Origin of the sequence: Pseudorhodobacter turbinis (assembly GCF_005234135.1) — a bacterium.
Taxonomy (GTDB): domain Bacteria; phylum Pseudomonadota; class Alphaproteobacteria; order Rhodobacterales; family Rhodobacteraceae; genus Pseudorhodobacter; species Pseudorhodobacter turbinis.
In genome coordinates this window covers 972313-1029226 of record NZ_CP039965.1, presented here as the reverse complement: position 1 = coordinate 1029226, position 56914 = coordinate 972313, and the positions used below count along the sequence as shown (strand labels likewise).

59 protein-coding genes, 1 tRNA gene and 1 pseudogene (2 of these 61 running past the window's edge) are annotated in these 56914 nt (G+C 51.0%); 36 read left to right on the top strand and 25 right to left on the bottom strand.

Going from position 1 to position 56914, the window contains the following annotated elements; translation table 11 throughout:
* From EOK75_RS17420 to EOK75_RS17395, 6 genes are all read right to left on the bottom strand, one after another.
* On the bottom strand, positions 1 to 1098 hold the 5' portion of the coding sequence (locus EOK75_RS17420; RefSeq protein WP_137195286.1) for an NAD(P)/FAD-dependent oxidoreductase. It extends 126 nt beyond the left edge of the window; 1098 of the gene's 1224 nt are visible here — the first part of the coding sequence; the start codon lies at positions 1096 to 1098; its stop codon lies off the left edge, out of view.
* A gap of 15 nt (positions 1099 to 1113) precedes the next feature.
* Positions 1114 to 1836 (bottom strand): amino acid ABC transporter ATP-binding protein, encoded by a 723-nt coding sequence (locus tag EOK75_RS17415; protein ID WP_137195285.1) that lies wholly within the window; start codon positions 1834 to 1836, stop codon positions 1114 to 1116.
* Positions 1829 to 2482, bottom strand: a complete 654-nt coding sequence (locus tag EOK75_RS17410; protein WP_137195284.1) for an amino acid ABC transporter permease — start codon at positions 2480 to 2482, stop codon at positions 1829 to 1831. Before EOK75_RS17410 ends, EOK75_RS17415 begins: the two co-directional genes overlap by 8 nt.
* 12 nt (positions 2483 to 2494) lie before the next feature.
* Positions 2495 to 3160, bottom strand: coding sequence for an amino acid ABC transporter permease (locus EOK75_RS17405; RefSeq protein WP_137195283.1), 666 nt, complete (start codon positions 3158 to 3160; stop codon positions 2495 to 2497).
* A gap of 72 nt (positions 3161 to 3232) precedes the next feature.
* Positions 3233 to 4039, bottom strand: coding sequence for an ABC transporter substrate-binding protein (locus EOK75_RS17400; RefSeq protein ID WP_137195282.1), 807 nt, complete (start codon positions 4037 to 4039; stop codon positions 3233 to 3235).
* Between the two features lie 186 nt (positions 4040 to 4225).
* Positions 4226 to 5734, bottom strand: a complete 1509-nt coding sequence (locus EOK75_RS17395; protein ID WP_137195281.1) for an aldehyde dehydrogenase (NADP(+)) — start codon at positions 5732 to 5734, stop codon at positions 4226 to 4228.
* A gap of 202 nt (positions 5735 to 5936) precedes the next feature.
* On the opposite strand from EOK75_RS17395, the gene EOK75_RS17390 reads away from it, so the two are divergent.
* Positions 5937 to 6971 carry an Ldh family oxidoreductase gene (locus tag EOK75_RS17390; protein WP_137195280.1) on the top strand — a complete coding sequence of 345 codons (1035 nt, stop codon included), beginning with the start codon at positions 5937 to 5939 and terminating at the stop codon, positions 6969 to 6971.
* 44 nt (positions 6972 to 7015) lie between these two features.
* On the opposite strand, the gene EOK75_RS17385 is transcribed toward EOK75_RS17390, so the two are convergent.
* The gene (locus EOK75_RS17385) at positions 7016 to 7966 is read right to left on the bottom strand and encodes a dihydrodipicolinate synthase family protein (protein ID WP_137195279.1); all 951 of its coding nucleotides are present in this window, start codon (positions 7964 to 7966) and stop codon (positions 7016 to 7018) included.
* A gap of 180 nt (positions 7967 to 8146) precedes the next feature.
* Between EOK75_RS17385 and EOK75_RS17380 the strand changes: the two genes are divergently transcribed.
* Positions 8147 to 8851, top strand: a complete 705-nt coding sequence (locus tag EOK75_RS17380; protein ID WP_137195278.1) for a GntR family transcriptional regulator — start codon at positions 8147 to 8149, stop codon at positions 8849 to 8851.
* 10 nt (positions 8852 to 8861) lie between these two features.
* Here the strand turns inward: EOK75_RS17380 and EOK75_RS17375 are convergent, their stop codons facing one another.
* The 11 genes from EOK75_RS17375 to rpoN all read right to left on the bottom strand — a co-directional run bounded on the left by EOK75_RS17375 (position 8862) and on the right by rpoN (position 22342).
* A complete protein-coding gene (locus EOK75_RS17375; protein ID WP_137195277.1) occupies positions 8862 to 9083 on the bottom strand; it encodes a formate dehydrogenase subunit delta in 222 nt (73 codons plus the stop codon).
* Positions 9073 to 9894, bottom strand: a complete 822-nt coding sequence (gene fdhD, locus EOK75_RS17370; protein WP_137195276.1) for a formate dehydrogenase accessory sulfurtransferase FdhD — start codon at positions 9892 to 9894, stop codon at positions 9073 to 9075. The genes EOK75_RS17375 and fdhD overlap by 11 nt, the downstream gene beginning before the upstream one ends.
* Positions 9894 to 12791 carry a formate dehydrogenase subunit alpha gene (fdhF, locus tag EOK75_RS17365; RefSeq protein ID WP_137195275.1) on the bottom strand — a complete coding sequence of 966 codons (2898 nt, stop codon included), beginning with the start codon at positions 12789 to 12791 and terminating at the stop codon, positions 9894 to 9896. The genes fdhD and fdhF overlap by 1 nt, the downstream gene beginning before the upstream one ends.
* Positions 12788 to 14314, bottom strand: a complete 1527-nt coding sequence (locus EOK75_RS17360; RefSeq protein WP_137195274.1) for a formate dehydrogenase beta subunit — start codon at positions 14312 to 14314, stop codon at positions 12788 to 12790. The genes fdhF and EOK75_RS17360 overlap by 4 nt, the downstream gene beginning before the upstream one ends.
* A complete protein-coding gene (locus EOK75_RS17355; RefSeq protein ID WP_137195273.1) occupies positions 14311 to 14787 on the bottom strand; it encodes a formate dehydrogenase subunit gamma in 477 nt (158 codons plus the stop codon). Before EOK75_RS17355 ends, EOK75_RS17360 begins: the two co-directional genes overlap by 4 nt.
* Positions 14788 to 14853: 66 nt before the next feature.
* Positions 14854 to 15762, bottom strand: coding sequence for a LysR family transcriptional regulator (locus tag EOK75_RS17350; protein ID WP_137195272.1), 909 nt, complete (start codon positions 15760 to 15762; stop codon positions 14854 to 14856).
* A 76-nt stretch (positions 15763 to 15838) separates the two neighbouring features.
* Entirely contained in the window at positions 15839 to 17503 is a 1665-nt protein-coding gene (locus EOK75_RS17345) for a Na/Pi cotransporter family protein (RefSeq protein WP_137195271.1), read from the bottom strand.
* 137 nt (positions 17504 to 17640) lie between these two features.
* Positions 17641 to 18630, bottom strand: coding sequence for a hypothetical protein (locus tag EOK75_RS17340; protein WP_137195845.1), 990 nt, complete (start codon positions 18628 to 18630; stop codon positions 17641 to 17643).
* A gap of 194 nt (positions 18631 to 18824) precedes the next feature.
* Positions 18825 to 18901, bottom strand: a tRNA-Met gene (locus EOK75_RS17335).
* Positions 18902 to 18976: 75 nt separating this feature from the next.
* On the bottom strand, positions 18977 to 20980 hold the full coding sequence (locus tag EOK75_RS17330; protein ID WP_137195270.1) for a hydantoinase/oxoprolinase N-terminal domain-containing protein: 2004 nt from the start codon (positions 20978 to 20980) through the stop codon (positions 18977 to 18979).
* Between the two features lie 81 nt (positions 20981 to 21061).
* A complete protein-coding gene (gene rpoN, locus EOK75_RS17325) occupies positions 21062 to 22342 on the bottom strand; it encodes an RNA polymerase factor sigma-54 (RefSeq protein ID WP_137195269.1) in 1281 nt (426 codons plus the stop codon).
* A 143-nt stretch (positions 22343 to 22485) separates the two neighbouring features.
* On the opposite strand from rpoN, the gene selD reads away from it, so the two are divergent.
* Both selD and EOK75_RS17315 read left to right on the top strand, forming a co-directional pair.
* The gene (gene selD / locus EOK75_RS17320) at positions 22486 to 24678 is read left to right on the top strand and encodes a selenide, water dikinase SelD (protein ID WP_137195268.1); all 2193 of its coding nucleotides are present in this window, start codon (positions 22486 to 22488) and stop codon (positions 24676 to 24678) included.
* A gap of 134 nt (positions 24679 to 24812) precedes the next feature.
* On the top strand, positions 24813 to 27323 hold the full coding sequence (locus tag EOK75_RS17315) for a GcvT family protein (RefSeq protein ID WP_137195267.1): 2511 nt from the start codon (positions 24813 to 24815) through the stop codon (positions 27321 to 27323).
* Here the strand turns inward: EOK75_RS17315 and EOK75_RS17310 are convergent.
* Positions 27320 to 27775 (bottom strand): annotated as a pseudogene (locus EOK75_RS17310) (GH25 family lysozyme); the annotation flags it as partial. The gene EOK75_RS17315 and the pseudogene EOK75_RS17310 overlap by 4 nt on opposite strands.
* Positions 27776 to 27802: 27 nt before the next feature.
* On the opposite strand from EOK75_RS17310, the gene EOK75_RS17305 reads away from it, so the two are divergent.
* A complete protein-coding gene (locus tag EOK75_RS17305; protein WP_137195265.1) occupies positions 27803 to 29521 on the top strand; it encodes a recombinase family protein in 1719 nt (572 codons plus the stop codon).
* Between the two features lie 421 nt (positions 29522 to 29942).
* Here the strand turns inward: EOK75_RS17305 and EOK75_RS17300 are convergent, their stop codons facing one another.
* Positions 29943 to 30797 (bottom strand): GIY-YIG nuclease family protein, encoded by an 855-nt coding sequence (locus EOK75_RS17300; RefSeq protein WP_137195264.1) that lies wholly within the window; start codon positions 30795 to 30797, stop codon positions 29943 to 29945.
* Positions 30798 to 30969: 172 nt separating this feature from the next.
* Here EOK75_RS17300 and EOK75_RS17295 point away from each other — a divergent pair, with 172 nt between their 5' ends.
* Together EOK75_RS17295 and EOK75_RS17290 are read left to right on the top strand one after the other, a co-directional pair.
* Positions 30970 to 31407 carry a hypothetical protein gene (locus EOK75_RS17295; protein WP_137195263.1) on the top strand — a complete coding sequence of 146 codons (438 nt, stop codon included), beginning with the start codon at positions 30970 to 30972 and terminating at the stop codon, positions 31405 to 31407.
* Positions 31376 to 31666: a hypothetical protein gene (locus tag EOK75_RS17290; protein ID WP_137195262.1), complete on the top strand. Its 291-nt coding sequence runs from the start codon at positions 31376 to 31378 to the stop codon at positions 31664 to 31666. Before EOK75_RS17295 ends, EOK75_RS17290 begins: the two co-directional genes overlap by 32 nt.
* Positions 31667 to 31787: 121 nt before the next feature.
* On the opposite strand, the gene EOK75_RS17285 is transcribed toward EOK75_RS17290, so the two are convergent.
* The 4 genes from EOK75_RS17285 to EOK75_RS17275 all read right to left on the bottom strand — a co-directional run bounded on the left by EOK75_RS17285 (position 31788) and on the right by EOK75_RS17275 (position 33471).
* Positions 31788 to 32066: a hypothetical protein gene (locus EOK75_RS17285; RefSeq protein ID WP_137195261.1), complete on the bottom strand. Its 279-nt coding sequence runs from the start codon at positions 32064 to 32066 to the stop codon at positions 31788 to 31790.
* A gap of 78 nt (positions 32067 to 32144) precedes the next feature.
* The gene (locus EOK75_RS20935) at positions 32145 to 32294 is read right to left on the bottom strand and encodes a hypothetical protein (protein ID WP_168199286.1); all 150 of its coding nucleotides are present in this window, start codon (positions 32292 to 32294) and stop codon (positions 32145 to 32147) included.
* Positions 32288 to 32617, bottom strand: coding sequence for a hypothetical protein (locus EOK75_RS17280; protein ID WP_137195260.1), 330 nt, complete (start codon positions 32615 to 32617; stop codon positions 32288 to 32290). The genes EOK75_RS20935 and EOK75_RS17280 overlap by 7 nt, the downstream gene beginning before the upstream one ends.
* A complete protein-coding gene (locus EOK75_RS17275) occupies positions 32614 to 33471 on the bottom strand; it encodes a hypothetical protein (RefSeq protein ID WP_137195259.1) in 858 nt (285 codons plus the stop codon). Before EOK75_RS17275 ends, EOK75_RS17280 begins: the two co-directional genes overlap by 4 nt.
* Positions 33472 to 34998: 1527 nt before the next feature.
* On the opposite strand from EOK75_RS17275, the gene EOK75_RS17270 reads away from it, so the two are divergent.
* Both EOK75_RS17270 and EOK75_RS17265 read left to right on the top strand, forming a co-directional pair.
* The gene (locus EOK75_RS17270; RefSeq protein WP_137195258.1) at positions 34999 to 35220 is read left to right on the top strand and encodes a hypothetical protein; all 222 of its coding nucleotides are present in this window, start codon (positions 34999 to 35001) and stop codon (positions 35218 to 35220) included.
* Between the two features lie 23 nt (positions 35221 to 35243).
* Positions 35244 to 35555, top strand: a complete 312-nt coding sequence (locus EOK75_RS17265; RefSeq protein ID WP_168199285.1) for an H-NS histone family protein — start codon at positions 35244 to 35246, stop codon at positions 35553 to 35555.
* Positions 35556 to 35679: 124 nt separating this feature from the next.
* Here the strand turns inward: EOK75_RS17265 and EOK75_RS17260 are convergent, their stop codons facing one another.
* A complete protein-coding gene (locus tag EOK75_RS17260) occupies positions 35680 to 36093 on the bottom strand; it encodes an HNH endonuclease (RefSeq protein ID WP_137195256.1) in 414 nt (137 codons plus the stop codon).
* Between the two features lie 95 nt (positions 36094 to 36188).
* Here EOK75_RS17260 and EOK75_RS17255 point away from each other — a divergent pair, with 95 nt between their 5' ends.
* The 27 genes from EOK75_RS17255 to EOK75_RS17130 all read left to right on the top strand — a co-directional run.
* A complete protein-coding gene (locus EOK75_RS17255; RefSeq protein WP_137195255.1) occupies positions 36189 to 36683 on the top strand; it encodes a P27 family phage terminase small subunit in 495 nt (164 codons plus the stop codon).
* Positions 36683 to 38368, top strand: coding sequence for a terminase large subunit (locus EOK75_RS17250; protein WP_137195254.1), 1686 nt, complete (start codon positions 36683 to 36685; stop codon positions 38366 to 38368). The genes EOK75_RS17255 and EOK75_RS17250 overlap by 1 nt, the downstream gene beginning before the upstream one ends.
* A 44-nt stretch (positions 38369 to 38412) precedes the next feature.
* Positions 38413 to 39573: a phage portal protein gene (locus tag EOK75_RS17245; RefSeq protein ID WP_137195253.1), complete on the top strand. Its 1161-nt coding sequence runs from the start codon at positions 38413 to 38415 to the stop codon at positions 39571 to 39573.
* Positions 39554 to 39715 carry a hypothetical protein gene (locus EOK75_RS20930; protein WP_168199284.1) on the top strand — a complete coding sequence of 54 codons (162 nt, stop codon included), beginning with the start codon at positions 39554 to 39556 and terminating at the stop codon, positions 39713 to 39715. Before EOK75_RS17245 ends, EOK75_RS20930 begins: the two co-directional genes overlap by 20 nt.
* 40 nt (positions 39716 to 39755) lie before the next feature.
* Positions 39756 to 40391 carry an HK97 family phage prohead protease gene (locus tag EOK75_RS17240; protein WP_137195252.1) on the top strand — a complete coding sequence of 212 codons (636 nt, stop codon included), beginning with the start codon at positions 39756 to 39758 and terminating at the stop codon, positions 40389 to 40391.
* A 9-nt stretch (positions 40392 to 40400) separates the two neighbouring features.
* Complete coding sequence (locus EOK75_RS17235; RefSeq protein ID WP_137195251.1) at positions 40401 to 41498, top strand: phage major capsid protein; 1098 nt, start codon at positions 40401 to 40403, stop codon at positions 41496 to 41498.
* Positions 41499 to 41561: 63 nt separating this feature from the next.
* Entirely contained in the window at positions 41562 to 42116 is a 555-nt protein-coding gene (locus EOK75_RS17230) for a head-tail connector protein (protein WP_168199283.1), read from the top strand.
* Complete coding sequence (locus tag EOK75_RS17225) at positions 42113 to 42445, top strand: hypothetical protein (protein ID WP_137195249.1); 333 nt, start codon at positions 42113 to 42115, stop codon at positions 42443 to 42445. Before EOK75_RS17230 ends, EOK75_RS17225 begins: the two co-directional genes overlap by 4 nt.
* Positions 42442 to 42816: a hypothetical protein gene (locus tag EOK75_RS17220; protein ID WP_137195248.1), complete on the top strand. Its 375-nt coding sequence runs from the start codon at positions 42442 to 42444 to the stop codon at positions 42814 to 42816. The genes EOK75_RS17225 and EOK75_RS17220 overlap by 4 nt, the downstream gene beginning before the upstream one ends.
* A gap of 59 nt (positions 42817 to 42875) precedes the next feature.
* On the top strand, positions 42876 to 43343 hold the full coding sequence (locus EOK75_RS17215; RefSeq protein WP_137195247.1) for a phage tail tube protein: 468 nt from the start codon (positions 42876 to 42878) through the stop codon (positions 43341 to 43343).
* A 104-nt stretch (positions 43344 to 43447) separates the two neighbouring features.
* Entirely contained in the window at positions 43448 to 43738 is a 291-nt protein-coding gene (locus tag EOK75_RS17210) for a hypothetical protein (RefSeq protein WP_137195246.1), read from the top strand.
* The gene (locus EOK75_RS17205; RefSeq protein WP_137195245.1) at positions 43735 to 45396 is read left to right on the top strand and encodes a hypothetical protein; all 1662 of its coding nucleotides are present in this window, start codon (positions 43735 to 43737) and stop codon (positions 45394 to 45396) included. The genes EOK75_RS17210 and EOK75_RS17205 overlap by 4 nt, the downstream gene beginning before the upstream one ends.
* On the top strand, positions 45393 to 46511 hold the full coding sequence (locus EOK75_RS17200; protein ID WP_137195244.1) for a hypothetical protein: 1119 nt from the start codon (positions 45393 to 45395) through the stop codon (positions 46509 to 46511). Before EOK75_RS17205 ends, EOK75_RS17200 begins: the two co-directional genes overlap by 4 nt.
* 11 nt (positions 46512 to 46522) lie before the next feature.
* On the top strand, positions 46523 to 46765 hold the full coding sequence (locus EOK75_RS17195; RefSeq protein WP_137195243.1) for a hypothetical protein: 243 nt from the start codon (positions 46523 to 46525) through the stop codon (positions 46763 to 46765).
* A complete protein-coding gene (locus EOK75_RS17190) occupies positions 46755 to 47267 on the top strand; it encodes a hypothetical protein (RefSeq protein WP_137195242.1) in 513 nt (170 codons plus the stop codon). The genes EOK75_RS17195 and EOK75_RS17190 overlap by 11 nt, the downstream gene beginning before the upstream one ends.
* A gap of 11 nt (positions 47268 to 47278) precedes the next feature.
* Positions 47279 to 47683 (top strand): hypothetical protein, encoded by a 405-nt coding sequence (locus EOK75_RS17185; protein ID WP_137195241.1) that lies wholly within the window; start codon positions 47279 to 47281, stop codon positions 47681 to 47683.
* Positions 47680 to 48996 carry a BspA family leucine-rich repeat surface protein gene (locus EOK75_RS21455; protein WP_240794079.1) on the top strand — a complete coding sequence of 439 codons (1317 nt, stop codon included), beginning with the start codon at positions 47680 to 47682 and terminating at the stop codon, positions 48994 to 48996. Before EOK75_RS17185 ends, EOK75_RS21455 begins: the two co-directional genes overlap by 4 nt.
* Before the next feature lie 68 nt (positions 48997 to 49064).
* Positions 49065 to 49373, top strand: coding sequence for a hypothetical protein (locus tag EOK75_RS17175; RefSeq protein WP_137195240.1), 309 nt, complete (start codon positions 49065 to 49067; stop codon positions 49371 to 49373).
* Positions 49370 to 49765: a hypothetical protein gene (locus EOK75_RS17170; RefSeq protein ID WP_137195239.1), complete on the top strand. Its 396-nt coding sequence runs from the start codon at positions 49370 to 49372 to the stop codon at positions 49763 to 49765. Before EOK75_RS17175 ends, EOK75_RS17170 begins: the two co-directional genes overlap by 4 nt.
* 30 nt (positions 49766 to 49795) lie before the next feature.
* Complete coding sequence (locus tag EOK75_RS17165) at positions 49796 to 50029, top strand: hypothetical protein (RefSeq protein WP_137195238.1); 234 nt, start codon at positions 49796 to 49798, stop codon at positions 50027 to 50029.
* Between the two features lie 35 nt (positions 50030 to 50064).
* Entirely contained in the window at positions 50065 to 50397 is a 333-nt protein-coding gene (locus tag EOK75_RS17160; RefSeq protein ID WP_137195237.1) for a hypothetical protein, read from the top strand.
* Between the two features lie 35 nt (positions 50398 to 50432).
* A complete protein-coding gene (locus EOK75_RS17155; protein ID WP_168199282.1) occupies positions 50433 to 50789 on the top strand; it encodes a hypothetical protein in 357 nt (118 codons plus the stop codon).
* Positions 50790 to 50825: 36 nt separating this feature from the next.
* Positions 50826 to 51296, top strand: a complete 471-nt coding sequence (locus EOK75_RS17150) for an HK97-gp10 family putative phage morphogenesis protein (RefSeq protein WP_137195235.1) — start codon at positions 50826 to 50828, stop codon at positions 51294 to 51296.
* A 2-nt stretch (positions 51297 to 51298) separates the two neighbouring features.
* A complete protein-coding gene (locus tag EOK75_RS17145; protein ID WP_137195234.1) occupies positions 51299 to 53581 on the top strand; it encodes a hypothetical protein in 2283 nt (760 codons plus the stop codon).
* A gap of 1 nt (position 53582) precedes the next feature.
* Positions 53583 to 54191, top strand: coding sequence for a hypothetical protein (locus EOK75_RS17140; RefSeq protein WP_137195233.1), 609 nt, complete (start codon positions 53583 to 53585; stop codon positions 54189 to 54191).
* Entirely contained in the window at positions 54191 to 54751 is a 561-nt protein-coding gene (locus EOK75_RS17135) for a hypothetical protein (protein ID WP_137195232.1), read from the top strand. Before EOK75_RS17140 ends, EOK75_RS17135 begins: the two co-directional genes overlap by 1 nt.
* 47 nt (positions 54752 to 54798) lie before the next feature.
* A protein-coding gene (locus EOK75_RS17130) for a phage tail protein (RefSeq protein WP_168199281.1) crosses the window boundary here: on the top strand, positions 54799 to 56914 show its 5' portion. 1181 nt of this gene lie beyond the right edge of the window; only the first 2116 of its 3297 coding nucleotides appear in the window; the start codon lies at positions 54799 to 54801; its stop codon lies off the right edge, out of view.

Below are 56914 nucleotides of genomic sequence, written 5' to 3'. Positions count from 1 at the left end.
GATCGTGTTGGGCTGACCGGGCAGGGGGCCAAGCGCGGGCAGGCTGTCGGGTAGCGAGGGGCGAAACCCCATCCATTGCACACCACCCGAGGTATCGAGGGAGGGCATGAAACGTTTGGCCTTGGTCAGCATCGCATCGGCGCGGGCATAATTGGGTGGTAGTTTCAGCCCGCCCAGCTCTACCGCGCCACCGACGCGGATACCCGATGACAGCTTGGAGATCACAAACCCATGCCCGCCAAATGTCACCTGACAGCGCAGATCGGCAGCACCCAAAGGCAGGGTGGTATTATAGCCGCGCTCGGTTTCCAGCGGGATCTTGACGCCAGCGGTGCGCGCCAGATGGTGTGAAAACGCCCCCGCCGCCAAAACCACGCGGCCCCTCATCGCGCCAAGGGCGGTGTCTACGCCGTCGGCCAAAAGATGCGTGGCTTCGGTGATCACCACCTCGCCGCCATTGGCGCAAAACTGCGCGGCAAGTGCCTCGGTGTAATCTTTTGGATCGGCGATGGAATACCATTCCGGCGTGAAAGTGGCATGGGTAAAACGCGCATCCAGCCCCGGTTGACGGTCGGCAATCGCGTCACCTGTCAGATGCTCGAACGGGATGCCTGCCTTGGCGCGCAGCGTCCAACTTGGCAGGCTCGCGTCAAATTCCGCCTGCCCCTCATAGACCTGCAACTGCCCGTCATGCCGCAGCATCGACGACAGGCCATGTGCTGCCAAAAACGGCTGTAAAGCCGCCTTGGACAAGGCCATCAACCCCGTTTGCGCAATGGTTGAGGCCCGCACCTGCGCAGGCCAGCTTGCCCGCCAGAACCGCAGCATCCACGGCGCGATATTCAAGGCATAGCGCGGCGGCACCGAAAGCGGGCCCAGCGGGTCAAGCAACCATTTCGGCGCTTGCCGGATGACGCGGGGCGAGGCGAGCGGCAAGATATCGGTAAAGGCAAAAGCCCCCGCATTACCAGCGGAGGCCCCGGCACAGATCCCCTTGCGATCAATCACGCGCACCGACAACCCGCGTGCCTGTGCGGCAAGCGCAACCGACAAGCCAACCACGCCTGCGCCGACAACGACGACCTCTACCGATTTCATGGTGTTTCGCCTTTACTACCGTATGTTTGACAGAAATTTCTGCGTCTCGGGATGTTGGGGCGCGTTGAAAAACTCGTTTGATGGCGCAATCTCGGCCATGATCCCCTTGTGGAAAAACGCCACCCTGTCCGAGACGTCGCGCGCAAAGGTCATCTCATGGGTCACGCAGATCATGGTCATGCCGTCATCGGCAAGCAGCTTCAACGTATCCAGAACCTCACCCACCAATTGCGGATCAAGCGCGGAGGTTACCTCGTCAAACAGCACGTATTCGGGGGACATCGCCAGCGCGCGGGCAATCGCCATCCGCTGCTGTTGCCCGCCCGAAAGCCTGCCGGGATAGACCGAAAGCTTGTCGGCCAAACCGACATGGGCCAACTGCTTTTCCGCGACGGCCTCGGCCTCGGCCTTGGACATGCCAAGCACTTTGCGCGGGGCGAGGGTGACGTTCTCCAGCACGGTCAAATGCGGGAAGGCGTTGAACTGCTGGAACACAATGCCGATCTTGCGGCGCAGCCTGTTGAGGTCGGTGGTCTTGGCGTGAACCTCTACCCCGTCGACAAGGATGGAACCGGAGTTGATCGGCTCCAACCCGTTGATGCAGGTCAGCAGCGTCGATTTACCCGAGCCGGACCCGCCGATGACCGAAACCACTTCGCCCTTTTTTACGGTCAGGTTGATGCCTTTCAGCACTTCCAGCGTGCCAAAGGATTTGTAGACGTCTTTAATCTCAATCATTCTCGCGCCACCTTTTTTCGAGTTGGCTGCCAAAGCGGGCAATGGGGAAGCTTAGCAGGAAGTAAATCAGACCTACGACAAGCAGGATGAACATCGGCTCTTGCAGGCGGGTCACAAGGATCTGGCCCGAGCGGAGCAGTTCGATCAGCCCCAGCCACAGCACCAGCGCGCTGTCTTTCAGCACGCCCAATGTCAGGCCGATCCAGCTTGGCAAGGCCACACGAAGGGCCATCGGGAACACGACATAAGTCATATCCTGCCCCCAGCTTAGGCCCAATGATCGTGCCGCGCGGCGTGTCACCATCGGCACCGCATCAATCGCGCCGCGCACAATCTCGGTGCAATAGGCCGAGGTATAAAGCGCCAGAATAATGCAGGACGTGGCGAAAGGCGGCAGGTTCAGCCCCGCAATCGCCTGAAATGCATTGGCCAGCACAAGTTGGATCAGCAGCGGGACCGAGCGGAAGATATCCAGCACAAACGTCAGCGGCAGCGCCGCCCAAGGGCTGATTTGTGCACGGATAACGCCGAACAGCAGGCCCATCAATGTACCGCCCGTCACCGCGAAAAAGGTGACGGCAATCGTCATCCCCGCGCCTTTGGCCAGGAACATAAGGTCGCTTAGCGTCAATGAGGTTTCAAACATGGCGCTCTCCCTTCAATACCGGAACATGCGCCGCGCAAGCAGCCTTGCACCCAGCGTAACCGCCTTGGCGATCAGGTAATAGATCACCGCCGCGAGGGCAAAAATTTCAAATGTGCGGAAGCTGCGGACGTTGATATCTTGCGTCACACCAGCAAGGTCGGTGTTCATCCCCACGGTCACGCCCAGCGAGGTCATCAGAATGGCCCAGACCATCTGGTTCGTCGTGGGCAGGAAGGCGATGCGAAACATCTGCGGCATGATCACCAGCCGAAAGGCCTGCACCTGCGGCATCCCTAGGGATCGTGCCGCGCGCAACTGCGTTCCAGGAATGGCGCGCAAAGCCCCGCGGAAGGTCTCCGCCAGATAGCCCGCGTTGTTGAATGTAATCCCGGCCAACAAGGCGATATAGGGGCTTAGGTGAATACCAAAAGACCCAAGCCCGAAATGCGCCATATAGATCTGGAACAGGGCGGGCGTGTTGCGCGCCACCTCGACCCAGACTGTCGCAGGCGCATAGATCCACCGGGATTTGGAGTTGCGGGCAACCGCAAGGATCACGGCAAAGACCACACCCATTGCCATAGACAAGAGTGCGATTTCCAAAGTGACCAGTGCGCCGTCCAGCAAAAGCGGTATCTTTTGCCAAGCTTGACGCCATTGGAAGGTGTAAGTGAACATCTCGGCCCTTTATGTGTTTGGGTCCGTAGGGGACAGGGGGGGCGCACCCCCCTGTCTGTTATCGTTTGTCGTTTAACGGTAAACTTTGCTGACCGTCAGATCCGGTGCATCACCGCCAACCCATTTGTCGAACAGCTCTTGATAGCGGCCGGTGCGAACCTGCTGGTTGATGAACAGATCGAGATAGTTCAGCAGGCCGTATTCCTGACGCAGCGCGATCAAGGCAACATAATCCGGCAGATAAGGCGCGTCGCCCTTGATGACCAAGCCATCATATTTGCCCGATTGTACAATCGAAGAGGCCACGGTGGAGGTCACAACAGTGCCGTCGATCTGACCCTGCGACAACGCAAGGAACACATCGGCCTGCGACTGGTATGGACGGTAATCGCCGTCGCCCCATTCCTTGATGTTATCTTCCAACTGAATACCTTCGTAGGTGCCGCCAACGGAACCAACAGTCTTGCCCTTCAGGTCATCAAAGCCTTCAACGCCAGCATCTTCACGTGTCAGCACCACGTTGGTAAATGCGAAATAGGGTACAGAGAACCCGGCAGTCTTTGCCCGCTCCAGCGTGTCCGAGGTGGAGGCTACGCCCACATCAACCCGGCCCGATACCAGCGCCGGAATACGGTCGGGGAAGGGCGTTTCGACGATTTTGGCCTCTACCCCAAGGGCTTTGGCAAGGTCGTTACAGTAATCAACGTCAAAGCCGATAGCGTTGTTATCAGCATCGCGCGATCCCATCGGCGGGAAGTCCAGCACAACTGCGCAGCGCAGCGTGCCCGAGGCCATGATGTCATCCAGTTTGTCGGCGCTTGCGGTTCCGGCAAGGCAGGTTGCCGCGAGCAGTCCGCCCAAGAGTGCAGTTTTTTTCATTGTTATCTCCCTTTGGTATGGTCGTTTTTTGATTCGTCCTTGCACTGACTATGTTGACGGTCCGACCTTCGTGCAAGGAGAAATAATCGGAATATACAAAAAGTATTTTTGTCGATGTATTGCGAATATAAACGCCCGCCGAAGCGGGCGCATCGTAAGGACAGGTTACTGCCTTAGGGCCAGATGTCAAACCTCGGGCAGCAATTCCTTTGGCAGGTTCTGGTAGGCGACAGGGCGCAGGAAGCGGCGGATCGACAAAGTGCCAACGCTGGTTGCCCCGAAATTGGTGCTGGCAGGATATGGCCCGCCATGAACTTGCGAATCGACCACCTCAACACCAGTGGGGAAGCCGTTGACCAATACGCGACCTGCTTTGCGCTCCAAAACGGGGCGCAGGCTGCGGGCAGCATCCATATCGCCCGGCTCCATATGCAGGGTGGCGGTCAGCTGCCCGGCAAAGCCTTTGGCAAGCGAAACCATCTCATCGACAGAGCCGACACGGATCACCAGACCAAGCGGGCCAAAGACCTCTTCGGCAAGCTCGTGATTGGCAGTAAAGGCCGCGCCAGTGGTTTCAAACAGGTTTGGCCGTGCTTCGCGCCCTTCGGACTTAGAGGCGATCACGGTGGTGACGCCCTTTGCCTCGGCAAAGCGAGCTTCGCCCTGATGATAGGCCGATGCGATGCCGGGGGTCAGCATGACCTGCGGTGCAGAGGCCTCAAGCGCTGCTTTGGCGCTGGCGACAAAGCGGTCTGCGTCCGGCCCGTCAATCACAACTGCGATGCCGGGGTTGGTGCAAAACTGCCCTGCGCCCATGGTCAACGATCCGGCCCAGCCGGTGCCAAGCGCCTCGGCCCGCGCAGTCATTGCCTCGGGCAGCAGGAACATCGGGTTGACGGAACCCAGCTCGCCAAAGAAGGGAATCGGCTCTGGCCGAGCGGCGCACAGATCGAACAGGGCGCGCCCGCCACCCAAGCTGCCGGTAAAGCCGACGGCCTTGATCAACGGATGCTGAACAAGGCTGGTGCCGACGTCACGCTTGCCACCTTGGATCAATGAGAAGACGCCTTTGGGCATGCCGGTTTTCTCAATCGCGGCCTTGATCGCCTCGGCCACGATTTCGGCGGTGCCGGGGTGGGCGGAATGGCCTTTGACAACCACAGGGCAACCGGCAGCCAAAGCGGCAGCGGTATCACCGCCCGCAGTGGAAAACGCCAGCGGGAAGTTTGACGCGCCAAACACGGCAATCGGCCCGATGGGTTGCTGCATCATCACCATCTCGGGGCGGGGGGCAGGCGTGCGGTCGGGCTGGGCGGCATCATGACGGCGGTCAAGGTAATCGCCCTTGAGGATGTGATCCGCAAACAGGCGCAGCTGGCCCACGGTGCGGCCACGCTCACCCTGAAGGCGCGCTGCGGGAAGGCCTGTTTCGGCGCTGCCCACTTCGGTGATCGCCTCGCCGCGGGCGTCGATCTCATCCGCGATGGCGTTAAGAAAGGCGGCGCGGTCCTTGCGGCTGGAATAGCCATAGGTCCAGAACGCATCCTCGGCGGCCTCGGCGGCGCGGTTCACCAGTGCGACCGTGCCAACAGAATAGCTGTGCGCGGGCCCGGTGGCGGGCTCTGATTGGAATGTCTGATCTCCGGCGACCCATTCGCCTGCGATCAAATGTTTGCCATGCGGGGTAAATGTCATGTTGTGGCCCTTCTTGGTTTCTGCGGCCCTATTGCGGGCTAAAGTGAAACTGTGTTGGTTGGGGTGGCAGACGCCTTGCCCCGCTCGGTGCTTCATGCATACAATATGTATGCAGATACGCAACTGATATCCACCCATGGTCTAACGGATGTGCTGATGCCGTACAACCAATGACCCGAACGACATAAAAAAGGAGCGCCGGATGACCGCCGATATAACGCTGACCCCTGACGAGCTTACGAGCAAAGTCGTCGCCATTTTCCGTGCGGCCGGATTTTCCGCCCAACAGGCCGGACCCATTGCAGGGGTTATTGTGGCGGGTGAACGTGACGCCTGCAAATCCCACGGGATTTACCGGATTGAGGGCTGCTTGCGGACGTTGAAGCATGGCAAGGTTGTCCCCGATGCCGTGCCTACCCTGACGCAAGACGAAAGCGCGATTGTGCGGGTTGATGCCAAGGGCGGGTTTGCCAATGCCGCGTTCGAGATGGGCGCGCCGGTGCTGGCCGAACGTGCCAAGGCCCTTGGCCTCGCGGCGCTGGTCATCAATGACTGCACGCATTTTTCCGCCCTTTGGCCAGAGGTAGAGGCCCTGACCGAACGCGGTTTGGCAGCGATTGCGATGTGCCCAAGCTATGCCACGGTGGCGCCGACGGGCGGCACAACCGCGCTGATGGGGACAAACCCGCTGGCATTTGGCTGGCCGCGTGCGGGCCATGCGCCCTATGTGTTCGATTTCGCCACCAGCGTTGCCGCCCGAGGAGAGGTGGAGCTGCACCGCATTGCCGGAAAACCCCTGCCCGAAGGCTGGGCCGTTGATGCCGAGGGCGCGCCGACCACCGATCCGACGGCGGCGCTTGCGGGGGCGATGCTGCCCTTTGGCGGGCATAAAGGTTCGGCGATTTCAATGATGATCGAATTGCTGGCCGGTGTGATGATCGGCGATATGACCAGCCCCGAGGCGCTGGATTTCCTTGGCACCACCACCATCGCCCCGCGCCATGGCGAGCTGATCATCGCCTTTTGCCCCGACCGTTTCGCGGCCGCCAAAGGGGGGGTGAACCTTGATCAGGCCGAGGCGCTGTTTGATGCGGTGCTTGGGCAGGGGGCAAGGCTGCCATCTACCCGCCGCTTTACCGCGCGGGCGGAGTCAATGGCCAATGGCATTACGCTGAACGCGGATGAACAGGCGATGCTGGAACGGTTGCTTGCAGGCGGGCTGGACGCCGTCAGCTAATGCAAAAGGCCCGCTCAATGAGCGGGCCTTTTCAAATTCGTGCCTTAGGCAACAGCGCCGGGCAATTTGGACCAGTCGGCATACCATGCACGGAATAGCTCCAACTGTGCCTTGGCAAAGCCTTTTTGGCTTTCCGACAGCTCGTCGGTTTCAATGAAGTGCAAATTGTATTCGGCATCGCCGTTCAGTACCATGAGGTACTTGAAGTACAAAACCAGATCCACCCCGACGTCGAATTTCGACAAAACGGCGAGGGAGGATTCCAGTTCCTGTGCGCGCTGACGGGCAAGGGCACTGCCCTTGGCGGCCTCTTTGGACAAGCGCACAAGGTTCAACACTTCGGCAGGCAAAACGTTGCCAATGCCGGTGATCGCACCAGTGGCACCTGCATTGACGAACCCATGCACAACACAGGTATCAACACCCACCATCAGGGTCACGTCATCGTCGCGGCTGCTGATAAACTCAGCGGCATAAGACATCGCATCCGTCCCGCCGAATTCCTTGAAGCCGATCAGGTTCGCATGGTCTGCGCGCAGGGCAAAGAACAGGTCGGCACGAGTCTCGAACCCGTAATGGGGGCTGTTGTAGATCACGGCGGGCAAATCGGGGGCTGCGTTCAGAATCGCCTTGAAATGTGCCTTTTGCGCAGGGATGGACGAGCCGCGCGACAAAACCCGCGGGATAACCATCAAACCATGGGCGCCGACCTTTTGCGCATGCGCCGCATGGGCCACAGCCGAGGCAGAGTTCACAGCACCAGTGCCCACGATCACGCGCAGACCGGCCTTGACCAAACGCTCCACGCCTTCCATGCGCTGTGCATCGGTCAGCAGGGGCCAATCACCCATAGAGCCGCAATAGACCACTGCGGACATGCCTGCCGCGACCAGCTCTTTGCCCTTGGAGACGAGCGCGTCGAAATCCGGGCTGCGGTCGGGTTTGCACGGTGTCATCAGCGCCGGAATAGTGCCGGAAAAGATATTGGTTGTCATTAATCGCTCCTTGAAACTGCGGCTGGGGTGCCGGTGTCCGGCACAGGGTTTAACGTGTTCCTGACCTCTATAACAAGTTGCATACTATTTGTCGACATAATTTACGCAGCCAAAATCCGCCGCAGGACTTGATAGCGCAAGGCAACTCCCCTATCCAAAATTTACAACAAAGGAAATGGCATGAGCATCCCTGTACCCCCCGCCAAACCGGACCGCAAACGTGGCTCAGGCGTCAAGCATGTCTATGATGTTCTGCGCGACGAGATTATCGATCTGGCGTTGGAGCCCGGCAGCCCGATTGACGAAATCCAGCTGTCCGAGCGGTTCGAGATGTCGCGCACCCCGATCCGCGAGGCTTTGGTGCGTCTTGCGGGTGAAGGCTTGGTGACGACATTGCCCAACCGCTCTACGGTTGTGTCCAACATCAACTTTCTGACGCTGCATACGTTCTTTGATGCGCTGACTTTGATGTACCGTGTGACGACCCGACTGGCGGCGCAATATCACACCGCCGAAGATCTGGTTTCGATCCGCGCACATCAGGCGCTTTTTGCGCAAGCTGTGCAAAACCAGGATGCGCTTGCGATGATCGCCACCAACCGTGATTTTCATGCGGCCATCGCGGCGGCGGCGCAAAACACCTATTATGAGGGCCTTTTCCTGCGGTTGCTCGACGAAGGGCGGCGGATCTTGCGGCTGTACTACCAATCCTATCAGGACCAGCTTCCACAAGAATATGTGGCCGAGCATGAAGATATTATCAGTGCCATTGCCGCCCGCGATATTGCGGAAGCGGACAAGTTGGCCCAGATCCATGCCGATCAGATTGTCTCGAAAATCCAGCGGCTTATCGCAAGCGACCGGCGTCAGAACATCAAGCTATAACGGCTTGATGTCAGGCTGCTTTGGCCTGCCGTATGCGCTTTGCCGCCTCAACCACCAGCGCATCAAGCCCTGCGCCACCACCGTCGACATGCACGTAAAGCTTTTCAAGCATCCGCGGTTCCCAGAAATCGCTGAGGTGGGCCGCGATGTTCTCGATGCGGCTTGCCTCGGGTTGTGTGCGAAAGAACTTGGCGATCTGATTGGTCATATAGACCATTTTCTCAGGGGACATTGGGGACCTCGGGAATGATACGTTTTGGGTGGGAATATATGTCGAAGCCGCCCCCGCGGGCAAAGGCGACCAGCGTGATGCCCGCCGCTTTGGCAGCGCGCAGGGCGTAGGCGGTCGGGGCGGAAACGGCGATCAAGACGGGCGCGCGCGTTACAGCCGTTTTTTGCACCAGCTCGATCGAAAGGCGGCTGGTCATCACAAAGGCCCCGCTTGCCGGATCAATCCCTGCAAGCGCCAAGGCACCGATCACCTTATCCAGCGCGTTATGACGGCCCACATCCTCGCGGGCCAGAATGATCCCTTTGCCGGGCTGCAAGAACCCTGCCGCATGGGTGGCGTGGGTCAGGTCGTGCAGAGGTTGATGATTGCGCAAGGCATCTGTCGCCCCGGCAATATCGGCATAGGAAAAGCGCAAGCCGGCCCCACCCACCTGCGGCAAATCGCGGTCTGCCTGCTCTAGGCTGTCGATCCCGCAAAGGCCGCAGCCCACGGGACCCGCCATCAGGCGGCGACGGGCGGCGATGGCCTCGGCCCGATCCTCAGCCAGCCAGAAGCGGGCCTCAAGGCCGTTAGGATGGTCGACCAGTTCAAAATTCTCGATCTGGGACAGATCGGTGATCACCCCCTCGGACAACGCAAAACCATGCGCGAAATCCGCAAGATCGGTGGGGCTGGCCATCATCACCGCTTGGGTCGACCCGTTAAAGACGATTGCAACGGCCACCTCCTCGGGCAACGCGCGGTGAACCGTGCGGCTGCCATCGGCTTGCACCGACAGCCCCGTAAGGCTGGAGGAGGCGGGGTGCGTCACTACTCTGCCGCCGGAAGGATGCGGCGCGACAGTTCGGCGTGGGCGTTGTAATCCTCTTGCCAGTCGGTCGGGCCGTTTGACGCGCTGACCTGCACCGCCGTTACCTTGTATTCCGGGCAGTTGGTGGCCCAATCGGTGTAATCGGTGGTGATCACATTCGCCTGTGTGTCGGGGTGGTGGAAGGTCGTGTACACCACACCCGGGCTGACGCGATCCGTGATCTTGGCACGCAGGGCGGTTTCGCCAGAGCGGCTGGCGAGCTTGACAAAATCACCCTCATTCACGCCGCGCACTTCGGCATCATGGGGATGGATTTCCAGCAAATCCTGATCATGCCAGATGGAGTTTTCCGTCCGCCGTGTTTGGGCACCCACGTTATATTGCGACAAGATACGCCCCGTGGTCAGCAAAAGCGGGAAGCGCGGGCCGGTTTTCTCATCCGTGGCGATATATTCGGTGACGATAAACCGCCCCTTGCCGCGCATGAATCCATCGACATGCATCAAAGGTGTGCCCTCGGGATGCTCTTCGTTGCAGGGCCATTGGACGCTGCCTTTTTCCTCCAGCATGGCGTAATTGACGCCGGCAAAGCTGGGGGTGACAGAGGCGATCTCATCCATGATCTGGGACGGATGGGTATAGGTCCAGCCGCCGCCCATCGCATTGGCCAGCAGTTGCGTCACCTCCCAATCGGCATAGCCGTTCTTGGGGGCCATCACGCGGCGCACGCGGTTGATGCGGCGCTCGGCATTGGTGAAAGTGCCATCCTTTTCAAGGAAGGTCGAACCGGGCAGGAACACATGCGCGTAATTGGCGGTCTCGTTCAAGAACAGATCATGGACGATCACACATTCCATCGCGGCCAATCCGGCGGCCACATGTTTGGTATCGGGGTCGGATTGCAAGATATCCTCCCCTTGGCAATAAAGCCCCTTGAAGGTGCCATCGACCGCCGCATCCAGCATATTGGGGATACGAAGCCCCGGTTCGGGGTCGATGACCGTGCCCCAAGCATCCTCAAATATCTTGCGCACTTCGGGCAGTTTGACATGGCGGTAGCCCGGCAATTCATGCGGGAAGCTGCCCATGTCACATGACCCTTGGACGTTGTTTTGTCCCCGCAGCGGGTTCACCCCAACACCTTTGCGCCCGATATTTCCGGTCAGCATCGCAAGGTTGGCGATGCCCATCACGGTGGTGGAACCCTGGCTGTGCTCTGTCACACCCAACCCGTAATAGATGGAACCGTTGCCGCCCGTGGCAAACAGCCGTGCCGCAGCGCGCAATTCCTCAGGGTCGACACCGGTCAGCAGGGCAGTTGCCTCGGGCGAATGGCGCTCATTACTGACAAAACTGGCGTAGTCTTGGAATTCATCCCAATCACAGCGCTCGCGGATATAGGCCTCATCCATTAGGCCTTCGGTTACGATGACATGGGCCAAGGCGGTGACGACAACGACATTGGTGCCGGGGCGCAGGGGCAGGTGATGCGCGGCCCCGATATGGGCCGATTTCACCAGATCAATCCGGCGTGGATCGATCACGATCAGCTTGGCGCCTTGGCGCAACCGCTTTTTCAAGCGGCTTGCAAAGACGGGGTGCGCATCCGTCGGGTTGGCCCCGATCACGATCACGACGTCGGTTTCCTCGACGGAATCGAAATCTTGTGTGCCTGCCGAGGTGCCAAAGGCCTGCCCCAAACCATAGCCTGTGGGCGAATGGCAGACGCGTGCGCATGTATCGGTGTTGTTATTGCCAAAGACCTGACGTGTCAGCTTTTGCACCAGATAGGTTTCCTCATTGGTGCAACGGCTAGAGGTGATAACCCCGATGGATTTCTGGCCGTATTTCTCTTGCAAGCCGCGCATCCGCTTGGCGGTAAAGTTCAGCGCCTCATCCCAGCTGACCTCGCGCCATGGATCGGTGATCTTGTCGCGGATCATCGGGTTCAGGATGCGGTCCTTGTGGTTGGCATAGCCATAGGCGAAACGCCCCTTGACGCAGCTATGGCCCCTATTCGCCTTGCCGTGTTTGTAGGGCACCATGCGCACCAGCTCATCGCCGTTCAGCTCAGCCTTGAAGGAACAACCCACGCCGCAATAGGCACAGGTGGTTATGACGGAACGTTGCGGCGTGCCCAGCTCAATGATGGATTTTTCTTGCAAGGTTGCGGTTGGGCAGGCCTGAACGCAGGCGCCGCAGCTAACGCAATCCGAGGCCAGTGCATCATCGGTTTTCGCACCAAAGGACACGCGGCTGTCGAACCCGCGGCCCTCGATCGTCAGGGCAAAGGTGCCTTGCACCTCTTCGCAGGCGCGCACGCAACGGCTGCAGACGATGCATTTCGCCGGATCATAGGTGAAATACGGGTTGCTGTCGTCCTTGGGCATCCATGAAGGATTTACCTCGGCGCTGGTGTTGCGCGGGGTGAAATGGTTGGCCAAGGGGGCATTTTCAGGGGCGGTGTAGCGCACATCGCGCAGGCCCACGACGCCGGCCATATCTTGCAATTCGCAATCACCATTGGCCGAGCAGGTCAAACAATCCAGCGGGTGATCGGAGATATAAAGCTCCATCACGCCGGTGCGCAGCTTCTTGAGCTTTGGGGTTTGGGTCTGCACCACCATGCCTTCGACCACAGGTGTGGTGCATGAGGCGGGCGTGCCGCGCCGTCCTTCGATTTCCACCACGCACAGCCTGCATGATCCGAAGGCCTCAACACTATCGGTGGCGCAAAGCTTGGGGATTTGCAGGCCCGCCTCGGCGGCGGCGCGCATCACGGATGTGCCATCGGGCACGGTCACGGCGAAACCGTCAATGGTCAGGGTCACGGGCGCGCCGCTGCGTGCGGGGGTGCCCATATCACGGTCATCGGTGGGGATGATGAAATCTTTCATTCGGCGGCCTCCTTTTGGGTCGCGAAGTCGTCAGGGAAATGCGTAAGGGCGGACATAACGGGAAAGGGGGTAAAGCCCCCAAGCGCGCAAAGAGAGCCATCCTTCATCGTTTCACAAAGATCGGTCAGCAGCGCTACCGCGCCGGTATCGCCTTGGCGGATACGGTCAAGGGTTTCGACCCCGCGAACGGAACCAATCCGGCAAGGCGTGCATTTCCCGCAAGATTCGATTGCGCAGAATTCCATCGCGAAACGCGCCATATCCAGCATGTCCGTACTGTCATCAAAGATCACCAGCCCCGCATGGCCGATCAGGCCGCCCTGCTGGTCAAATGCCTCATAGCAGATGGCGGTCTCAAACTTTTCGCGGGGCATATAGGCACCCAATGGCCCGCCGACCTGCACCGCCTTGACCGGACGACCCGAGGCCGTACCGCCCCCGATCACATCCACTGCCTCGCCCAGCGTCATGCCAAAGGCGGTCTCGAACAAACCGCCCTGCTTTACATTGCCGGCGATTTGCAGCGTGACCGTGCCGCGCGACCGGCCAAGCCCGAAATCGGCATAGGCCTGTGCGCCTCGCTCGAATATCACGGGAACGGTGGCAAGGCTGATGACGTTATTGACCACGGTCGGGCGACCAAGAAACCCTTCAAGCGCGGGCAGCGGTGGCTTGGCGCGCACCACGCCGCGCTTGCCCTCAAGCGAGTTCAGCAGCGAGGTTTCCTCACCGCAGACATAGGCGCCAGCACCGACGCGAACCTCCATATCAAAGGCGTGGCCGGACCCCAGAACATCCGCGCCAAGCACGCCCTTTGCGCGCGCAATCTGTACGGCGGCCTGCATAACCGCGACCGCATCGGGATACTCGCTGCGCATATAGACATAGCCCTTGGTCGCCCCCACGCCGAGGCCCGCAATCGCCATGCCCTCGATCAAGGTAAAGGGGTCGCCCTCCATCAGCATCCGGTCGGCAAAGGTGCCGCTGTCGCCCTCATCGGCATTGCAGACAATGTATTTCTGCGGGGCTTTTGCGCCCAGAACCGTGTTCCACTTGATGCCGGTCGGAAAGCCCGCACCGCCACGACCGCGCAAGCCGCTGGTCGTGACCTCGGCGACGATCTCCTCGTTGCTCATGTTGGCCGCGCGACGCAGGCCCGCAAGCCCACCGTGGGCCTCATAATCAGCCAAGTCCAGCGGGTCGATCACCCCGACGCGTGCAAAGGTCAGCCGCGTCTGGCGCTGCATCCAAGGCAGGTCATCCACCGGCCCCAAGGCCTTGGGGTGCGCGGAGAGATTACCAAAAAGCCCCGCAACATCGCCCGGCTCCATCGGGCCAAAGCCGTGGCGGACACCGTCAATCACAACCTCGGCCAAAGGTTCCAGCCAGACCATCCCGCGCGATCCGTTGCGCACCAGCGTCACCTCGATGCCGCGTTGTGCCGCCTCTTTGGTGATGGCCGTGGCCAGATCATCCGCGCCAAGCGCCTTGGCTACGCTGTCGAGGGGGAGGAAAATCTTCATGCGCCAGCCTCCTGCAAGAGGGCGGCCATTCGGGCATCATCGACCCTTGCCACAACCTTGTTGTCGACCATCGCGGCAGGCCCGCAGGCGCAAAGCCCGAGGCAATAGACCGGCTCTATCGTGACCGCGCCGTTCGCGGTCGTGCCGTGCCAGTCCAGCCCCAGCTTGGCCAATGTCGAGGCCGCCAAAGCATCTGCGCCCACGGATTTACAGGCCTCGGCCCGACAAATCTTGATCACATGCCGACCCGTCGGTTCCTCGCGGAAATCATGATAGAAGGAGACCACCCCATGCACTTCGGCTTTGGTGATATTGAGCGCTGTGGCAATCAGGGCCTCTGCGCCTTGGGGGATGCAGCCGTATCGTTCTTGAAGCGCATGCAAAATAGGCAGCATGGGGCCTTCGAGATGGGTATGGGATGCGATGATATCGCTGATTTCGGTCTGATCCGGGGCTGGCGAGACTGCGGGCATGGCAAAGTTTCCTTCTTTGCCCCATAGAATTCCGTTCCTCATACGGAAATCAATAATGAAATTCCGTTAACCGATCAGGATTCCTGATTGATCTGCCTCTGAAAGCTTGCGCGCCGAGGTCAGCAGCGCGTCAATCACAGGGCTGCGCGGTTCGCGGTGGGGAACGATCAACCCCACCGAATGCCGCCTGCGGGCATCCGACATCGGGACAAGGACCAGCTTTTTGCCGGTGGTTAAAAACCGTGCAATATCGGCCGAAAGTATCGTCATACAGCGCCCCGTTTCCACGCTTGCAGTCAATGCGATGATGGAATTGGATTCAATGCGGGTTGTGGGCGAAATATCATGCTCGGCGAAGATCTGGTTGATGATACGGCGGTTCTGCATGTCGGGGGTCAACAGTGCCAGAGTTTCGTCTTTTAGTTCGGACCAGCCGACCTCCGCTTTACTGGCAAAAGGAGAGTCGTGGCGGCACAGCAAAACATAGCTTTCATCATAAAGCGGTGCCGTATGCACACGGCCCAAGGGCTCATTATCAAGGTAGGAAATGCCTGCATCCACCTCAAATCCGTCCAGTAGGGTAAGGATCTCGCGCGAGGTGCTTGACAGAATGGTGAAATGGACCTTGGGGTTGCGCTTGGTGAACTTTGACGACAGCCGCGCGGCCCATGTTAGTGCCGTCGGGATAACGGCAAGGCGCAACTCCCCCGAAAGGCCGTTGCGCTTGATGCGCATTTCTTCGCGGAACTGGCGGGCATCGCCGGTGATGCGCTGTGCCCAGACCAGCGCGGTTTGCCCCTCGGGGGTCAACCCGCCAAAGCGGGAGCCGCGAAAAACAAGCTGCACGCCCAACTGTTCTTCCAGCTGCTTGATCCCCGCCGAGAGCGAGGGCTGGGAGATATTCAGGCTTTGCGCCGCGCGCCCGAAATGCGTCTCACGGGCGACGGCGATGAACATTTCGAGCTTGTCGATCATTATCGAGATATCCGATCAATTTCGGTAAGTTTGATCAGAATTATGGAAGAAGCCCCTGCGCCGGTCAAGAGAGCCGTTATTTCGGCTGCGCCAACCGGCTTTCCAGCAGATGCCCGCTTTCCGTCAGGATCGGATAGGCCACCGTCACCAGCAAAGAGTTGATCTCTTTGAATGCGCGCACGGTTTCGAGGTGGATGTCGGAGGTGTCGATACTATCGGAATGGGCATTGCGCAGCCGCTCAAGGTGGCGGTCATGGCTTTCGCGTTCCAGCTTGCGCATCATCTCCTTTTCCTTGACCAACTGGCGCGCGCTTTCCACATCGCCCGACACCAGAACATTCAGGGCAAGCTGCAAGTTCGCCTCTACCCGGCTGTGCAGATTGCACATTTCTGTCCAGCCTTCGGGTGAGAAACGCAGGCCTTTCTTGGCACGGGTTTCAGCGAGGCCGAGCAGGCTTTTGGCGATGATATCCCCGATATATTCAAGGTTAATAGAGAAATCCGTCAGGTCGTTGCCAAGCTTTGCTTCCGCCTCGGTCAGGTTACCGCGCTGGACCTGCGCGACGAACAGCTTGATGTCGGTATGCTTGCGATTCACCTGCTCATCCAAAGCGCGGACGCGTTTGATTTTATCAAGGCTGCCACCGTCCATCAGCTCCATTATGGGATGGTACATGGTGGCGACCGTTTCCCCCATGCGCAAAAGCTCACGCTTGGCGCTGGCAAGGGCGACACGCGGATTGTCGACCGAAGCGTGGTCAAGCATGCTGGCGGCTTGGGCCACATCGTCTGTGGCGGATTCGGTGGTGGGATCAGGCAGCAAAGCCGCTGTAAGCCGCGCCATTGGCCGCACAAGCGGCAAGGCCAGTAGCAAAAGACCCAGATTAAATGCCAGATGGAAATTGACCAGCTGCACCGGTTCCGACCCGCCCAAAAGCGCGATCGGTATCGCGATAATTTGCGAAACGGTCAGCAAGGCCGCCGCAGCCACGCCGCGAAAGATCAGGTTGCCAAGCGGAATACGGCGGGCCTCCACCTCCATCCCGCGGGTCAGCCAAACAGCGATAATCCCGCCGCCAAGATTGGCACCCAGTACCATCGGCACGGCCACCTCCAGCGGTAACAGCCCGCTGCTGGCAAAGGTCACGAACAAAAGCACCGTCGCCACCGAGGAATGCACAACCCATGCAATCACGGCCGCCGCCAAAAATGCGGTCAGGGGGTCACCCTGCAAATAGGCCATCATCCCCGGCATCAAGGCAGAGTCGCGCAACGGTTCCGTCGCGTCGCCAACCATTTGCAAGGACAGCAGGATAAAGGCGATGCCCAGCACGATCCGTCCGGTTTGCCGTACGGTGCGCGCCTCGAATTTCAAAAACATCGTGGCGCCAACCAAAAGCAGGAAGGGGATCAGGCCCGACAGATCAAAGGACAGAATCTTCACGACAAGGGCAGAACCAAGATCAGCCCCTAGAAGGGCCGCAATCCCAGTGCTAACCGTCAAAATGCCTGAGGTCACAAAGCCTGCCGCCAGGATCCCCACAGCGGTGGAGCTTTGCAAAACCACGGCCAGTATCATGCCCACCAGCGCCATTTGCGGGGTGCCGCCCTTTGCCCCGCGCAGGGCGGACTTCAACCGCGTTCCATGCGCCCGTTCCACCCCCGTGCGCACCATGCGAACCGCCCAGAGCAAAAGCAAAACGGCCCCGGCGAGGTGGATCAGGAAGGCGACAGGTAGCATTAAAAGGGTCCTTTATTCTGGGTAGAGGGCGTCATTTCACAAACAATGCATGCCGTCCATTGGACAAAACGTAAAATTCACGCCCGGATTGTAAAAGCTGCGTGAAACAAGGCTATCAGCCCGCGCCTGCATCAGGTTTAGCGGACCCAAAGCCCCTCGCGCTTAATTTTGTTGCGGATCATCTGCTCTCGTCTTGGCAGATCATCGCGGTCAAACAAAGCCCGCACATCGCGGCCCTTGCCTTGATATACCATCTTTTTGAACGGCAGATATTCCTTTAGCACTTTCTTGACCGGGTTCGGTGCAAGGACTTGTTCCACCACCTCTACCGCGTGGTCGCTTTCGCGGGCGTAAAACAGCGGCATGGTGCGCCAGTGGCAGGTCACATCCCCGTCCAGCCCCGCCAGCGCATCCCCAGGCCGGCCGCCGCCAAAACTGTGAATGACCAAAGGCAGGGCGACCTGATCGAGCCACGGGCTTAGCGGTTGGCATATCAGCTCGGGGGGGGCATCATCGCGGATCACACGGGCATATTCGGCGAAACGCTTGCCAAAGCGCTGCGGGCTTTCGTGAAAGAACCAGCCGGCATTGAAGTAAAGGTAGCGTTTCCAGTATTCAGCGGGCTGGCTGGTATCGAGGCTGCTTTCGAAATCCAGCCCGAAACGGTCATAAAGCGCGCGCCAAATCTCGGTATAGCCGGGGCCGTAAAGCTCCAACACCGGCCAGGTGCCTTCTCGTTTCATCGAGGCCGAAGGTTTGGCGAAATCAAACCCGACTGATGCCAGCGGTCCGGTAAAGACGGTATCGGTATCGACAAAAAGAAAGGGCTCATCCGGCAGGGCGGTCAGGCATTCGATCTTGTTGCCATAGGGATATGAGGCCCCGAAGATCTTGTTTTCGAATGGTATGATCTCGGCGCCGAATTGCACCAAGAGCGCCAGAATATCTGGATCTTGAATTGCGGGATCATCCGGCCAAAGCGGTCCGGCTTGCGGTACCGCGATAAACAAGCGTCCGGTAAAATCGGGATTGGTCGCGCGCAAGCTTGCCGCCAACAAGACCGCCTCATAGGACAGCCGCCCGCTTTGACCCACGGCGACGATATTGAATTGCCGCTTGTCCACCATGCTCTGCCTCATTTGCGTCGTTGACCGGTCTTGCTTTGCCATCAGTATAAAGCGGTGAATAAAGATTGGAAGCGAGGCCCATAGCGGTGCCGCACCGCCCTCTTTGTGACGCCGTTTAATTACGCAAGGGTAAATTTTCCAAGAATTCTGTCGCAGGGCTCGGGAATCACGGGCGCTGGCATTTGAAAGAAAAGTGGTGGCGAGGGGGGGACTCGAACCCCCGACCCCACGATTATGAGTCGTGTGCTCTAACCAGCTGAGCTACCTCGCCACTTGGAGTGGCTGATTAGGGGCGCTGGCGCGGGCCGTCAAGAGGAAATCGGCGCGCGGGGGGTGGAAAGGGCAGCTATGGCGTGGCATGGGCGATTTGCGGGCGGCCTGATGCCGTGGCTGTTAGCGTGGCGTCAACGAACATAGTGCGCCCTTCGACCGTGGCTTCGTGCAGATCTTGGGTTGTGGTAACTGTCACCTCATTGGCACCGGCGGCGCGGGCGCGGCGTGTGGCCTCGGCGATCAGGGCGGTTTGCATGGCGGCCAGTGCGGCGTCGCGATTGGTAAAACGTTCGGGGCCGCTTGGCAGATGGGCGATGTACTGCCCCTCACCAGCCGAAGAGACCAGCCCCGTTGCGCGTTGGCTGATCTGCCCCACCACGGCGCCGATGGCATTGGCCACGCCCGCATGTTCGGGCAAGATCATCTGCGCCCTCAGCCGCACCCCCACCGCCCCGTAGTAATAGGGAGCGGATGCGCCAAGCCCGACCACAGGCACACCAAGCCGGGCCGAGATTTCTATCACGCCGCGATGCTGTGCCAGACCGGCGCGCAGCAGGCTGTGGCGGGCGAGGGCGGCGGTGTCATGGCCTTCAAAGCGGGGGTCTTCGGCAAAGGCGGCCTCCAGCAGGTGGGTGGCGGTTTGTTCGGTTAGCTGGTCCACGATGGCTTGGGCGATGGTCTTGGCATCCGGTGCAACCTGCATCCCGTTACCGCCCCGTCGCCGCGCCAGCAGGGTCAGTGCCTTTTCTGCTGCCGCAGCGTCCCAATCGGCCAGCCCGCCCAGCACATGGCTGGCATCCGAGGGCGTGGCCCCTGACAGCATCACCAACCCGCGCGCCACCAGCCTGTCCAACGCTGCCACCTCCAACCGAGAGGTCAGCGCGTGGGCAAGCGGCATCGGCGCGGTGATGCGGGCCAAAAGCGTGGCCTCGCGCGTGGAAAGGCCCTCTGCCTCCCCGCCCATTGGCACCACAAAGCGCCCGTCATATTCCCCCACGGCAGTGCCCCGCAGCGCGCGGTCCAGCGCGTCATGCACCACCGCGTCATGATCTACCGCAAGCAGCGCCACGGGGATCAACCGGCGCGGGCCAAGGGTAAATCCCCCCGTCAGCCCTTGGGTGATCAGATGCGCCTCACTGTCGCCGCCAAGGCCGCTGGTGCGCATGGCGACGGCCTCTACCATTGTGCGAAACCCGCCGATCCGCGCGCCGAGGGGATCGATTTCAGGCAGGCCATCCCGCAGCATTGCAATATCGGTGGTGGTGCCGCCAATATCAGCGACCAATGCATCATTTGCCCCCGTCAGCCAGCGTGCCCCAACGATGGATGCGGCAGGGCCCGAAAGGATCGTCTCAATCGGCCGCTCTCGCACCATCGCGGCCGATATGAGCGCGCCATCCCCGCGCACCACCATCAAAGGCGCAGTGATGCCGGATCGGGCCATATGGCCCTCACACGCCGTTACCAGCCGGTCGATCATCCCGATCAGGCGAGCGTTCAGCACTGCCGTTAACGCGCGTTTCGGCCCGTTCAGGTTTGCAGACAGCTCATGTGAGCAGGTCACGGGGTGGCCGGTTATGTGCCGGATCATGTCACGGGCGGCCAGCTCATGTGTGGGGTTGCGGGTGGCGAAATGGGCGGCCACGGCATAGCCCATGACGTTATGTGCGGCCAAGGCGGCCTTTAGCGCGGACAGGTCCAGGGGGGCTGCCTCGGCGCCAGCGTGGTTGTGGCCACCGGCAATGCGGATCACCGGATCACCGCCCAAGGCTGCCGCCAGCCCGCCCCGCTCCAGATCGGCATCCTCAAAACCGATAAAGACCAGCGCCACGCGCCCGCCTTGCCCCTCTACCAGCGCATTCGTGGCAAGGGTGGTCGACAGCGAGACCATCGCCACATCGGCGGGCGCAACCCCTGCGCTTTGCAAGGCAGCATCAACCGCGCGGCCTATGCCAAGCGACAGATCGCGGCGTGTGGTCAGGGATTTGGCCTTGCCCAGAATACGGTCGTTTTGCGTGTCCAGCAGGGCCGCATCCGTATAGGTGCCGCCGGTATCCACGCCCAGAAAAATCGCCATGCGTTGCCTCATCCTGCCCGAGGTCCTGTTTAGGGCGATTTAGCGCGGTTTGCACAGCATATTGCGACGAAAAACCGCCCGTTACGTCAGTTTGATGCGCTTGCGGCGATGGGCGGGCGGGATGTTGAGCATGCCGCGGTACTTGGCCACGGTGCGCCGTGCAATGGGGCCTGCCTTTTCCGACAATGCATCGGCCAGCGCCTGATCGCTTAGGGGCGCGCGGGTGTCTTCTTGCTGGATCAGGCGTTGCAGATGGGCGCGGATGGCACCGGCGGCCTCACCGCCCACGGCCTCGGTAAAGAGCGGCCGCAGCCAGATCGTGCCGCGCGGGGTATCCACGCTGACCCCCGCCACAGCACGGCTGACGGTGCTGATGTGCAGGCCAAGTGCGTCGGCCACGTCCTGCATTCCCATCGGCATCAACGCCTCCATCCCGAGCGAGAGAACCGCCTCCTGACGGGCCAGTACCTCTTGTCCGATTAGCAGCAGGGTCTGGCTGCGGCTGTTGACGGCGCGCAGCAACTCGCGGGCTTTGGTCAGGGCCACGGGGTCAGAGGGGCTGCGCGCGGTGACGGTAACATCGGGCAAGGCCGCGCGGTTGATGCTGACGCGCCAGCCGGCTCTGCTGCGGGTGACCATCAGATCAGGTTCGCGTACGGGGGCGGATACAATGCCGAACTGCGCGCCGGGCTTGGGGTCAAAGCCGCGGATGATGCGCAGCCGTTGGGTGATCTCTTCCTGTTCCACCCCGCATATCTTTGCCAGCGCCGAAAACCGTCCTTCGGCCAAAAGGTCCAGATTTTCAATTATGCAGGCCATCACGCGATCATAGACGTCCGCCTCCTTGGCTTGCAGTACAAGACATTCCGACAGGGACCGCGCGAAAAGGCCCGTGGGTTCCATGCCTTGCAAACGGGCTAGAACCTGACCGGCCTCTTCAAGGCTGCAACCGGCTTCTTTTGCCAAGGGGCCAAGCGGACGGCCCAGCCAGCCCGAAGGCTCCAGTGCCTGCATGAAGGAGAGCGCGATGTCACGTTCCTGCGGGGTGCGTGTGACCTGAGAGATTTGCTGGGTGACATGGGCGATTAGCCCGAGCGCGGGGTTTTGCAACAGCGCGCCCATATCGACACCATGCAGGGCCCCCGTGTTATGGGCGGCAAACGCTGCGGTCCAGCGGGGCAGCCAGGGGGTTGCCTCGGGGGCGTTGGGCGTCAGCGTGATATGGGGGTTGGTCTTGGCTTCTTCCTCCAGATAGCGGGTAAGGCCGGTAGCATCGAGATGCAGCACCCGGATAGAGGTGGCAAGCTGCATGTTCAGTTGCAGTTTCTGGGTGAGGGACAGGCGTTGGGCCTGACGGGACATTGCGTGTCTTTCCAAGGTGATACCTAAGTCATCTTAGGCAGGCAAATGCAGTCACGCAACTGTGGCAGCAGGCCCTATCGCCTTTTGCGCGCCGGGCGGCTATTTTGCAGCACCAATGATTGAAAAGTGAAAGCTGTCCCCGGATGCAAAGCCCCCTCTGGCCACAAATGCGCGATGTCTTGTTGATAGGCGGGGGCCATGCGCATGCGTTGGTGTTGCGCAAATGGGGGATGGCACCGCAAGCGGGCAGCCGGATTACGGTGATCAACCCCGGCCCTGTCGCGCCCTATACTGGCATGTTGCCGGGCCATATTGCGGGGCATTATTCCCGTGATTCGATGATGATCGACCTGATCCGCCTTGCACGCTTTGCGGGGGCGCGGGTGGTGATGGGGCGCGCGGTGGGGATTGACCGCGGCACAAAACAGGCGATTTTGGCGGACGGGCGGCGGCTGCGCTATGATGTGGCCTCAATTGATATTGGTATCGCGTCAACCTTGCCCGACCTGCCGGGGTTTGAGGATCACGCGCTGGCGGCCAAACCCTTGGGCGGCTACGCCGAGGGCTGGGAGGCGTTTTTGGCCCACGCCCCCGAGGCACCGCGCTTGGTGATCATCGGCGCAGGGGTTGGCGGGGCAGAGCTGGCGATGGCCTCGGCGCACCGGCTTGCCCAAACCGGCCGTAAAGCCGAGATCACCCTGTTGGAGCGTCAAGACGAGGCCCTGCCCAATGTTGGCGAAGGCGCGCGCAGGGCGTTGCTTGCGGCGCTTGCGCGGCATGGGGTGGTGGTGAAAACAGGGGCGATGCCTGTCGCGGTGGCCAAGGGATCGGTCACGCTGGCGGATGGTCAGGTGTTGCCGTCCGATTTCACGCTCTCGGTTGCGGGGGCGCAGCCGCAGCCGTGGCTGGCGGATACGGGGCTGGCCTTGCACAAGGGGTTCGTGACCATCAGCCCCACCTTGCAATCTAGCGACCCGAGCATCTTTGCCGTCGGTGATTGCGCGCATATGGGCTTTGCTCCGCGCCCCAAGGCCGGGGTTTTTGCTGTGCGCCAAGCGCCGATTCTGTATCACAATCTGCGTGCCAGCCTGTCGGGCGTGCCCTTGCGCCGCTACCACCCGCAGCGTGATTACCTCAAGCTGATCTCTATGGGCGAGCAACGGGCGGTGGCCGACAAGCTGGGCCTGCGGCTGGAGGGCGCGTGGCTGTGGCGCTGGAAGGACCGTATCGACCGAAAATTCATGGCGAAATTCGAGGATTATCCCGCGATGAAGCGGCCCGCCCTGCCAAAGGGCGCGGTGGCAGGGCTGGCCGAGGTGGTGGGCGAAAAACCCTTATGCGGGGGCTGTGGGGCCAAAGTGGGGGGCGATACGTTGCGCGGTGCGCTTGCGCGGCTGCCTGCGCCCCGGCGCGCCGATGTGCTTTCCGGCCCCGGCGATGATGCAGGGATTTTATCGGTGGGCAAGGGCATGCAGGTGCTGACCACCGACCATCTGCGCGCCTTTAGCAATGATGCGGCGCTGATGGCGCGGATCGCGGCTATTCATGCGCTGGGCGATATCTGGGCGATGGGGGCCACGCCGCAATCGGCCCTGTCGCAAATCACGCTGCCGCGCCTTGGCCCTACGCTTCAGGCCGATATGCTGGCCGAGATCCTTGCGGCTTCGGCCGAGGTGTTCACGGCGGCGGGGGCTGATGTTCTTGGCGGCCACAGCACCATCGGTGCCGAGTTGAGCATCGGATTTTCCCTTACCGGGCTGGCCACCCAGCCGATCCTTAAAACGACCGCCCGCGCGGGGGATGCGATTATCCTGACCAAACCCATCGGCACCGGCACCATCCTTGCCGCCGAGATGGCCATGACCAACGCCAAGGGGATGCTCTTGGGTGAGGCGGTTGCGGCCTGCTATGCCTCTATGCAGCGCCCGCTTGGCGTAGCCAGCAGGCGCCTTGCCCCCCATGCCACGGCGATGACGGATGTGACCGGCTTTGGCCTTGCCGCCCATCTGCTGGAGATGTTGGAGGGGGCCGGGCTATCGGCGGATGTGCAGCTTGACCAGATCCCCTTCCTTGAAGGGGCAGAGACCCTTGCCGCACTTGGCGTCGCCTCTAGCGGGGCACCCGCAAATCGTGCGGCCTGCCTTGGCCGTATTGCGGCACCTGTAAGCGCGCGCACGGACCTTCTGTTTGATCCGCAAACCGCAGGCGGGCTGTTGGCCACGGTGCCGACGGATCGGGCCGAAGAGGTACTGGCAGCACTGCAAGACGCGGGCGAACCTGCCGCCATCATCGGCCATGTCGCAAGCGGCCCCGTCATGCTGCGCGTCACGGGTTGAGGGTTGGCTTTTACCGCTAAATAGGTGCTGCAAATTCAGCCCATGTCGTTTTTATCTGCCAAGCGTCGGCGGATATTGCCCGCGCGCGCCACAATCAGGCATTTATGGATAAAACCGCGCAAGGGAGTCGCCGAATGAATACCCCAGTTAAAACCCATGTCAAAGCGTTGGTCGTTGGGGGTGGCGCCGTGGGCAATGGCATTGCCTATCATTTGGCGAAGGCGGGTTGGGATACGATGCTGGTGGAGCGCGATGAGCTGACCTCTGGTTCCACTTGGCATGCGGCGGGGCTTTTGCCTTTGTTCAACATGGGCTATGCGACGACCCATATTCACAAATACTCGGTCGATTTCTATAAGTCGCTAGAGGCAGAGACCGGCCTGAACGCGGGCTTTGCGGTCGTCGGCAATCTGCGCATGGCACAATGTCAGGAACGGATGGATGAATATATGCTCTATTCGGCGGTGGCCGAAAGCGCGGATGTCCACCATGAATTCCTGACGCCCGCCCAGATCAAGGAACGCTGGCCGCTGTTGCGCACCGATGACCTTCAGGGCGCGTTGTTTCACCCGCAAGACGGCTATATCAACCCCGCCGATGTGACCCAAGCGATGGCCAAAGGTGCCCGTCAGCATGGCGCCACGATCGAGCGGAAAATTCAGGTCGACGGCTATCGCTGGACCGGATCGGAATGGATCGTAAGCTGCACCCGTATGGTGGATAAGGGTGGCAATCTGATCCCATCCGAGGAAAGTTTCGAGATCCACGCCGAGCATGTCGTCACCGCCACCGGCAACCATGCGCAGCGCACCGCCAAGCTCTTGGGGATCAAGATCCCTGCCATTCCGGTCGAACATCAGTTCATCGTCACCGAGCCCGACCCGATGCTGGTGGAATACCGCAAGAACAACCCCGAACATCCCGTTTTGCGCGATGCCGATGCCAAATGGTATGTGCGCGAGGAGCGCGGCGGCTGGATCCTTGGCCCCTATGAAAAGGGCGCGCCGTCACGGTTTGAATACGGCGTTCCTGACAGTTTCCGCGCCGATCTCTTCCCGCTCGATCTTGACCGGATCGAGGTGGAATATATGTCGATGCTCCACCGCTTGCCCAGTTCGGAAAACGTCGGCCTCAAGGATGATTTCAACGGGCCGATCTGCTACACCCCCGATGGCAACCCGTTGGTGGGTCCGGTGCCCGGCCTGCGCAATATGTGGATCGCCGAAGGGTTCAGCTTTGGCATCACGGCGGCGGGCGGCACAGGGTATTACCTTGCGCAGCTGATGACCCAAGGCGAGGCAGAGATCGACATGGCCTCGCTCGATCCGCGCCGCTATGGCAGCTGGATGACCACCGAATATGCCACCCGTAAGAATGAGGAATGCTACGACCACGTCTTTGTTCTGCATCACCCGGATGAGGAACGTCCCGCTTGCCGCCCGCTGCGCACAACGCCGGTCTATGACAAGCAAATCGCCCTTGGCGCACAGATGGGACAGGTCAACGGTTGGGAGCGTCCGAACTATTACGGCCCCGTTGATGCCCCTGCGAATTTTGACCATGACGCGCGCAGTTTCCGGCGCGGTGAATGGTGGCAATATGCGCGGGCCGAGGCCGAGGCCATGCGCGAAACCGCGGGCCTGATTGACGCATCTGCCTTTACCAAGCACAGCGTGCGGGGGGCGGGGGCCACGGCGTTTCTGGACTGGTTCACCTGTAACAAATTGCCGAATGTGGGCCGCATCAACCTGACCTATGCGCTGACGCCCACCGGCACCACGCGCACCGAATACACCATCGTGCGCCATGCCGAGACTGAATATTACCTCGTCTCGGCCGGGGCATGGACCGCCTATGACGCTGATTATATGCGAAAATCCGCCGAGGATTTCATCGCAGGTGGCGGCGCGCCCGTGGAAATCAATGATGTGACCAGCCAATGGGGCGTCTTTGCGCTGGCCGGTCCCAACGCCCGCAAAATCCTGCGCGAAGTGGTCAGGGATGCCGACCCCGACAGCGTGCTGTCCAACAAGCGTTTTCCGTGGCTGACCGCCCGCAAGCTGGAGCTGGGTATGTGCCCCGTTAACGCCATCCGCGTGGCCTATACCGGAGAGCTGGGTTGGGAGCTTCATCACCCGATTGAGATGAACCGCTATCTTTGGGATCTGCTGCTGAAGGCGGGTGAGAAGCATGGGATGAAGTTGGTCGGCGCACGGGCGCAAAACTGGTTGCGGCAAGAGAAATCCTATCGCGCCTTTGGCAATGAACTGGGCCGCGACGCCACCCCGATGGAGGCAGGGCTGGACCGCTTTATCGACCTGTCCAAGGATTTTCAGGGCAAGCAGGCGATGATCGATACGGGCATCCGCGCCAAATGCGTGACTGTGCTAATCGACGGGCCGACGGATGCCGATCCATGGGGCCGTGAGGCGCTGTTTTGCGATGGCAAGAAGGTTGGTCGTTTAACCTCGGGCGGTTGGTCGGTGGCGTTCGGCAAGCAGATCGGCATGGGCTATGTGCCGCCTGAACTGTCAGCGGTTGGCACCAAGCTTAAGGTCAAAATGCAGTTTCAGGAGTGGGATGCCGAGGTGGTCGAAGACAGCCCCTTTGATCCCAAGAACGCCCGTATCCGCGTGGACGGTTAACGCGTGCGGCGCGCCAGCCAGCGCGCCCATTCCGCGGCTGATCCGGCAAAAGCATTCAGGTCAACCTTGCCCGCAATCCCCGGCGCAATCCCTGTGCCGCTGTATTGCCAGAACGTCCAGCGTTGCCCCGGATAGGTCTTTGACGGATGCCCCGCGACCGAGCGCAGCCAGAATTCCGCGCCTGAAATGCGACCCATCTGGTTGTCGGCATAGAAATCCACCGTCGTATAGATGATCGGGCGCTGGCCGTAGTGCCGCTCCAGTGCATCCATGAAGATCTTTGCCTCACGACGCACATGGGCCGCATTGGGCCGTTTGGTGCAGGTTGGCGAATGGGCGTTCCATTCCATATCCAGCACCGGCGGTAGCGCGCCTGCGCTGCGGGGAACATGACGGATGAACCAGCGGGCTTGCTCTATCGCGGGGCGGCAGAAGTAGAATATATTGTGACCAATTGAAATACCATGTAGGAACAGGACATGACCAAGTGTTACAGTTATCTCAGAATATCAAGTGACCAACAGAAGCGAGGCGATGGCATCAGGCGACAGCTTGAGGCTTCGAAGCGATATGCACAAGAGCACAACTATCAATTAATTGAGGAATTACAGGATATTGGCGTTAGTGCCTTCCGGGGAAAGAACTCCAAGGAAGGTGCGCTGGGCGTCTTCATCGCCGCGATTGATGCAGGAACAGTCGAACCGGGTTCCGTGCTTCTGGTGGAGTCACTGGACAGGTTGAGCCGAGACAATGTGTTGATTGCCTTTGCGCAGTTCACGGCAATTCTCTCAAAGGACATCACGATTGTGACGCTTGTTGATAATCAAATTTATACAACGGAGAGTGTGGCGCAAAATGTGGGGCAACTGTTCACGAGCATGGGGATTATGCTTCGCGCCCATGATGAAAGTGCAACCAAGTCAAAACGCCTCGCCGCAACATGGGAGAGGAAACGGACAACCATCGCCACCAAGAAAATGGGTGCCAACACGTCTGCATGGTTGGAATTTGGTGAGGATAGGAACAGCTTCGTTATTGATGAAGCCAAGGCAGACATAATCAGATACATATTTCAGTTATCAATAGATGGGTGGGGTGTGTATAGTATTGTCCGACATCTCAATGAAAATCCCCAGAAATATCCGCCCATTGCAACCAGTGCCAAGTGGGGTTCCAGTTATGTTGGGCTACTACTTCGCAGTCCAAGCGTATATGGTGAGTTCCAAGCAAAACAAAAGATAAATGGAGAACGGGTTCCTGTCGGGGAAGTGATACCTGATTATTTTCCCGCCATTGTTTCCCGAGACACATTCAATTTATCCCAAGCACGAATGAAGGACCGCAAAACTACAGGTGCGGGACGCAAGGGAGTTTCGGTTGCAAACTTGTTCATGGGAATTGCCAAGTGTGGTGCCTGTGGCGGCAATATTATCATGAGGAATAAGGGCAAGATACGGTATCTGAGATGCTCCAATTCCTTGGTTAGTGCTGGTTGCAATGCGCCAAGTTGGAAATATCAAGATCTCGAACAAGCATTTATTAAGTTTGTAAGAGAGGTGAACTTTGCGGAGATCATGGCTGATGATCTTGGCGGCAATAAAAGGAAGATATTGGAAGGAGAGAGGGCGAGCGCACAGGCGAAAATGGACGCTAATAAGGTGTCCTATGATGCACTTGTTGCTCGATTTGATAATCCTGAGTTATCCGATGCTCTGCTTTCTAGCCTCATTGCCCGCGCGAAGGTTATTGAAACTGAACTGAATGAGGGAACCAAGATATTATCTGCGCTCGATGAAAAGCTGGCGGAGCTACTTGTTGATAATATAGATGCTGAACAGAATGCTTTTTTGAGTGCATATGACGCCACAACTGATGAAGATGTTATATATGAAATTAGAATGAGCATGGCGGGACTGTTAAAGCGGGTGCTGGACAAGATTGTACTGCACAATAATATGACCATATTTCCGCCCGAAGCTGATGATTTAATAAATGACAAACTGCGGGCGGAATTGGGAAATAGAAATCTGGAGACATATTTCAGCAAGGATTATGGAGTGCGGAAATATGTTGAAAGTGAAAGGTTTCTTGTTGTCCAGTTTAAAACAGGAACCAAGCGGGTGGTCGTGCCATATTTAGGCACAACCTATCTTTCTGTTAACGAGCGTCTAGTGCAGCTCCGCGCACGTCTGCAATAAGATCAAAGCAATCGTCGGTCATGCCATAGCGGCAAACATATTCGACATATAGTTCCGAACTATCAGCACCTGTTTTTGCCAGATCCATTAAAAATGCCGTACGAGCGCCGAGTGAAGTATCTCTAGTTGTTGTCATGTGATGTTCCTATATTGTTGTGAATAAAAAGAGTAAATAAGCCGAGAGTGAAACGGTAAGAAATGCGTGGATGAAGTTCTTCATTATTGTTTCCTAAGTTTGTGATTTGGATATAAGTCTGGTTGGTGTTTAATTTCTCGAAAATAACTTCTCAGTGCAATGTTACGAAGATCATTTGTCTTAAAGCTGGCGATAATTTCGGATGCAAAGTCTGTTGTGGGCGCGGGTTTATCGGAAAGAATAATAGTTGAAATTGTTTCCGACGTGATCCGGTATATGTGAAATTCAAACATCGGACTTCGCCTTACATTTATCACCGTGCCAGCGCACGAAAGCCGATTGCGCAAAATCCTTTTTGCAATGAGGACAATCAAATCTATCTTGTATCTTGCGCGGCGGTTTTATCTTTGGTCTTGTTGAAGCCACACTCAAGGACAAGTTGGAGTAGGCATTGTTTGTAACATCATCATCAACGTGAATAATTGAAACATCGGGCGCAATCCATTTATTCATGATGAAGAATGCAAGTCTGTGTCCATAAACAAAGTATTGTTTGCCATCGCGGCGCAAGGATATTTTGGAATAACCAAACCCGTCTTTCGCTTTCAGGTGTTTGCCTTTTCGGTTGTAGATGAAGCCTGTTTCTTCATCATATGAAAACATCGCGGATATTTGCTCATATGAATAACCGTAGAATGTATCCTCTTTAACATATTCTGCGTTCTTTCTTGCGAGGCATGATCTTTCGTGCGCTGCAATGTTCTGGGTGCGAAGTTTCTTGCCGCAATGTTTACATGCTTTAAACTTGGGATTGTTCATACGGTCTTTGTGAATGTAATTTCTCTTGTTGATGTAATTATCATCATTCACGGCATCGAGCGACTTGATCAATTCATATTCAATTTGGCGAATTACAGCAAGATCATGATGTTGAAACAAGATCTTGCGCTCGAAGTTCTCTGGTTCGGCTTTAACGGCGCGGTTAATACTTCCCGTGGAGGTTATGTATTTAAATCCAAATGCTCCATTGTGAGAGCCGATAAGTTTCTTTCCGTTGGTATTGTCCGTGATCTCATACACATATGGATCAACTGGTATAATTGGTGAGTCGAGTTCAAAGTTTTGTATATATATAGACATGGTGGCAAATCTCCGTTGTTGTTGTTGCTACAACCATCAGAGCGGTAACTCGTGGATGGTGTTTTACAATTTTATTTATAAAAACTGATCCGTGGGAAACGGCATAATTGTATCATAATTACAACTAAATCCGATCAAACTAAATTAATTTCGGATTCTAATAAATAGTTATATGTTAGAATGGAAATATCAAAACAAAGTACTCGAAGAAGTACCAACCGGCATCATCGCGTTTGTTTATCTGATTGAGAATGAAACAAATGGAATGCTCTATGTCGGCAAGAAAACAATGTTCAGCACAACACGGAAGCCGCCGCTCAAGGGGTTTAAACGAAAGCGCGTGGTTACTGTCGAAAGTAACTGGCGCGCCTATACAGGCAGCAGCCAAGCGTTGAACACAGACATTGAAGCCGGGCATCTGATCAAGCGCACAATCCTGCATCTGTGTAAGAGCAAGGGTGCCGCAACATATCTGGAATTAATGGAACAAGTGAACCGCGAGGTTCTGTTTGATGAATCATATTATAATCGGTTTGTGGGATGCAAGATTCACGCAAGCCACGTACAGGAGTTACAGAATGAAAAGACCGTCGATCAAAGAGGAAGATAAGGATATGGTTGTGCGGTTGAAGTACGCAATCTTCTTGGCGCGACACTTTGACCAACTTGCCACATTCCATATTGACGGACGCGAGTTCCTTACATGGACGAAAGATAAACAAATATTCTTCAAGGAAGCAGAGGAAGGCGATACATTTTCGACGACCTTTGATATACTTGGAACCAATCTGGAACCTCCTACGAGAACACTACGCACCATCATCCTCAGGGCACGAATTATCTTGACTAATCAGAAACTTGCGGTATAATTGCTATAAGCAGAAAATGAAGAGCATTGCTCGAATTTAAATCCATACTCAGAACATAAAGGTTATGTTTACATAACTAAAATGGACGCCGAAATTACTCTGGCGTCCTTTTTGGTATTATTTATTTAGGTAGTTCAATAGCCTCTTGGGTAAGTGCCTGAATTTGTGCAAAGATTTTTTTGTATTTCTTCACATAGATTAATTCAACTGATTGCATCCCGTATGAATCGGTGAGGCGCACTTGATATCTGACATTGTTCCGTGCCATCCAGAATATCAACAATGCAAAGGGTGCAAGTACTACCGTAATTGCAAGGAAGGCTGCAACAATTCTTGCGCTAGTTACCTGACTGGTATTAACTGATAGTATTTCAACATTTGTATATGTTTTCTTTTTCATGTCTGTTCTATTCCTTATGTGTTATGTTATTACATAATATATTACATTTCTAATCTGTCAATATAAATGGTAGTTTAGTTAGTACTTGTAAAAGAAGTCATTTTCCCGAATGTATTCCCAATCTTCTGCGGAATGTTCAAATGGATCGGAGCTTTCATAGTCCTCATATTCCTCATCTTCTTCATCAAGAATTGGTTGAGCTATGAGCATTGCTTTTGTTATCAACATTCTAAACCCACTCCAATCTCCACTAATATATCTTTTGCAGCAGCTAGATTTGGTTGATAAATCTTATAGTCAAGGAGCAACATTGTTCGGTAATCATCACGATCCATTAGTGCTTCTATTTCTTTTTTCTTTTTCTCCGCAGTTGGTTTCAAGAATGAACCAAAGTATATTGTATCATGTGAAGTAGGCATGGAACCACGTTTGAATAAACCAACCTTATAGTCCAATGAATTGCCTTCAATAACTGCATAGATCACCACAGCCACCTTATTGCCGATGTTATGTCGCGGCATCGAGTCCATTACACGAAAAAATGTTTTCATTGGTCTAGTTCCTTCTGTGCTAATACATTATAATAGTTGATTAAAACGGAATCTTTATATGTCAGTTTTGAATAAAGCTCGGTATATGTGAATACGTTCATATCCATGTCAATTTCTTCAATCAACAAAGCAGCTGATGATCTGTCGTGATTTACAAGACGATAATCAATAAGCAACACTGTTCTCTCATCATCGTAGGAAAGGACAGTATTAATTTCGGCGACCTTTTTCTTTGCATCACGCAGGTTCTTGTATGCACCAATGAAAATGGAATCGCGAAAGTGGGGAATTGAATCCTTGAAAATGCCCGCGACGTAATCAACTGTTCCTGCTTTAAGATCAATGACTGCGTGAACCATAACAACATGTTTATCTTTCATCTGCGATGGTGACGGACGGTCCTTCTTGGGGTTATAATTCAATTTATATATAGGCTTTGGAAGTGGCTTAAAGACCTTGTTTACTCGATGAAATACAGTCCGAACCAAAGGATTAGTATTATGTTCCTCAATAAGGTTCTTTGCGAAGTTTTCACGTTCAAATTTTGATGTTAGCTCGATGAACATGCGACGAAGTTTTACACACAACACGTCAGCCTCTGCATTATGTGCGGCGACCTTATTCTTCTGTTCAATCTCGGCACATGCTACGGAGCAAGTAATGGTACTAGACTTCGAGGTGGTGAATGTAGCGTCACAGACAACACAAGTCTTTTCTTGTGTGCGCAATAATTTGGATAGTGCATTGTTCTTTGCATTGTTTGCGGCGTTCTTACATACTTGGTTGCAATACTTCTGACTGCGAGATCCGGTTAATTCAGCATCACAATGTGCACAGGTTCTAATTCTTTTCATGGGTAAAATTCCTTGTTTTGTTTTGAGAGCATTGCTCGGTGGTTTTCGTCTGAAACGGATGATAGTGATGGGATACCATTGCTTCGCCAGAACCACCCGGTTTGCCGTATCCCATCTTTCACTTATCAAAAGCCGGGCAAGTACCCGTTTCGTGTATTTATTTATATCGAGAAATCACTGCTTTGACCGAAAACCGAAATTAAATTCAGTATTCCGTTGAAAGATGTTAATAATGTACTGGGGTATTATTAGGCTACGTAATAATGTCTACAATAACCGTTTATGATAGAGAACTAGATGGGCAATAACCGTTGAGGGTAGAGCATCTAAACTGCGATGTAGAACATGAGAAATCGGGGGTGACATAGATTGGGACTTGTCTAAGTTGTTGAAGTTAATACTTGAACTCAAGTTCCGTTTTTAGATGATTTATTATAATATATATAAATCCAAGTCCACTTCGTGTCCTCGGATTTCTCTAGCGACTAAGTGGTATCATGTTGGTTATAGAGCAAGCTCCTCAAATTCAATAACCGTTTATGATATATAATATACACCAGAGCAAGCTCCTCATGGCTTACCGTTTCAAACCATTTATATAATATAGGCGCCCTAGTTTGATAAAAGAATAAACAAGAATCGGGTGACAGGCTTGCCTGCATCGAGCTTGCGAGATGAAATACAATCAAGAATAAAATAATAGTATTCGCAACGAGCAAGCTCTTATGCAGGCTTCGCCTACCTTAGGAAGTGAATGTTTATTAGTTAAAAGTATGTTTTATATGAATAGATAATAGTATGTTCACTTCAATCAGTACTAGACGTTCCTAGTATTAACTTACCATTTAATAGGTTATCCATTATCGGAATCAAGACACCACCTAGAAACGTCTAGTTTTAACTCATTTAAATAATAGTATTCGCAACGAGCAAGCTCTTATGCAGGCTTCGCCTACCTCTGGAAGTGAATGATTATTCTATTATTAGATCTCGACAAAAAGACATTTTTATTAGAACCGACAGGATACCTCTATATGTTGATTTTTGGTGTCAACTATAGTTGAACCTATGTCCCGTCTAACCTCTACATATAGAGGCAATATTATCCGTGTGGGTACCCATTACTCGGTAATAAAACCTGCAAAAACAAGCACTTAGGTGGTGACTTGGTCGAGCATCCTATTAAAATCTCATGAGGACAAGCAACCACATGAGGAACAACATGAGATCTTTTAGTGCTTTTTATATGAATGACCTACCATGCGGAGTAGGTGTTACCTTTCCCGACCATGACACGCACCTATATGCGATAGTTCATGACCTCATCCTCACCATGGTGGCGGACAAGACCCTTACAGAGGGCGAGGTGAAGGGACAGCTTCACGGTTTCATTCGCCAGTACAAGACTGAGGGAGGCACCGAGGCACTTGGTGTCCTAATAGCCGCCAACATAGGTTGGTTGGCACATCATGAGTGTATCCCCAATGACGACTTCAACGGACTGCTATACATATATGGTGACCGCACATGATACTTCCCGCCCATCAAGTGACCACCCTACAGGAACATGATTATACTATTACCTACAATGGTGAGGATGAGGCGGTGATCCATGCCGAGGGGATAGGCGACCATGAACTCACAAAGGTAGGAGAGATGTACCAATTATACTCCCTTTCAGGCGGTACCATTCGGCGCGCCAATCTTAATGCTATTGTTATGTTGATCACAGGTACATATACATCATGAAGGTACAACATGAGGATTATTACATGACTGATAAGATTATATCCGCACTTGAAAAGAAAATTGCCGCCGATCAAGCAGAGTTGGAACGACTGAAGGGCATCACAGGCGCGCGTGACAAGGTGGAGGCACTTGCATCCGACTTGGGTTATACCATGCAGGAACTATACCCCGATGCGCCAACCACTCGTGCAAAGAGCACCAAGCCCCGTAAGCCTCGCACACCACCCATGTATAGGAACATACATGATGGTCGCAAAACATGGTCGGGTAAAGGCGACAAGCCACAGTGGGTCATTGATGTAGGTGCCGACCTTGAACTGCACCGCGTGAAATGACCAAGCGCCTGATGGCATCGCCTGACGGTATTACATGCTGTCAGGCGATAACTTTTAAGGCTTTGACCCGTATTTATACAACATGTTGCCCCAAAATATTTTTCGCGTTCGGCAAATGGCGGATTCACGGATCAAGCACGACCTCAAATCCTGATCTATAATCAAATATTATTCCCCGTTCCTCAGCCCGTGTTTTGTAAGAGTGACAAGACACACATAGGCTTTGCAGATTGCTAGCATCAAAAAATAATGCAGCATCTCCTTTATGTGCAATGACGTGGTCCACATGATCTGCACCAGTTAAAGCATCAAACACCTTACATCTTTGACATAATGGCTCACGTGATAAGTGCGCGACTCTGATCGCCGCCCAACGGGTACCTTTATACCATTTGTGGTTATGGCGCACTGCCGCGGAGTCCTGCTCTTTCGGTAGTTTATAAGACGCCACAACCTTTGCCAAACATCCTTTTCCATAACAGTGAGTGCCACCACAACCCGGTATCTTGGTACAGACACTTTTAGTAACCGATCTCATGAAGATCTCCTTTGTATAAATAGTTTTGAGATGAATACACCAAATCGGCATCTCTATTATTTAGCAGATTAGATTAGATTAGATCGGAGAACTTCATGGCAGGTAAAAAGGGACGCAGCGGCGGCAGCAATCGTAAATCAATTGCAGAACACGAGTTGGATGGAACATACATTGCGGCACGACACGACAAAGTATTAGTACCCGAAAAAGATCGTGCGAAGGTTAAACCGCAAAACCACCTGCTTCAGCCAAATCCAAATGTAAACCGCGAGGAAGTATTTGATTGGTTTGCGGAAATACTAAATGAACAAGGCATGACTCACGAAGTTGATACAATACTATTATCTCAACTTGTGGAACTCTACTCGATCTATACGGACGCACTTGCATACTACAAGAGCGACCCCGAAGCAGTAATTGGGCGCAAACCTGCATACTCAATAGCACTAGAAACTGGTCGTGAAATTAGAATTATTATGGCGGAGTTTCGACTGACCCCTATTAGCAGACTAATAGATGCAACTTCATTAAATGAAAAGGTCGAGCATGACCCAATAGGCGACTTCATGAATGCTCGTTCGGTTAACTAATGAAGAATGAAATTTATCCAGCAAAAACAGCAGAGGATGCAATTCAATATGCTAGAGACATTGTTTCTGGCGAGATATTGGCATGTAAAGATGTAATAGCGCAGTGTCGCTCATTCATTGAAGATCTTGATGTAAACCAATTTAAACCTGAGTTTCGCTGGACATTCAACAAAGCTGCTGCAAACCACATTCTGACCTATGTTCAATTATTTAAATTCATTGAAGGCGATATTGCAGGAACTCCATTAAGACTTGCCAATTGGCACGCTCTTTATCTGGGCGCAACTAATGGATGGGTTGATAAATCAGATCCAGAAATTAAAAGATATGACAGATGCATCGCTATGGTGGGTCGAAAGAATGCAAAATCAACCATACTTTCGGCACTAGCTGTTTATGCACTCGTGTTCGGTCCAGAAGGTTCTCAAATCTATTCAATGGGAACTAACAGGGACCAAGCCAAGTTGTGCTGGAATATGGCAAAGCGTCTGATTGAACGAGCAGACCCACGGCTAACACATGACACTAATATTACAGGTCATGCAATTTCCAATTCCAAAAAGTGGAATAGATACGTTCCACTATCAAGAGATTCCAAAAGTCTGGATGGGAAAAACGCATATCTAGTTATTTGTGACGAAGCTGCTGCAATCTCCGACAGGAACTTGATTGAAGTCATGACAAGTTCCATGGGTGCACAGAAGTCTCCTGCTATACACTACATTACTACCGCCCAAGCAGGCGCGGAAAGTAATTATTTCTTTGAGCAATTGGATTATGCCCGCAAGGTGTTGCATGGAGCAATTAAAGACGAACGCATCTTCACTCTAGCATACGCTTTAGACGAGGATGATATTTGGGATGATGAAACAAATTGGATAAAGTCTAATCCGTCACTCGGTCTTTCAGTCTCAATTGAATTCCTTCAGAAAGAAGCTGCAATTGCAAAAGAAATTCCTGCAAATAAACCAAACTTTTTCATCAAGTACCTAAATCTGTTTGTCTCAACCAGTGAATCATGGCTGCAACTGGACAAATGGAATGAAAATATTATCGGCAAACTTAATACTGACGGTCCCTGCTATATCGGAATTGACTTAGGTTCGACTGACGACCTTACAGCGGTTGGTATGGTATTTCCCCAGACTGACGGCACATATCACTTTGATGCAAAGTGCTTTGTTCCCGAAGAGACATTTAAAAAAGTGCCAAAGCATGTTCGCCAAGTATATGCCGCAGGTGTTGAGTCGGGTTCACTTATTATTACTGAAGGCGACATAGCAGATCACAATTTTATTCGTGAATATATCCAAAATCTCTCCGAAAAATATGACGTGAAAGAGGTTTCTTTCGACCCTTGGAACGCCAGCCAAATTACGGCGATGTTGCAAGACTCGGGAATAAACATGGTGAAGCACTCGCAGGGCATGGGTGCAATGTCTCCATCAACTAAAGTCACGGAACTGGCAATTAGATCTGGAAACCTCAAACATCTAGATGATGCATTCTTGGCTTGGCAGATATCCAATACAGAAGTTTATGCAGATGTAAATAATAACATCAAGGTTCGGAAGGGCAAAGATAAGGCTCTAAAGATTGATGCTATTATTACTCTAATTATGGCAACAGGTCGCGCCGCAACTTCATTTGATAAGCCAAAAGAATTCAATTTCTATTTTGGATAGTGAAATTCAAATAAGCATAAATAATACAAACATAAGGAAATTATATGGCAAATTGGTTAGATTGGCTTCTGCCAAACAAAGTTAATACCTCCTCAAGACAAGTTTCGATGCAATATGTCGGAGGTAACAGGGCAAGAACAGGCGAAGCAATCACTACTGATGTTGCACTGAGAAATCCCACTGTCTTTGCTTGTGTTAGATACATTGCAACAACGGTAGCACAACTTCCTTGGGGTGTTACTGAAAAGGGTAAGACAGGTTTTTCGCCCGTAGAACATAAGATTCAAGAATTGCTTGATAATCCTGCTTCGGGAATGACTGGATATGAACTTAAATTTCAAATCACGGTTGATCTATTAACTTATGGCAATTGCTATTTGTTTAAACTAACAACTACATCGGGAAAAATACTTGAACTTATTCCACTTGCTGCAAATGATATAACTCAATCAATATCTGCGACAGGCAAGAGAACATACAGACATACCAACGGAACAATTTATACTGAAGCTCAAGTCATTCATATTCGTGATTTTATCGGTGGTTCTTCACAAGGTTTGTCCCGAGTTTCACAATGTCACAACTTAGTTGCCATTGATAATGCTCTAGATAACAGTATGGCGGATAATTTCAGAAACTCCACAGCTATTTCTGGCGTTGTTTCATTCCCCGAGAGCATTCCACCTGAAGTTAAAAAGGCATTTGCAGACGGTTGGGCAGAAAAATTCGGCGGTCAATCTTCTAGTTCTCGCGGTTCTGTCGCTGTTCTCGACGGTGGAGCGACATTTACGCAGATAACACCGACTTCACCCGCAGATTCCGACACTCAGGCTCTGAAACAACAGTGCATGACACGCATTTGTGCGGTGTTCTCCGTGCCTTCCTACGCACTTGAGATACATGACGGCAGTAAATATTCCAACTTGGCATCAAGACAAGCATCTTATTACCGCGACTCCGTAGCACCTATTGTTATCAACATACAAACCAAGTTGACCGATGGACTTTTGGGAACAAATCAACCGTTTGAGATTGAACTTGATCCAAGCGCACTAATTCGTGGTGATATTATTTCCGCAACTCAAGTTGCTGTTTCCGCCGTTGATGCAGGATTGCTTACAAAGGACGAAGGACGAGATCTAATGGGTTATCCCGTTGGTGTTGTAATACCAGAAGGAGGTACCGATGAAAAGGACTCCAATTAATTACACAATCACTCATCCTGATGGTCACATTTATGTAATGCCAAATCTGGATTCATTTTTAAAATCCCGTCACAAAACTCAAAAAGAACTCAAAAAGGCTGGTTGGAAAATAAAAGCCAACTACGCCAAGAGTGAAATTTGAATAAGTATAAATAGAATTATCACTAATACATGGAGTCCCTATGAACCTTATTACTAAATCAATTGATCTTGAAGTTGCGGAAAGCACAGATGGAAAGATTAGTGCATATCTCACTACATTTGGTAATTCCGATTTTGTGGGAGATATCATGACAGAAAAATGTCTGGATGAGTTTATTGAAAACTTCGACCCGGCAAACCAAAAATTACACATGCTATATGAACATGATACAAAAATGGTCATTGGTGAGTGGGAGACTCTTACCAAAGACGAAACTGGTGTTATCGGAAATGGCATAATCTATACTGAAACTTCACTGGGAAAAGACGTTCAAGCATTAATGAAAAGAAATGCAGTCGGATCTGTCAGCATCGGGTTTCAATCTAAGGATTTTGTAAAGAATACTTCAGGCGGACGAACATTTAACTCAATTCAATTGGTTGAAACAAGTGTTGTCCTTAAACCTGCAAACCCACAAGCAAAAATACTTTCAGTTAAATCCGAAGATGGTTTGATTGAAACCAAAGCACTCAAAACATTGCTCCGCGAAGCTGGAATGGCTCGTTCGGAGATTGAAGCATTATTCAATGGCGGTTTCACGGGATTGAAAAATCTAAGAGAGACTGAATCCAATTGTGAGAACATTCTAGCAACACTCAAATCATTTAAACTTTAGGAGCCAATAATGGACGATATTAATAAAGAAATTCAAGAAACACTAACTGAGATCAAATCTTCTGTAGATGCAAAGCTCGAAACCACTGTTCTTAAAAGTGACTTCGAGACTCTTTCGCTAAAGATTGAAGTCGATTCCACTGAACTTAAATCTTTTAAAACCGAACTCGAAGCACTTGAAGCGAAACTTAATGCTTTGCCAGCCCAAACTAATATTAAAAAGGAAGATCCAAAAATGAATATCCACGAAATATTTGAAAAGAATTTCGCAGAAACAGGCAAAGCCGAAACTGAAGTATTCTTGAAAGCTATTAACCAAACTACAAACGTAACTGGTGCTCCAACCGATACGCTTGGTCTTGAAGGCAGCTTGTTTGCTTCCAACCCTTTCCGTGCTCTTGCTAAGAACTTGGAAACAAACTCCAAAGCAATCACTATTCCTGTCCGTACTGGTGCTCACGGCGCTGCAAAATCTGCTGCTGTTCGTAACTTGACTGACGCTGGTACCGCTGCTGTAACCGAAGTAACTGTTATGGTTGAGACTATCGACGCTCTTTCCAATGTTGCTATCGAAACTAGTGACGACATTATAGGTTTCGATGCTTATTGGGCACAAGATATGCTTGATGAGATCGCTTCCGTTGAAGCACAAAGCCACGTCACTATTGTTGAAGCAATCTCTGGCGTAACTGCTGCTCATGCAACTAATCTTGCACTTGCAGACTTCGCAAGCCTGATGTTCTCAGTAGCTCCACAGTATCGTGCAAACGGTGCATTCGTTGTTTCTACTGGCGCAATGGCACAATTGAGAACTCTTAGCCAATCTTCTACTGGTGGTGATCTTGTATTCGACGCTCAAATCGGCACATTCCGTCTGTTTGGCGCGCCTGTTTATGAGTCTGCTTATATGGCTGCTCCTGCTTCAACTAAAGTCGTTGCTGCTTACGGTGACTTCCAAAAGGGTCTTATCATAGCTAACCGTGGCTCCGCTACTGTTGGTCGTTATGTTGAAACCAAGCCGGGTCATTACAGCTACTACGCTAGCCTGCGCTCCGGCATGAAGCAGCTTCACACTGATGCTCTAAAAACTCTAAAAATGAAAACATAATCTGGAACCAACCAGACAACTGGGGCGGGTTAATTCTCGCCCCTCATTTTAGGAGGGATGGACATGACACAAACAACAAACTTAATCCAAAGTGCATTCAGTACTCCTGTTTCCGTTTCAGATCTCAAGATGCAACTTCAATTATTTGGTGACTCGTCTTATGACTTGGAACTAGCAACTCTTTTGTTAACTGCAACTGATTATGTAAGTAAACATATCGGAAAACAAATATCTTCGTCCAAATTTGAACTTAATATTCCAAGCTTCAATATCAATACATTTGATACTAAGAATGTCGATATTATTTCAGTTAAATACTACGATGAAGATAATACTTTGCAAACTTTAGACAAAGCACAATATCTTGTTGATTCAACATCTGTTCATGCTCGAATACTTTTTTCAATGCCACCTATTATAAGCAAAGACTTTCAGAATCCAATTTGTATTCAATATTATTCTGAAATGAAAGTTGTTCCGCAAGTAATCCGTCATGCAATTCTTATGGTTGCGGCAGAATTATTTGAAGTTCGTACCGAGTCCACAGATGCAAAAGCCAGAAAGGCGGCGATAACTGTTGATCGCCTATTGGCATCTGAAAGGCGGGTTGAGCTATGAAGTATCCAATTAAGGTATCCTTCCTTGCAAGAACAGGAACAACTAATAGTTATCACGAAGTTGAATACACTTATGAGGAGTCTTTCAATACCGGAGGACGCCCCGCAACTGTCAGCTTCAAGGATTCATTACAGGGCAATATTTCAGTAAGTGGCGACCGTCAGTATCTGTATGTTCGGAAAAATCCTCTTACCGCAACTGTAGTAAATGGAACTCGCCTCACTATGCCGGGTGTTTCCAGTTCAATCTTTGAAGTGATTGCAGTTGATTCTCGTTTAACTGATCGCGCTGAATTGATGTTCCTAATTGATAGATTGGAACAAGAATGACAGCAAAACTAATTCAAAACTTCGCGGATGAACTAGTCTCAACTCTTCCAACGGTCACTGTTAGACCTGCTTTGGGAAAAGATTATTCACTACCTGCTGCAATCTATTCCGTCAGAAATGGTTTGCGCCAACTCTATTACAAGGACTCATGGGGACTAAGAACAACTGAATTTACGGTAACAATTTACTCGAAAAAATATTCCGAACTGCAAGAATTAAAGGGTTTGGTTGTAGCAAAGTTTCAGGGATTGAATGGTTCTCTAGGTGACTCAAGTATTAGCAAAATAACCATTACAAACATTCTAGACGGATATGATGATAGTCTGGAAACAATACACAGAACAACTATTACACTTAATGTTCTTGATTAAGTGAAAACCAAAAAAGCATAAATAACAATAATAACAATCCTAAAGGGAGATTTTTACAAATGGCAGGAATTACAGGCAGAGCAGCTGGTTTTATCGCAACTCTATATTACGTTGAAACCGTTATGACAACTAAAGATGCAACTACTGTTGCTGCTGGTGCAGTAACAATCAACAATGTTAAAGACGTTGCTGATATGGGTACATTGTCTAAGGCAAGAACAGTTATAGACATTCCAGTTTATGGTGATGATGTTATGGGCAAACTGCCTGGACAAGCTGATCCGGGCGAGTTTACTTTTAATGTTACTTTGAATAACGATAATGTTATCCACAAGTCATTGAGAGACGACTCTGGTAAGACTGAACACACTTTCATTATCAAGTTCAGCCAAGATACTAATGAAACTTATTGTGTCTTTGACGGATACGTTGCTACGGCTGACGTTTCCCAACCACGTGACGACAGAATCCAAATGGATATTTCCATCGCTAGATCTGGTGCCGTTACTTGGATTGATGCACCTTAATTAAATCCAACTATTATCTAATCAGGGGCGTTCTTCGGAGCGCCCTTTTTTCATGTGAAATTCAAAAAAGCATAAATAGAATTATAATAAGACAGGAGCATTGAATGACACTTAAAATTAAACAGGGTGAGACACTTTCGTGGTCTGTTGAGGACGATAGTGGAGATATTTCAGGAACAGTTATTGAGGCTGCTCTTTTGGGAAATGGTTTTTACCAAACACTCGTCATTACACCAATAGATTTAACAGTGGGAACATATGAAATTTCCGCGACAGACACTAGCGGCTTTCCTACAGGTTCGCTCTCTTGTGACATTAGATACACGGCGGGCGGCATCGTTGTGGCTACTGACACCTTTTATGTCGAAGTACTAAAGGGAGTTACTCGTACATGACAATTAGAATTTCGGACAATGCAGGACGTTCTGATATTTCTATTTCAGAGCAAGACAGTCATTCCAATATTTCTATTACAGAACAAGGCACTCGTCCCAGCATATCATTTATAGAACAAGGCAGACATTCAGTTGAACTATTAATGCTTCCTATTGCACCTGTTCTGAATGCTGCAAGCGCAAGCGCACAATCATCTGCCAACTCTGCAACCGCAGCACAAGCAATACTCGATGAATTTTATCTTGCTGGTGGTTCTGGCATTCTTCCGGGCAATGATGGTGAGTCTGCTTATGAGCTTGCTGTTTATGGTGGATTTGTAGGTTCCGAAGCTGAATGGATAGCGTCACTTAAGGGAGAAAAGGGAGATACAGGCGATACTGGTCCTAAGGGAGATACAGGCGATACTGGTCCTAAAGGTGATACTGGCGCGGATTCCGTTGTGCCGGGTCCTAAAGGCGATACAGGAGATACTGGTCCAAAGGGCGATACTGGTGCAGATTCCATTATACCGGGTCCTAAAGGCGACACAGGCGATACTGGTCCAAAGGGCGATACTGGTGCAGATTCCACAGTTGAAGGTCCTAAGGGTGATACTGGTGCCACAGGAGATACTGGTCCCAAGGGTGATAAAGGCGACAAGGGCGACACAGGCGATACTGGCGCAGATTCCATTATACCGGGTCCTAAAGGCGACAAGGGCGACACAGGAGATACTGGTTTAACTGGACTAAAGGGCGACAAGGGAGATCAAGGCGAGATTGGTCTAACCGGACTGAAGGGCGACACAGGCGATACTGGTGCAGATTCCGTGGTGCCGGGTCCTAAAGGCGACACAGGCGATCAAGGCGAGATTGGTCCCAAGGGTGATACTGGTGCCACAGGCGATACTGGTGCAGATTCCATTGTGCCGGGTCCTAAGGGAGATAAAGGCGACAAAGGCGAGACTGGCGATACTGGTCCTAAAGGCGATCCCGGAATATCTACTGGTGGTTCTGGACTTGTCTGGTTTAAACAAACGTCTGCATACACGGCAGCATCAAATGACGCCATTCTAGCGGATACATCACTTTCATCTTTCACAATAACACTTCCATTATCTCCTTCACTTGGTGACATGCTTGTTGTTGCAGATGCAGGCGATTGGGATACCAATAATTTAACTGTTGCTCGTAATGGTTCAACTATTGAGGGATTGGTCGAGGACTTGATTCTTGATGTTCGTGACTCGCGTGTTGACTTTGTTTATGACGGTTCCACTTGGCAAGTATATTCATCTGTAGGTCCTAAAGGCGAAGATGCTTCAGATGATGCATTGCTAACAACTGGTGGAACTATGACTGGTACTTTGGCAATCAAAGGCTTGTCCGAAACAGTTCATACTATTACCGGAACAACTCCAACTATTAGCATAACAGATGGCACAATCCAAACTTGGACGCTAACCGCAGACAGTACACCAACTATTTCACTGAACTCTGGTGAATCCATAACGCTAATGATCTACGCGGACACAGATAATACTATTACTTGGTCTGCAATCACTTGGGTTAATAATGGCGCACTTGCGCCTGAACTATCAACTACACTCTACACAGTTATTTCCATCTGGAATGTTGGCGGAACTGTATATGGAGCATTGGTGGGAGATGGTTCATGACATTAGCATCCAAACTAAGAGCATCAGGCGGAACCAAAGCTAAATCCAATTTCACGGGCGAATGTGCAGCATTTACATTTAGAGATGATGGCGAAAATGCACCAATATCCGTCTACAAAATGGACCCGATTAATGGCTTTGGAACTAAGTTTGCAGATCCATTAACAACACCCGGATATTCCGCGCTTGGTGGGAATGCTATGTTCTCTCCTGATCAAACAATGGTTGGTGCCAGCCTATCAGCCAGAGGAGCCTTTGTTTATGACTGGGGTCCCACGGGTTTTGGTGCATTACTTCATGACGGTACTCAGCCTTCGGGAAGTCAATACGGCACTTCACATGGATATGGATTTAAGTTCTCTCCAAACAATGACGCATTTCTAATTGCTCGAAACCTTGGAAGCAGAGTATCTAGTTTCCCCATAAGTGCCGCTCATGTTGTAGGCGCTCCCCATGATACTTCATCAACTAATTTAACCTCAACCTGCCGCGCGGTATGTTTTGATCCAAGCGGACAAGCCGTTATCATAAGATTAAATGAATCTCCTTGGATACGAGCATTTGAATGGAATCCAGTAACAGGATTTGGTGCTGCATATCCAGACCCGCTTATCCCGCCAGAAGCATCCGGTTCTAATGTACAAATGATGTCACTGCCTGAAGGCGATGTTGTTGTTTATACTGGATTTGGCGATGCAACCTTCGAAAAAGTGGGTGCATATAAATGGTCCTTGGCAGGTGGATGGGGAACTAAATACACAAGTCTTTATCCTGATACCAACCAATCAGCTCGGGGACTTGCGGTTTCAAAACATGGCATAGTTTTATATGCAACCGCTGTTGGCGACTATATGTATGGCGCTCCATTTGATTATGCAACCGGATTTGGCACTCCATATGGCGCAGCATCATCTAGAATGTATGGCGGCACAAACTGCGTGGCGATAAATGCAGATGCAAATATGATTGTCGCAACTACTAACAAAGAGCCATACATAGCCGTTTATCAATTTGATAGAGATACTGGATATGGAACTAGATTAGCCGAACCAGTTGCACCATTGGAACCAAGGATTTCAGCAGCGGTATATGACTGCGACTTCGGATATTATTAAAAGGAAATCAGATGAATACTAGAAAAGAATATATCGAGAACTCAATTAACTCAAGACAAGCAGAAATTGATCAATATCAGTTTGCTATAGATACTTACGACATGTCACTGCCTCTAGCAAGACGCGATCCTGATCTTAGAGATTATGAACATCATCTAAGTAGTATGCTTAAATCTACAATTATCGAACAAAAGAAGGCAAAGATTATGCTGCAAGTACTAAAGACACAAAGGGAGCAACTAGATGATAATTAAAGTAATAGACGGTCAACCAGTACAATATAATCTTGCAAAGTTGTTCAGAGACAATCCCTCGACTTCATTTCCCAAGAACCCAAGCGATACATTGTTGAATAACTTCGATGTATTCAGTGTGAGTATCGCCCCGCGACCGAGTGCTGCCGAAGGAGAGGTGGTCGAATTGGGCGCGGTGGTATCCATAGGCGGCGAATGGATACAAACGTGGAACGTCAGAACTAAGACCAATGAGGAACTAGAAGCGGACCTAGTGCAACGCAGATCAGAAATGAAGTGCACACCATTACAGGGGAAATTGGCACTTGGCGAAACTGCATGGGAGCAAGTCGAGTTAATACTTGCCGATCCGACAACTCCATTTGCAATGCGAGTAGCTATTTTATCCTCAACTGAATGGGAAAGAACTTCACAGATGATGGACGAGCTTGCTTGGTTTCTTGGATACACGCCAGAACAAGTTGATGCTTTGTTTGTCGCCGCTGCTTCAATTAAAGTTTAAGGAGAATAAAAATGGCTAGACAAAGTACACTATTAAGCAATGGATATAAGGGCGCAAAAGGAGACACAGGTGACACGGGCGATTCCGCTAACATAATCAAGTACACAACCTCTGCTGTATTAACTGGTACCACTCCGTCAGTCGATGCAGGCGCAAGAGATGCTTACACGCTCACAACCTCGGGCAATACCACATTTACATTCACGGGTGCTCCTGTGGCTCCTGAAGTCTGTTCTGTTACATTAATTCTTACAGGCGGTGGCACTCATACAATAACATTTCCTGCTAGTGTTAAATGGGATGAAGGTGAAGCGCCGACAGATATTGCTTCCGCCAGCACTGACATTTACACATTTATGACTGTCAATGGCGGAACAACTTGGTTTGGTTTCCAAGCAGGAAGATCAATGGCATGATATCATCAACATTCAAATTAATGAGTATCAGGAGGAAAGTGGCATCGGTTGTTGAAACTTCTATGTATTTTCCAATGAGAAATACCGCAACTAATCCATTTTTTTCAACTTGGTGGAATGATGCAGTAACTAATTATGGTGCAACTTTTGTTCCTAATGACGGATTATATACAACAAGTCCAGTTACTAGTTTAGCTCTAGCATTCTGGACCTCTACTATTAATGATCCTGATCTTGCGTTGTGGGATACCTCAAGCGTCACTAACATGTATCGCATGTTCCGCAGCGCAAGTGTTTTCAACCAAGACATTGGCGGATGGGATACATCTAGCGTCACGGACATGAGAAATATGTTCCAAGGCGCAGATGCTTTCAACCAAGACATTGGCGGATGGGATACCTCAAGCGTTGGCAATATGAGTACGATGTTCTGGCGGGCGCCAGCTTTCAACCAAGATATTGGTGGATGGGATACATCAAGTGTTAGCGACATGAGTTACATGTTCAGCGGCGCAAGTGCTTTCAACCAAGACATTGGCGGATGGGACGTTTCAAACGTTAATTACATGATTTACATGTTCGACGGCGCAACAGTTTTCAATCAAGATATTAGTGGATGGTGTGTATCTAATATTAGTACTGAGCCAACGAACTTTAGTACAGGTTCTGCCCTGACTTCTGGCAACCTGCCTGTGTGGGGAACATGCCCCGCCACAGTTGTTATTGGAACTCCTACGTATTTTCCAATGAGAAATACAGCAACTAATCCATTTTATACCTCTTGGTGGAGTGATGCAGTAACTAATTATGGAGCAACTTTTGTTCCTAATGACGGGCTATATACAACAAGTCCAGTTACTAGTTTAGCTCTAGCATTCTGGACCTCTACTATTAATGATCCTGATCTTGCATTGTGGGATACCTCAAGTGTCACCAACATGCAACGCATGTTCCAAGGCGCAGATGCTTTCAACCAAGACATTGGCGGATGGGATACATCAAGTGTTAGCGACATGGGCATCATGTTCAGCGGCGCAAGTGCTTTCAACCAAGACATTGGCGGATGGGATACATCAAGTGTTAGCGACATGGGCATCATGTTTGGCAATGCAATTGCTTTCAACCAAGACATTGGCGGATGGGATACCTCAAGCGTTGGCAATATGAGTATGATGTTCTGGGGGGCGTCAGCTTTCAACCAAGATATTAGTGGATGGTGTGTGCCATATATATACACAGAACCAAGTTGGTTTAGCGTAGATTCCGCCCTGACTTCTGGCAACAAGCCTGTGTGGGGAACATGCCCAGTGTGAAATCTCTTATAGTATAAATATACTTATAATATCCAAGTGGATCAAAATAATAATAAGAGAGAGATGCATTGCTAGGATATCCTGTAGACATTTTGATACTCGTACTCGCGGCTTCGTTGGTACGAGTTATCTCACATAAAGATAAAACATTCTTTGCTGCAATAGTTTCAATTATTGTTGCTGTGTCAGCAGGCATTCTATTATTCGGACCTGTTGTAGCTCTTTTATCATTATCAGCAGCTTGGAATATTCCAATTGCAATACTCATTGCGCTTAGTGCGGAAAATATCATGAGATCAATTGTTGCTATAACTGGTGACGCGGCATTTTTAAAGGACATTATTCGAAAGATAGTATTAGGATTATTAGATAAATGAAAACTCTATTTAGTTACAAGTTTGCCCTCATTTTTATTTGGTTGTTGATTTTCACATTCAATAATTTATTCGGAATGCTCGAAGGCAAGTTCATGCCAGTAGTGGAAAACTTCACCATTATGACGACCGCCAATAGCGAGGTTTTCGGTACCTATGACAAGGTGAGAAACTGCACACTTGATGGATCAAAATGGTATTACACCGAAGATAATGATCGGATTCCTGCAAGACTAGAATCTACTGGTTTTACACAGAATAGAAAAATTGGTTTCTATAGTTATGGACCGTGGAAAATCTCAATTGAGGAAGAATTAATTGAAGATCATTCATATATTCTAGTGACCCACAAGTGCCACCCATTATGGAATACAGTTACGAAACTTTATCCATAGTATAAATATATAGAACAGAAAGGAAAGGATATGAACACAAAGATCACAGATACGCAATTACAAGACATGATCCAAAGAACACAGTTTGGTAGACCTGAGGAGGAACAAGAGTTCTGGTACTCATATGATAACCAAAAGATGATGGCATTTAACCTAGCAAAAGAATTGGTTATCAATGGCGAAGATGTCAATGATGCTATTACCGTGGCAAAACAATTCATAGATGAATTTTACATACAAGCAATAAAAAGAGGTTCTTGGTAAAAGAACAGACAAGATAATATAAAAAAGGAACAGATATGACTAAGACTTCAATCAGAAAATTTATGCCGAAAAAGAATGTAATAGAAACTTCAATAGAAGGATTTTACATTCGTGCGCTTTCAATTGCGGAATCAAAGGCAATCGCCAAAGCACATTCTTCATTAACTAAAAAGGACCTTGCCAGCGAAAAGGTGTCCCAAGATCTAACAATGAAACTGTTTGCTCTTGCATGTGATGCAACTGGAGAGTCGTTTGAAGAATTTGAAACATTTGAAAGCATCGAAAGCCTATCCGTCGAGGAATTTAATGCATTTGCAAATGCAATCAAAGATGCACTCGTACCGGGAAGCGCAGATAAAAAAAACTAACCGAAGATTGGTACACGCAAGTCCGAACATTGTTATTGGCTAATGGCAGTCCACTTGAGACTGTTGATAACCTTGACATTGAGGACTTGCGCCACCTCTACACTGCTATGCAAATGGGTCTTTGGGGTCCGTATGGCGAACAACGCAATGTGTATTATCAATTAGCGAAGTTCAATGAAATAGCTGAAATACTGAGAGCAACAGCACTCGGTAAAAGATTCAAAGCAACTCCATTTAGTAAATTCCACGAGATCTTCCCAATCATATCCGAAGCTGAAAGTTTGGGACGTGGCGCGGCATCCCGAAAAATAATTAAGCAAAACTCCATGGCAACTAACGCAATCAACTCGCTTGGTGGCGACATGCCCGCGTGGATAAAAGCGAAATTGTAAAAAGAATAAATAGAATAAGGAAGGGAACCGAATCGAATGGAAATGAAATTAACAGGCATGGCTGAACTAGAACAAGCCCTACTCGCATTAGGTGATGAGTACGGTCCTAAAGCTGGTGTGCAGGCACTTAGACCTGCTGTCCGTGCGGCTGTTGATCCAATTAAATCTATAATTGAAACAACCACGCCAAGAGACTCGGGGCAATTAGCTGCATCCACCAAGATCAGAATAGGTAAGCCGACGAAGAAAATGTTAGCTTCCGAGCATTTCCACGAAAATATGGTCCTAGTTGGAAGGGTGGGTTGGACTTGGTCTGGCGCACCTTCCTTGTGGCATCAAGCGTTAGCCGTGGAATTTGGGACAACTGAAATGTCAGGTTCCGCAACTCTAAGAAATGCATTGGATATGAATGCCGAGGAGATGATTAACAACTTCGGTAGAACATTGGGTCCGGCAATCGAGAAAAAAGCGAAACAACTTCACAAGAAAAGAATGAAGGGTAAATAAAAATGGCGACAATTGCCTCACTAGCTATAGCACTTGGAATAGATATTGCTAAATTAAAAACAGGTCTAGACAGCGCCAATAAGCAAACCAAGAAATATGCAGATAATACAAAGAAACACAGTGCCGATGCTGCAAAGGCATTTAAAGGTGTTGCGGTAGCACTTGCGGGCATCGTTTCTGTTGGGGCAGTAAAAGCACTTGCCGCAAATGCAGATGAAATGATTAAGAATGCTGCGGGTGCTGGCATTGCATTTGACGCCTTCCAGAAACTTGAATTTGGATTGCAACAAGCTGGCTTATCAAGTGGCTCATTATCCAAGGCTATGGTTAAAGTTAACAAAGCAATGGAATCTGCGGGCGATGGATCAAAGCAAGCTGTAAATGATCTCGCGATGATCGGCACAACATTCGAAGATCTAGATCGGATGAAACCCGAGGATCGCTTTCGCGCTATTGTTGATGGTCTGGCGGGCATTGAGGATGAAGGTGTTAGATCTGCAATTGCCGTTAGACTATTGGGCAAAGAGTTTGCAGATAGAAAACTCGATACCTCTGGTCTAGATGAATCATCAAAGGGGCTTTTGACTATTTCAGAATCTGCCGCACTGGCATCAGCAGCATTTAATGACGCCATGAACCTCGTTGGCACAATATTTAAAAATGTTATGACCAATGTTATCGGATATGTATTGCCACTCATAACTAGCGCAATGGACGCAATTAGTCAATTCTCTGCGGACAATCCAGTTATAATAAAAGCGATTGCAGGATTGGCGGCATTGGCGGGTGCATTATTTGTTGTCGGTGCCTCCCTCACATTGGTTTCATTACCAGTAACGGCTGCAATAGCAGGAATAGCCGCTGCAATAGCGGGACTAGTTTATGTAACCAATAACTGGGATGCTATAATGGCATCGGTAACTAATACTTTGGCTTCGCTATTCAATGTATCTGTCGCGGATGCTGCTGGTTGGATTGAAAGTTTCAAGAACGGAATAGCAACCGTGTTCTCTTGGCTACAATCATTTGGGTCAATTATCGCTCAAGTAGCGGGTTGGCTTGGTGGTGCATTAGTAGACGCTATCAAAATAGTAATTGATGCAATCAAGACATCTATTGAGTATTGGACAAGCATATATGCCGCAATCTCCGACTTGTTTAGTCTAGATTTTGGCGGGTTTGCAGAGAACATGAAGAACGCATTTAGTACAGTTGCGGACTTCTTTCAGCGCACATTCGGTGACGCGGTTTCGTGGATTGCTGTTAACGCCAAAGAACAAATGACTTGGGGACTTACTGCTGCGGCTGATGCATTCAAGAATGTTCTTATTGGCGCTGTAAACTACGTCATGGAAAAACTGACAGATGGTGTCAATGCGATAATTGACACGCTTAATATGGCTCCCGGCGTTGATATCGGAAAAGCAACATACAATTCAATAGCATCATCTAACAATGCAGGAGAAAATCCCGGTTTAACTCCATGGCTTGGTCAAACCACGGGTGTTGGTTTAACTTCAGCAATTATGCCACCAACCACGGCTGCCGAAGTTCCGTACGGTGGAAGTAGCGAAGACAACGGAAAGGGCGATGTTGGTGGCAGTGGTGTTGGTGGAACTGGCGGATCAGGTGGTGGCGGATCAAGTTCCGATCCAGATGAGGTAACAGAGGAAGTAAGCGATACATTTATTTCCTCACTTGGCACTGCACTATCAACTGCACTTAAGACTGGCGACTGGAAAGAGTTTGCACTTAGTACAATGGACGACATTACGTCTCGTATTCTGGACAGTTTCACTTCTAGTTTAACTGAAACTCTTCTTGGCGGCTTAGGTCTAGATGAATTGTTTGAGGGATTTGGCAAAACGGTAAGTGACGGATTAACTGGCGCACTTGGTGGTGCTGGTGGTGCTGGATTTGGCGACATATTTAAAAACTTTGGTTCACTTATAAGTGACGGTTTGTCAGGCATTATGGGAGCACTTGGCGGTGGAGGCGGAATTGGTTCATTCTTTGGCGCTCTATTCATGTCCGATGGTGGCGAAGTTCCACACACACCATATTCCAAACTTGGTCAGGATTCAGTTCCTGCAATGCTAACACCGGGCGAAGTTGTTGTTCCTGTTTCTGAAGTAGGAAAAGCATTTGGCGGTGGTCAACAAGTATTTAATCTTAATATTACAGGCGACGTTAGCCGCCAAACCAAAAAAGAAATCTACAATATGATGCCTGAATTGGCTCGTGGCATCAATGACTACAATCACGAATCTGGAGGAACTAGATAAGATGGCATATTACTATAACGGAAGTAAAATATTAGCACCACTAAGCATTGTTTCAAGGCGAGTTGCATTTCACGTGGAAACAATGTCGCTCAAGCAATCAACTCTATTAACTCCTGCACAAAGGTGGGAATTAACATTTTCTGTTCTAATGAACGACGATGAAGGCGAAGTATTTGCCGCACATACATGGGACTTCTTCGACCGCAAGAAAATGATTATGCCTCAACTTACGGGTGTACTGTCGAAGTACAGTTTTAATGGAGATCTACAGGTGGGTACTGCCGCAGTACCGGGCGATGATATTATTTTGGTTAAATCTAGTTCACAAACTGGAACTGCAACTATTCCTGTCGGTACATTTATTACTTTTGCAAATCATTCAAAGGTTTATTCCGTCACTAGTGCGCTTTCGTTTGGTAATGGAACCAACAATATCCAATTGAAGATCTTCCCGAACCTCGTAGCACCTGTAAGCATAAATACTATTGTCCAATTTGGTGATGATTGTGAAATTAGTTACAAACTCGACATGACAAGCGGGCAAGGAATTGTATTCTCGGATGGGATTATGTCAAATCCCGGTTCGATTAAGATAATAGAAAGTCTATAATGAAAACAAATAGCACAGAATTACTCGCAACATTAACTCAGGACAATGTGGGGTTTTTCTTCATTGTTCATTTCCAATTCAACGCAAACTATTATTTTACAACATTGCCATATGATCTTAACTGGAACGGAAACCTATACAGATCAGAAGATACAATAATTGAGTTTGAGGCACCGAGAGCAACAACTGTTGTTGATCGCCAGACTTATCGACTGCGTTTGTCTGGATTAGATCCTGTTATGTCTGCCGAGATTGAAAATGGCATCATCCACTTGCCCGTGACAATTCAGATGGGTTTCACGATAAATGAAGTTCCTTTGACTGGTATTGCAGATATGAACCATGTTTATTCAGGAACAGTATCAAATGCAAAGAAGGAAATAACTGACAGTTCACAGATCTTTAGCATTGAATGTTCTGCCCCATTATCTTCGTTAGACGCAAAGTCTACTTTGTTCACGACAAGAGACGGAATTAGATCATTCAGCGCAATTGATACTTGTTTTGACCAAGTTCTTGAGGGCGGCGGTTCCTTTGATGTTAATTGGGGCAAGAGCTAGAGTTTAATAAATATACAATATAATACAATACAGAAGAGGAATATACTTTGGCATATCTAGCAGTCGGAATGGCGATAGGCAGTGCATTATGGCAATATGGTCGTATGAACAAATTAATGAAGAAGATGGAAGAAGAGGCTGAAAAACGCCGTGGCTTCCTTCTTACCATTGATGGAGAACCTGTTCATCTTCCGCTTGTGTATGGCAATCAAAAAGTTGGTGGTGTTAGAACTTATCACGATTCCACAAAGACGGTTGATCTATTAGAAATACCTGCTGGAGACCAAAGATTTAGAGTCGGACTTGACAATGATTATCACGAGGACAGAACTCCAAAGTTTCTTTGGGTCCAACAAGCATTCTGTTTTGGCGGGATTGACGGAATCATTGATGTTGAAGTTGATGGTCTAAACTGGGACGACGATAAGTTTAATCATTGTCTCGACTTTTCGTTGTCTGGTGGTGTTGCAAGTCCTACTGCAACAGATGCAGGTGTGCCAGCTACCAACCTATTCACCAACATGGCTTATATGTCTGGCATGTTTGCGCTTAACAGAAATGATCCAAACTATAGTGCAGTGCCTGATGTTCAAGCATTCATTAGAGGAAACAGAGTATATTCAGTCGAACGTGACGGAAATAATTATACTCTTTCAGCAACGAAAGTATATAGTAATAACCCATCTCTTTGCCTTTTGGATTATTTGATAAGAGACAAGAAATATGGTGGGTGTGGCTATAATCAAACTGAAATACATCTCAAATCATTCTATGATGCCGCTGAAATCTGCGACACAATTGTTGACACATTTGTTGATGTTAAGGGCAGAGTAAATGGTGTTAGACCATTGCCCGAGAATGATATTGTTCCAATTGTAAGACGCCATATCCGGTTGTATGAATGTAATATTACGATTGATACAAATGAGACAAGACGTGATAATATTGAGCGTTTGCTTGAAACAATGTCGCAGTCTGAACTTATTTGGTCCGAAGGCAAGTATAAGCTAATTCTTGATTATCCAACAGACATAACAGAGCAGGATGGTTTGATTACTGCTCAGTACACAGATGTGGATATTATTAATGAGAATATCGAACTAGCTTGGGCAGGTGTCTCAGACAAGTTTAATAGAGCAACAGTTAAATTTCTTAACGAAGAACAGGATTTTGTCACTGACAGTGCATCTTATCCTGCATATGGCTCTGCACAACACATGTCATATCTTGCTGATGATAACTATATCGAGAATGAAGCAAGCTACTTCATCCAAGGTGCTACACATAGACGAAGTGCTATTGCGAAGGCAGAGGAACTTGTCAGAAACTCTAGACAACAAATGACACTTTCATTGGAACTAGACAGACATGCAATGATCCACGAGCAAGGCGATCTAATCGAGATCTCAAGTGATGCTCTTGGCATTGAAAATGAAATCTTTAGAATACAAGAAATAGCAATTACAACTAATTTGACAGTAAAAATAACTGCAACTCGGTTTAGCTTTGAAACTCTTGCTTATAATGTATCTGACGATGTAATAACTAATCCTAAAATTACACTACCTTCCGGTGTTCCTAACGTAACAACTCTTGCTTGGAACTCAGGCTCGCGTGTGGGCGATTTAAGTAATGGTTGGTTGTCATGGGATATTCCCGAGGATGATACGACTCGTAGGTTCTTGATCTATTACCGCGAAGCAAGTTCCGAATTTATTTCCATTGGGGAAACTCGCACCAATTACTTTGATATTCCCGCAGAACTAAATGCCGGTCTGGATTATTACTTCTTGGTTAAATCAGAGAGTGCATCTGGTCGACTGTCAACTGGTTCGGTAATATTGCTAAATGCAATGCCACAGATTGTTCCACTCGTGGGCGCAACTGCGACTGCGGGCATGAACAGTGTTACACTGAACTGGACAGATCCAAATCCTGAACTTGCACTTCGGTATGATGTATATCAATGGGAAGCTGATAATAGAGCATTTGCCCTAAAGGTAGGAACAACAACTTCGAACAGCATTATTATTGCTCCTGTTGCGGTTGATGATCATTATTTCTGGATTGATGTTATAGGCAAGGATTCTGTCATTGGTGCAATGGCATCAAGTATAATGGTTCCATCATTAGCACTTGGTATTAAGTCTGGTGACATTTCCG

Excerpts from the sequence above, each read along its gene's own strand:
- EOK75_RS17390 (WP_137195280.1), top strand. The coding sequence starts at position 5,937 with ATGACCGCCGATATAACGCTGACCCCTGACGAGCTTACGAGCAAAGTC.
- EOK75_RS20935 (WP_168199286.1), bottom strand. The coding sequence starts at position 32,294 with ATGTTGATAACAAAAGCAATGCTCATAGCTCAACCAATTCTTGATGAA.
- EOK75_RS17195 (WP_137195243.1), top strand. The coding sequence starts at position 46,523 with ATGAATACTAGAAAAGAATATATCGAGAACTCAATTAACTCAAGACAA.
- fdhF (WP_137195275.1), bottom strand. The coding sequence starts at position 12,791 with ATGAAAGATTTCATCATCCCCACCGATGACCGTGATATGGGCACCCCC.
- EOK75_RS17140 (WP_137195233.1), top strand. The coding sequence starts at position 53,583 with ATGGCATATTACTATAACGGAAGTAAAATATTAGCACCACTAAGCATT.
- EOK75_RS17355 (WP_137195273.1), bottom strand. The coding sequence starts at position 14,787 with ATGCCCGCAGTCTCGCCAGCCCCGGATCAGACCGAAATCAGCGATATC.
- EOK75_RS20930 (WP_168199284.1), top strand. The coding sequence starts at position 39,554 with ATGAAAAGGACTCCAATTAATTACACAATCACTCATCCTGATGGTCAC.
- EOK75_RS17400 (WP_137195282.1), bottom strand. The coding sequence starts at position 4,039 with ATGAAAAAAACTGCACTCTTGGGCGGACTGCTCGCGGCAACCTGCCTT.
- EOK75_RS17275 (WP_137195259.1), bottom strand. The coding sequence starts at position 33,471 with ATGAAAAGAATTAGAACCTGTGCACATTGTGATGCTGAATTAACCGGA.
- EOK75_RS17220 (WP_137195248.1), top strand. The coding sequence starts at position 42,442 with ATGACAGCAAAACTAATTCAAAACTTCGCGGATGAACTAGTCTCAACT.
- EOK75_RS17250 (WP_137195254.1), top strand. The coding sequence starts at position 36,683 with ATGAAGAATGAAATTTATCCAGCAAAAACAGCAGAGGATGCAATTCAA.
- EOK75_RS17145 (WP_137195234.1), top strand. The coding sequence starts at position 51,299 with ATGGCGACAATTGCCTCACTAGCTATAGCACTTGGAATAGATATTGCT.
- EOK75_RS17410 (WP_137195284.1), bottom strand. The coding sequence starts at position 2,482 with ATGTTTGAAACCTCATTGACGCTAAGCGACCTTATGTTCCTGGCCAAA.
- EOK75_RS17215 (WP_137195247.1), top strand. The coding sequence starts at position 42,876 with ATGGCAGGAATTACAGGCAGAGCAGCTGGTTTTATCGCAACTCTATAT.
- EOK75_RS17245 (WP_137195253.1), top strand. The coding sequence starts at position 38,413 with ATGGCAAATTGGTTAGATTGGCTTCTGCCAAACAAAGTTAATACCTCC.
- EOK75_RS17285 (WP_137195261.1), bottom strand. The coding sequence starts at position 32,066 with ATGAAAAAGAAAACATATACAAATGTTGAAATACTATCAGTTAATACC.
- EOK75_RS17230 (WP_168199283.1), top strand. The coding sequence starts at position 41,562 with ATGACACAAACAACAAACTTAATCCAAAGTGCATTCAGTACTCCTGTT.
- EOK75_RS17160 (WP_137195237.1), top strand. The coding sequence starts at position 50,065 with ATGACTAAGACTTCAATCAGAAAATTTATGCCGAAAAAGAATGTAATA.
- EOK75_RS17380 (WP_137195278.1), top strand. The coding sequence starts at position 8,147 with ATGAGCATCCCTGTACCCCCCGCCAAACCGGACCGCAAACGTGGCTCA.
- EOK75_RS17240 (WP_137195252.1), top strand. The coding sequence starts at position 39,756 with ATGAACCTTATTACTAAATCAATTGATCTTGAAGTTGCGGAAAGCACA.
- EOK75_RS17150 (WP_137195235.1), top strand. The coding sequence starts at position 50,826 with ATGGAAATGAAATTAACAGGCATGGCTGAACTAGAACAAGCCCTACTC.
- EOK75_RS17185 (WP_137195241.1), top strand. The coding sequence starts at position 47,279 with ATGGCTAGACAAAGTACACTATTAAGCAATGGATATAAGGGCGCAAAA.
- EOK75_RS17415 (WP_137195285.1), bottom strand. The coding sequence starts at position 1,836 with ATGATTGAGATTAAAGACGTCTACAAATCCTTTGGCACGCTGGAAGTG.
- EOK75_RS17260 (WP_137195256.1), bottom strand. The coding sequence starts at position 36,093 with ATGAGATCGGTTACTAAAAGTGTCTGTACCAAGATACCGGGTTGTGGT.
- EOK75_RS17170 (WP_137195239.1), top strand. The coding sequence starts at position 49,370 with ATGAAAACTCTATTTAGTTACAAGTTTGCCCTCATTTTTATTTGGTTG.
- EOK75_RS17385 (WP_137195279.1), bottom strand. The coding sequence starts at position 7,966 with ATGACAACCAATATCTTTTCCGGCACTATTCCGGCGCTGATGACACCG.
- EOK75_RS17405 (WP_137195283.1), bottom strand. The coding sequence starts at position 3,160 with ATGTTCACTTACACCTTCCAATGGCGTCAAGCTTGGCAAAAGATACCG.
- EOK75_RS17305 (WP_137195265.1), top strand. The coding sequence starts at position 27,803 with ATGACCAAGTGTTACAGTTATCTCAGAATATCAAGTGACCAACAGAAG.
- EOK75_RS17200 (WP_137195244.1), top strand. The coding sequence starts at position 45,393 with ATGACATTAGCATCCAAACTAAGAGCATCAGGCGGAACCAAAGCTAAA.
- EOK75_RS17265 (WP_168199285.1), top strand. The coding sequence starts at position 35,244 with ATGACTGATAAGATTATATCCGCACTTGAAAAGAAAATTGCCGCCGAT.
- EOK75_RS17315 (WP_137195267.1), top strand. The coding sequence starts at position 24,813 with ATGAATACCCCAGTTAAAACCCATGTCAAAGCGTTGGTCGTTGGGGGT.
- EOK75_RS17300 (WP_137195264.1), bottom strand. The coding sequence starts at position 30,797 with ATGTCTATATATATACAAAACTTTGAACTCGACTCACCAATTATACCA.
- EOK75_RS17235 (WP_137195251.1), top strand. The coding sequence starts at position 40,401 with ATGGACGATATTAATAAAGAAATTCAAGAAACACTAACTGAGATCAAA.
- EOK75_RS17340 (WP_137195845.1), bottom strand. The coding sequence starts at position 18,630 with ATGGTGGACAAGCGGCAATTCAATATCGTCGCCGTGGGTCAAAGCGGG.
- EOK75_RS17270 (WP_137195258.1), top strand. The coding sequence starts at position 34,999 with ATGATACTTCCCGCCCATCAAGTGACCACCCTACAGGAACATGATTAT.
- EOK75_RS17210 (WP_137195246.1), top strand. The coding sequence starts at position 43,448 with ATGACACTTAAAATTAAACAGGGTGAGACACTTTCGTGGTCTGTTGAG.
- EOK75_RS21455 (WP_240794079.1), top strand. The coding sequence starts at position 47,680 with ATGATATCATCAACATTCAAATTAATGAGTATCAGGAGGAAAGTGGCA.
- EOK75_RS17255 (WP_137195255.1), top strand. The coding sequence starts at position 36,189 with ATGGCAGGTAAAAAGGGACGCAGCGGCGGCAGCAATCGTAAATCAATT.
- rpoN (WP_137195269.1), bottom strand. The coding sequence starts at position 22,342 with ATGTCCCGTCAGGCCCAACGCCTGTCCCTCACCCAGAAACTGCAACTG.
- EOK75_RS17350 (WP_137195272.1), bottom strand. The coding sequence starts at position 15,762 with ATGATCGACAAGCTCGAAATGTTCATCGCCGTCGCCCGTGAGACGCAT.
- EOK75_RS17225 (WP_137195249.1), top strand. The coding sequence starts at position 42,113 with ATGAAGTATCCAATTAAGGTATCCTTCCTTGCAAGAACAGGAACAACT.
- EOK75_RS17375 (WP_137195277.1), bottom strand. The coding sequence starts at position 9,083 with ATGTCCCCTGAGAAAATGGTCTATATGACCAATCAGATCGCCAAGTTC.
- EOK75_RS17330 (WP_137195270.1), bottom strand. The coding sequence starts at position 20,980 with ATGGCGATTTTTCTGGGCGTGGATACCGGCGGCACCTATACGGATGCG.
- EOK75_RS17295 (WP_137195263.1), top strand. The coding sequence starts at position 30,970 with ATGTTAGAATGGAAATATCAAAACAAAGTACTCGAAGAAGTACCAACC.
- EOK75_RS17290 (WP_137195262.1), top strand. The coding sequence starts at position 31,376 with ATGAAAAGACCGTCGATCAAAGAGGAAGATAAGGATATGGTTGTGCGG.
- EOK75_RS17280 (WP_137195260.1), bottom strand. The coding sequence starts at position 32,617 with ATGAAAACATTTTTTCGTGTAATGGACTCGATGCCGCGACATAACATC.
- EOK75_RS17190 (WP_137195242.1), top strand. The coding sequence starts at position 46,755 with ATGATAATTAAAGTAATAGACGGTCAACCAGTACAATATAATCTTGCA.
- EOK75_RS17135 (WP_137195232.1), top strand. The coding sequence starts at position 54,191 with ATGAAAACAAATAGCACAGAATTACTCGCAACATTAACTCAGGACAAT.
- EOK75_RS17165 (WP_137195238.1), top strand. The coding sequence starts at position 49,796 with ATGAACACAAAGATCACAGATACGCAATTACAAGACATGATCCAAAGA.
- EOK75_RS17360 (WP_137195274.1), bottom strand. The coding sequence starts at position 14,314 with ATGAAGATTTTCCTCCCCCTCGACAGCGTAGCCAAGGCGCTTGGCGCG.
- selD (WP_137195268.1), top strand. The coding sequence starts at position 22,486 with ATGCAAAGCCCCCTCTGGCCACAAATGCGCGATGTCTTGTTGATAGGC.
- EOK75_RS17395 (WP_137195281.1), bottom strand. The coding sequence starts at position 5,734 with ATGACATTTACCCCGCATGGCAAACATTTGATCGCAGGCGAATGGGTC.
- EOK75_RS17205 (WP_137195245.1), top strand. The coding sequence starts at position 43,735 with ATGACAATTAGAATTTCGGACAATGCAGGACGTTCTGATATTTCTATT.
- EOK75_RS17345 (WP_137195271.1), bottom strand. The coding sequence starts at position 17,503 with ATGCTACCTGTCGCCTTCCTGATCCACCTCGCCGGGGCCGTTTTGCTT.